We start from the raw sequence: 57671 nt of genomic DNA on the forward strand, positions 1-57671 counted from the left end.
GGCCAGCCTTCACACGCACCCGCCCCGACAGCATCCGCGCTACAGCCCACACAGCGACCAACCCCAGAACCCGCCCTAATTCAGCGCCCTCCTAGACCACTTTCGTCGTCGGATGCTCACTTCGGCAGGTCGAGCTCGAACGTGTAGTAGCCTCCACCGACCGGTGGAACGTCTGACGCGGTGACAAGCACCTTGCCGTTGTGGACGACACCCGCCTCGAGGCTCTGCCGCCCCAGGCCACGAACCCGGTCGCCGGGCAGACCAAGCAGCCGCCACGACCGTCCGTCCCGAGTGAACCAGGCAGCGGCATCGAGTTCGTCACCTTCGCCCTGATTCCCCAGCGCCAGGAGACCTTCCGGCACCGCGACGAGCGTCACTGCGGTGGCGCCGGTCGGCGCCACGACCGGACTCGCTTGCCAGGTCTTTCCACTGTCATCTGATGTCCAGCTCGTCCATCCTCCTGACGTGTCACCGTCGTGTCGCGTCGTACGCCCGACGGCGACCAGCGTCTGATCGACCTGACTGAGTGCTGCCAGATCGGTGTCATGAACGCCTCTGGGGTTGGGCAGCCGGATCGGCGCGCTCCAGGCGACGCCGTTCGATGACAGCCAGACCGCGGCAGTGCTGTCGCCCGGGTCGCCGGCAGCGACGAACCCCTTTCCAACCGGAAGAACGGCGTTCATCCACGCTGCACCGCTGCTGACGCTGCGCAGGTTCTGCCACGGCGTCCGACGGGTGTCTGGATCCGAGGCCGAAGAAGCTGGTAGCTGACGACCGCCCTGTGCATCGGTCCAGGTCCTGCCGTCCGTCGAATGCACCACCCAGGGGTCGAAGTGCCCGTCTCCGTCGTGCCGGTCGCCGACGATCACCCATCCGCCTCGCCCGACGGCGACGGCACGAGGTGTCGGACCGCCGTACGGCGATCTGGCCTGCACCCCGAACGCTGGTGCGTCGACCTCGGCCCACGTGCCGTTCGTTGCCCGGATCCACACGGTCGCTCGGCTGCCGATGGCGAGATTCTTCTCACCGACGGCAACCACGCGGCCGTCCGCCGTGCCAGTTACTGCGGCCGAACTGACGCCGACGCCGTTCGTGCGTCCCGGAAGTGTCATGGCGTGCCAGTCCGAGCCCGACCTGGTCCAGGCGGTAGGTGCGTCAGACACATCACCGACGGCCACAAGTTCGGTACCGGCTTGGCGGATGCCCGTGATCCACGTCGACGGCCGTCCGCCCGACGCCTCGGCCGGGAGCGCGACCTGGCGGACCGACTCGTCGTGGTACAGCCAGACGGCGGCCTCGCTCGTCCCGCTGCGATTGTTCGAGCCGACCAATACGACGTCGTCCCCGATGGCTGCGGATCCCGCGACGAACTGGTCTCCGCGCCCGCGCTGAGTGCCGGCGTCCGTCCGGTCCGCGAGTTGCCGCCAGCTAGGTCCCGCGGCGATCGTGAGGTCTTCCGTGCCGGTTGTCATCTGGCTGGCTGCGACCCAGTCCTTGGCTGCCTTGGACAGTGTCGACGGGATGTCGTCGTAGTTGGATCCGAGAATCCACGGCTTGGCTACGACCTGCCAGGAACTGCCGCTCGGGCCGCCCTCGAGGACGACGCCGTCCCACGAACTGTCGTCCACCTCGTCGAAACCGCCGCCTTGTGCCAGTGCGACGAACTTGCCGTCCCCGACGGTCAGGACGTTGTTGTAGACGCGATAGTGACTGGCAATGTCGCCCTTGACGGCCGAGGCGCGGAAGCTGTTGCCGCCATCCATGGACGACCAGAACTGGAGCCGATCGCTCTGCTTCGGGTCATCCGGGGTCGACACACCTCCGCTGACCACGATGGCGGACCCTTGCGATGCGACGCCGGCGGCAGACACGGAACCCGCCACGGTGGGCTTCAATCCGATCGCGGGTCCGAGCCTGCGCTGCCACGAACTTCCATCGGCGGATGACCAGTACACCAATTGATTCGGGCTTCCCGCCGAACCGACGGAATTCGTCCCCACCATCGCGAAGCCTCGTCGCCCACTGGTGACCGCGGAAACGGAATCCGTCACCGCGAACACCTTCCGGTCGTCCGGTAGGCGCCGCCAACTCACACCGTCACCGCTTGTCCAGACCACCGGACCTTCGTCCGTGTTCCCGGTCACGACGAAACCGGACGGGCCGGCGGCAACGCCGGTCGCCCCCTCTGAGGTTCCCGATCGCTCGACCGATTCCTCGTCCAACTGGCGCCGGTGCCAGGTCGTGCCGCCGTCGTCGCTGCTCAGGAACAGCGGCTTACGGACGTTGGACGATTGGTCGGAGCCGACGGCCACGACCTGCTTGCCTCGCGCGGCGACAGCTCGGAGGGCTTGTGGTGTTCGGTCGCCCGGCGGGTAGGCCTTGTCTGCTGCCTGCGCCTCGGAGGGCGGCCCGAAGTCCCCCGGGTGCGCAGTCGTCTCGTCGGCTCGCGAGTCTTTCTCCGAACGCGTGCACCCCGCGGCCAGAGCACAGGCGACAAGTATGCCGAGGGCAACGAACTGGACGCGTCTCATGCCCTGAAGTCTACGGAGACTTCGGTGCGGGCGCGGGGGCCGAAAGGCCGTCTGTGGATAACTCCGCGGCGAGTTCACTCACCAGACTCCGACGGCCTCGCGGTGGTGCGTCGGACGGTCGTACTCGTCCACGAGCGCGATCGCGAAGTCGGCGTACGACGTCAAGGCCGCCGGATCGCCAGGCGCGAAGCGATAGGTCCCGGTACGGCGCGGATCGGCGTGGTTGAAGTCGCCGGCCGGAGCAACCGAGACCCAGTCGAGCGTGGACGCGGCGAAGGTGTCGAGCGCGGCCTGATGCGCGAGGAAGAACGAGCGGTACTCCTGTGGACAGCCGCCACTGTCCATCAGCGGCACACCGTCCGGCCCCGGCAGGATCGACGCCAGACCGACCCAGATCAGCCGCGTGTCCCGCAGTCCGTCGATCAACGCCTGCGCGGCCTTGGGGAAGAACACGGCCGGATCGGCGCCCCCGTCGTACACCGCCGCGATGACGGCGTCGTGACCGGCAGCAAGCTCGGCGATCCGGCCCGCGTCCGTCACGTCTCCCGCGACCAGGTCGACACCGCCTTCCGTCGTACGCGCGACCGCAGTCACCTCATGGCCGCGGCGGCGGGCCTCCTCGACGGCGGCGCGTCCGGCGCGCCCGCGAGCGCCGATGACCAGAATCTTGCCCATTGCAACCTCCTCGGTTTCGCTGACGGAGCGACCGTAGGAGGAGGCCTGGTTACCAGTTGGGTACTACGCTCCAGGGCATGGAGGCGCTGCGGGCGGACATGTTCGAGGAGATCTGCCCGTCGTCGTTGCTGCCGTTCCGGATCGGTGGGGACAAGTGGGCTGCCCTGGTGATCGCCTGCCTGGAGGACGGCCCGCGCCGGTTCTCCGAGCTGCGCGTCCCGTTGGCGCGGGTGACGCCCAAGGTGCTGACCCAGACCCTCCGCAACCTGGAACGCGACGGCTTCGTACGACGGACGCAGTACGACGAACCGGTACGACGAGTCACGTACGAGCTCACCGACCTCGGCCGCAGCCTGCTCGAGCCGATGCGGCTGATGTGCGACTGGGCGACCGACCACTGGGACGAGCTCCTGGACGCCCGCGACGCGTAGTACCGGCCGGAATCGTAGGTTCGGCCAACGGTAGACTGCCGATCGTGGACAAGCAGACGCCGACCGTACTGATGCAGACCCCCAGCTGGCTGCTGACCCAGAGCGCGGCGCACGCGGGCCGGATCGTGAGCGAGGCCTTCGCCAAGGCCGGCGCGCGGGGATACCACTTCCGCCTGCTGGCGACCCTGGTCGAGTTCGGCCCGGCCAGTCAGGCCACGCTCAGCCGGCACACCGGCATCGACCGCAGCGACGTGGTTGCCGCTCTCAACGAGCTGACCGCCGGTGGGTACGTCGACCGCACACCGGACCCGGCGGACGCCCGCCGCAACGTGATCACCCTGACGGCCGCGGGCCGCCGCCAGCACAAGCGCCTCACGACCCTGGTCGCCCAGGCCCAGGACGAGATCTTCGCCCCGCTCACCCCCACCGACCGGGCCCGCCTGACCACCCTCCTCACCCGCCTCCTGGCCCACCACCAGGCCGGCGACTGAGGTCACCAGACCGGCAGCTGAGCCCGCACAGCCTTCTGGGTACGGCGGACGCGGTACTCGCGGGCATGGACGCGCCGCTTCGCCGCCCGGGAGATCTTCCGCCGGGAGTGGTCCGCCGTCTCGGCCGGCTGCTGACCCGTCTGCATCGCGTTCACATCTCTACCGATGCACGGCCGGGCCGATCGGTTCCGTCGTACGGTGGAAATGTGCCGTTCGGCCGAAAATCCGCTCTGTTGAGCGCAGATCGGGTGCTGCTGGGCGATACGGCGGTTCCGCGCCGCGGGCCGCATTGGTAGAAAGGGGACCGGGCGCTCCAGCGCGCCGAAGCTAGCGAGGAGGAGTCCGCGACGTGACGAATGCAGAGTCACCCCAATCCGAGGCCCTGTCGAACCTGATGCACGAGGAGCGCAGGTTCGAGCCGCCCGCCGACCTGGCCGCGAACGCCAACCTCAAGGCCGACGCCTACGAGCAGGCCGCGGCCGACTTCGAGGGGTTCTGGGCCGAGCAGGCCAAGCGGCTGACCTGGGCGGTCGAGCCGACCCAGACGCTGGACTGGAGCAACCCGCCGTTCGCGAAGTGGTACGCCGACGGCAAGCTGAACGCGGCCTACAACTGCGTCGACCGGCACGTCGAGAACGGCCTCGGCGACAAGATCGCCTACTACTTCGAAGGTGAGCCGGGGGACACCCGCGAGATCACCTACGCCCAGCTCAAGGACGAGGTGAGCAAGGCGGCCAACGCGCTGCTCGAGCTCGGCGTCCAGGCCGGCGACCGGGTCGCGATCTACATGCCGATGATCCCCGAGACCGTGGTCGCGATGCTCGCCTGCGCCCGGGTCGGCGCCCCGCACACGGTCGTGTTCGGCGGCTTCTCCGCGGACGCGCTCAAGGGCCGGATCCAGGACTGCGACGCGCGCGTCGTGATCACCTCCGACGGCGGCTACCGCCGTGGCGCCCCGGCCGCGCTGAAGCCGGCCGTCGACGCTGCGCTCGAGGAGTGCCCCGACGTACGGAACGTCCTGGTGGTCCGCCGTACCGGGCAGGACACCACCATCGTCGAGGGCCGCGACCTGTGGTGGGACGACTTCGTCGGCAAGCAGTCGGCCGAGCACACTCCGGAGGCGTTCGATGCCGAGCACCCGCTGTACGTGATGTACACCTCCGGTACGACGGGCAAGCCGAAGGGCATCCTGCACACCACCGGCGGCTACCTCGTCGGGACGGCGTACTCCCAGTGGGGGGTGTTCGACCTCAAGGCCGACACGGACGTCTACTGGACCGCCGCCGACATCGGCTGGGTCACCGGCCACAGCTACATCGTGTACGGCGCCCTCGCGAACGCGACCACCTCCGTCCTGTACGAAGGCACCCCGGACACGCCGCACCAGGGCCGCTGGTGGGAGATCGTGCAGAAGTACAAGGTGTCGATCCTGTACTGCGCGCCGACCGCGATCCGGACCTTCATGAAGTGGGGCGCGGACATCCCGGCCAAGTTCGACCTGTCCTCGCTGCGCGTCATCGGGTCGGTCGGCGAGCCGATCAACCCGGAGGCGTACGTCTGGTACCGGGAGAACATCGGCGGCAACAACGCGCCGGTCGTCGACACCTGGTGGCAGACCGAGACCGGCATGCACATGATCTCGCCACTGCCCGGCGTGACCGCGGGCAAGCCCGGCGCCGCGATGAAGGCGATCCCGGGAGTCAGCGTCGACGTCGTCGACGACGCGGGCAACTCGGTGCCGGACGGCTCGGGTGGTTACCTCGTGATCACGAAGCCGTGGCCGGCGATGCTGCGCACGCTGTGGGGCGACGACCAGCGGTTCGTCGACACCTACTGGTCCCGCTGGCCGGGCGTGTACTTCGCCGGCGACGGCGCCAAGAAGGACGAGGACGGCGACCTGTGGCTGCTCGGCCGGGTCGACGACGTGATGAACGTGTCCGGCCACCGGCTGTCCACCACCGAGATCGAGTCCGCGCTCGTCTCGCACCCGAAGGTCGCCGAAGCCGCGGTCGTCGGCGCCTCGGACCCGACCACGGGCCAGGCGATCGCCGCCTTCGTGATCCTGCGCTCCGAGGCCGGCGACGGCGGACCGGATGTCGTCCAGGAGCTCCGCAACCACGTCGCCAAGGAAATCGGCCCGATCGCCAAGCCGCGCCAGATCATGGTCGTCGCCGAGCTCCCGAAGACCCGCTCCGGCAAGATCATGCGCCGGCTCCTCCGCGACGTCGCCGAAAACCGCGAGGTAGGCGACGTCACCACCCTCGCCGACTCCACCGTCATGGACCTGATCAAGTCCAACCTGGAATCCGGCAAGGCCGACGAGGACTGATCTCTCCAGCACGTGAGCCCCCGGGGACTGTCTCCCGGGGGCTCACGCATCTGCTACGCGTGTCTATCCCACGCGTGCTACGCAGGAGCTCCTTCGTCGCCCCCGCTACGCCCGCTCCCACCCACCCTTGGCTCTGCCGGCTACCGCCGCCCCCAGCGGGCTGCCGCCCGCAACCTCCGGGCTATCGCCCGCGACCGCCGGGCTGTCGCCCGGGAACTGCTGGGCTTTCGCCTAGGTCTTGCGTGCTGTCATTCACGATCTCCGGGCTCCGCCCGGGAACTGCGGTGGTGCGGTCGTCTGGGGGCTCGCCTCAACCAGTCACGTGGCTGCCGGCGGCGTCCGGCGGGTTGTCGGCCGGGACATGCGGGGATGCGGTTTGTGTGAGTGCTCGCGTCGTACCTGCTCACATTTCTGGATTGGTCCGACCGCGTGGGCGCACCGTCGTACCGCATGTGCTTTTGCCTGTGGCAACCATGGCGTGATTTGTGGGGTGTGTGGCGTGGACGTCATCGCCAAGCGGGCGCAAGGTGGAGGTATGGGACCTGGAGTGGTGACGTTCGTCATCTTCGACGGGTATCAGACGCTCGACCTGGTGGGGCCGTATGACGTGTTCGCCGAGGCCGGGTACGAGTGTGTGATCGTGGCGTCGGAGCCCGGTCCTGTGCGGTCGAACATGGGGCTGCCGGTGCTCGCCGACCTCGGGATCGCGGACGTCGACCCGCAAACCGTCGGCACGCTGGTCGTCGTCGGGGGAAGCGGTGTGCACGATGCCTGCCAGGACCAGCGTCTCGTCGAATGGATCGCGGCCGCGACCGCCGACGCGACGCGGGTGACGTCGGTCTGTAGCGGCGCGTTCCTGCTCGCCGAAGCGGGGTCGCTGAACGGCCGCCGCGTCACCACGCACTGGAGTGAGGCGGCGAAGCTGGCCCGTGAGTATCCGGCGGTCGACGTGGACCCCGACCCGATCTTCATCCGGGACGGCGAGCTGTGGACCTCCGCCGGCGTGACCGCCGGGATGGATCTGGCGCTCGCGCTCGTCGAGGCCGATCTCGGGCGGGACGCGGCGCTCGAGGTCGCGCGCGATCTCGTTCTGTACCTGCGCCGCCCCGGAAGCCAGTCGCAGTTCAGCCTGCCGCTCTGGTCCACCCAGCCGTCGAGCGACGTACTGCGCAAGGTCGTCGACGCCATCCACACCGACCCCGGCGGTCGCCACAGCATCGCCGACCTCGCGGACGTGGCGGGGTTGAGCCCGCGTCACCTGCAACGACGGTTCACCCAGGAGATCGGCGTACCTCCGGCCCTGTACGTCGAGCGCGCCCGGATCGAGGCTGCGCAACGTGCCCTCGCGGAGCTCGACGACTCGGTCGAGAGCATCGCCCGCCGGTACGGGTTCGGCACCGCCGAGACCCTCCGCCGCTCGTTCCACCGGATCGTCGGCATCGCCCCGTCCGACTACCGCGACCGCTTCCGCACCGCCTACGACAACCGCCCCCACTGACCGAGGAGTCAGTCATGCAGATAGCCATCGCCCTCTTCCCCAAGGTCACCATCCTGGACGCCATCGGCCCGTACCAGGTCTTCGGCGCGATGCCCGGCGCCGACGTTGTCGTGTGCGCGGCGCAACGCGGCCGGCTCAGCGACGCCGGTGGCCGGTTGCACTTCGACATCGAGCACACCTTCGACGACGTGCCGACTCCCGACGTACTCCTGGTCCCGGGCGGCAACATCACCCGCCAGATGGCACGCGAAGGCGATCCGATCGTCGACTGGATCCGCTCGGCCCACGAGCACACCACCTACACGACCTCTGTCTGCACAGGCGCCCTGTTGCTCGGGGCGGCAGGCCTGCTACGCGGGCTGCGAGCAACCACCCACTGGGTCGCGTACGACGAACTCCGCAAGTACGGCGCGGAGCCCACAGAGCAACGCGTGGTGTTCCAGGACAAGATCGTCACCGGCGCCGGGGTCTCGGCCGGAATCGACCTGGCACTCGAGGTCGTCGCGAAGCTGACCCGGCCAGAAGACGCGCAGGCTGCCCAGCTCCGGCTCGAGTACGACCCGCAGCCGCCGTACGACACCGGCTCGCCTTCCAAGGCACCGCAGCACATCAAGGACATGATGGACGGTCTCGTCGCGCAGTGGCGGTGATCTAGGCTGCCGGGCATGACTTCTGTCGTCGCGATCGTGCATGCGGGGCTGGCGGCGGCTTGGGTGGGTGGGATGGCCTACTCGCTGTTCGTGGTGCGGCCGAAGCTGGCGAAGTACTTCGGGCCGGACGCGGATGCCCGCGAGGCGCTGACCACGGTGATTGCCTCAGGCAACCGGTGGAAGGTGGTCGGGCTGATCGCGGCGATCGCAGCCACCGGCGGTCTGCTTCTCGCGCTCGAGCAGGAACAGTGGTGGATCCACGCGCTGAAAGGCGTTCTGCTGCTCGTCGCGAGCGTGATCTTCTGGTACGTCTCCTGGCGCCACTGGCCGCGTCGGGTCTTCGCCACCGCCGCCGAACTGCCCACCCTCCAGCGCCGCCTCGTGCAACTGGCCGGCACCATGCTCGTCCTCACCGGGACCGCGTTCGCCCTCGGAGTCCTCGCCGTACACACCTGACCTTCGTCACGGACACATCCGTCGTCGTCACGTCTGCTCGCTACGGCGCCGGATTGGCAGGCCGGACCTAGGAGATCGGTCGGACGTGTGCCAGGATGGCGCTTCCTTCGGAGGAGGTGATCGCGATGGCACATGAGACTCTGCAACTCCTGGTCAGCATGCACCGGATCGTCCGGCACCTGCGCCGGAGTCGTACCACCACGGTCCTGCACCCGACCCAGTTCCTCGCGCTGATGCTGATCGCCGACGAGCAACCGATCCGGATCGGCGAGATCGCGACCCGCGTTCCGTGCTCACAGCCGACCGCGACCACCACGGTCGCCGCTCTGGAGGACGCGGGCCTGGTCCGCCGTGAGCAGGACCCGGTCGACGGCCGCGCGACCGCGGTCGTGCTCACGAAGGCCGGCGCGGAGATGGTCGAGGCCTCCGGACGGCAGGCCGCCGACGAGCTCGGCAAGCTGCTCCGCCGCCTCGACGACGCCGACCGCGACCTGGTGCTCCGCGCCGGCGTCGTCCTCGCCCGCATCGCCGACGACCTCTGACTCAGCGGTTCCGTTCCTCAGCGTCCATCTACCGCAGTCCTGGTACGACGGACACCGTGTACGGCGGAATGCCCGGAGCGACATCCAGTTGGCTGTTGACCCAGAGCAACCGACCGCGGTCGCGGGCAATGGTGGTCGGGGTCGCGCCAGGTGCTCCGGGCTCCGAGTCGGCGACGATGGTGGCCTTGGTCAGGTCTCGGTCGAGTACGGCGAGCCTCGCGACGTACTTGCCTCCGCCGGCGTTGTAGACGGCGTACAGGCGGTGCCCCTCGAGCAGGTAGCCGTCGCCGGACAGGATGCCGTTGCTGACTTCCAGCGTGCTGACCTGCTTCGTGTGGAGGTCGATGCGGTAGGTGACGTCCTGGCCCTGCTCGCCGACCAGGAGGGTCTTTCCGTCGGTGACGATGCCGTTGAGGAAGTACGGCGTGGGCTGGATCTTGTCGCGGGTGAGCCAGGGCTCGAGCTCGCCCAAGCCGTGGCGGGTGAGCGGGGCGCGCCAGATCTGGTTGTGGGCCGAGTCGGTGACGTAGACCGCGTCGCCGGCGAACGTGAAGTCGTTGAGGAACGAGCCGTCTGCGGCCTTGCGTACGGCGAGGAGTTTGCCGGTCGCGTCGTACAGGAAGAGCTTGGAGGTGCTCGCACCGGCGACGAGGACGCGACCCCAGCGGTCGACGTGGACGCCGGTGGCGGAGGTCCGGCCGTCCTTGCCTGCGGGGAGGAAGGGCTTGAGGCGGGGGTTGCGGGTGCTGCCGCGGTACACGGCGCCGGTGCCGACGCTGGTCACGTAGATCATGCCGTCGCGGGTGACCTCGATGCCTTCGAGCGTCTCACCGGGCGTGGTGGAGACGACGTACTCGGTCGGGCGTTGAGGTACGGCGTGGGCGGCGGCGGGCTGGGTGGACGCGGCGAGGGCGAGGACCGTGAGGGCTGCCAGGAGCTTCATCGGGTCAGACTGCGGTTTGCGGCGTGGGAGCGGCGACCGGATTCGGTCAGAACCGAAGAGGTCGGCGTGGTGGCCCCCGGCTGGGCACAATCGGTGGATGATCCGGATCCACTTCACCGCGGCGGACCTCGGCCGGGTGACGTTTCCGGCCGACCCGGAGCCGCTGTGGGAAGCAGCGCTCGCGGCTCGGGCGCTGCGCGCGCGGGCGTTGGGGTCGGGCGGTCGCGCGCTCGGCGATCGGGTCGTCGGAGACCTGGCGGTGCCGCCGGTCGCTCGGCGCTGGCGGCGCGAGGCGGGCCGGCGGCTCCGGCCGTCGATGCGCGCTCTTCAAGCTGATCGCTCCGGCTGGGCAGTTCCCCGACTTCCTCACGCCTGAGGTGCCGGCGCCGGGTCTCGAGCCGGCCGTCGAGACGCTGATGAACACGCCGGCTTCCGTCGTTCACGACGAGCTGGCGCCGTGGCTTCCGCCGGAGGTCGACGAGTTCATGGCAGGCCTGCTCGCGGGCCGGGCCGGATCACGGCGGGCGCTCGGCAACGCCGTACGCGACTTTCACACCGAAGTACTCGCGCCGTCGTCGAGCGAACTCGAATTCCGGTACGCCGCGGACCTCGCCCTCAGATCGCGCACGCTGCTGCACGGCGGGGTCGACGCTCTGCTCGAGTCACTCCACCCCGACGTCGAGTGGTCCACTCCGATCCTGACCACCTACGGCCTCACCGCCGGTCCAGTGCTCGACATCCACCTGAACGGCCGCGGCCTGCAGCTCTACCCGTCACCCCTGACCGCCGAGTGCCTGGCCCTAGACGCACCTGATCGCCGCCCGGTCCTCGTCTACCCCTGCGCCGACCACGCGACGGACGACCTCCCCGACACCGACGCCCTCGCCGACCTCCTGGGCCGAACCCGAGCCACCGTCCTCCGAGCCCTGACGCATTCAGCCACCACCACCCAACTCTCCCGCCGCACCGGCATCTCCCTGCCCAGCACCTCAGACCACACCCGAATTCTCCGCAACGCCGGCCTGATCACCACCCACCGAACCAACGGCACCGCCCTCCACTCCCAAACCCCCACCGCCCACCACCTGCTAACCGGGGCAACCCGGGGCATCACGGGGCAGATCCCCAAAACGCCAGCAATCACTGCCGACAACCGGTAACGTTGGTCTTGCCGGGGGACAAGAGTCCCTCGGAAGTGGACCCGGCAGCCCTCCGGACGGTGGACGAGCCGGGTCTCGCGCTGTTCAGAGCTCTTGCATCTGGCAGAACGGCGCAACCGCGCGCCGCCACGCGCCACCTCGCATCCAACTCCACGCCACCGCATCCGGCACCCACAGCAACGGATCCGCCTTGGCGACCAGCACGTCCTAGCGGAGAGTCTCGTGGCAGCCGAAGCGGTGCGCAGCCTCTCGTAGGCACCGCCAGTCGTGGTCGAACGTCGACTCCTCACGCTCGAACACAAGGCGCTCGGCGGACGCTGCGCTGTCCCGAACGATGGCTTCGAGGCACGCACGGCGAGCACCGTGGTCGTTCCGCTCGGCTCGGTAGATGTCCACCAGCAGGTGGAAGTCGGTGATTGCGCTGAGGATCTTCTTCCGGCGCCGATCGCTCTCGTGCCGGAAATGCAGTCGCTCCTGCCCAGGCAGCAGAAGCGCGCGTAGTGCCTTGCGGTTCACGGCGACATCGTCTGACGGGCACCGTGCGGCGGCCATCAGGAATCCTCGGGACTTGGTTTCGTCGACGAACACGTGGATCGGCATTTCCCCGCCCTGTTGAGTGGCAAGGTTCGACCTTGGCACGTGGGCAGGCGGGGAAACCGCTGTAACACCGGGGCATCGTGGGGCAGCTCGGGGCAGATCGCGAAAGCGGCAGACAATGCCTCTGGAAACCCGCTACGTTTGTGAGGCCTCGGGATAAGAATCCCTTGGAAGTTGGCCCGGCAGCTCACCGGACGGTGGACGAGCTGGGTTGGCGTCCTCGGTCAGGGGCCGCCGTGAGGATGCTCTGGCGGCCCCTGAGTGAGGTCAGTTCTGGGTGAGGGTGAAGGTTGTGGTGGGGTTGTGGATGTTGGTGTGGTTGTTGGTGAGGGTCAGGTTGGTGAAGGTGGCGGTGCCTCGGGCGGGGCCTTCGCCTGGTTCGGGGAGTTCGTTGGCCCAGATGCCGTAGCCGGACTTGGCGTCGAAGGCGTCGCCGGACTTCTGGGCTCCTGAGATGGTCGTGTTGGTGAAGACCGTGTCCGCCACCGGGAACAGCGGCTGCCCGCCCACATAGTCGGTTTGGAACATGATTCCGGAGTACGTCGGATCGACGATGTCCAGATCATTCACCCGAATTCCCTGGAAGATCTTCGTGGCCGAGTAGATCCACAACGCGGGGAATGTCTGATTACCCCAGAAATGCCCGCCCGCGCGCACCAGGCTGACATTCTCGAACCGGGTCGGCGGCGTCGCGCCGAAACCGTTCATCGGGATTCCGAAGTCCAGCGACGAGATCGTCACCCCCGGATAGGTGAGCATGTCCGCGGCGTACAGGTTCCGGAACACGTTGTTCGTCCCGCCGTACACCGCGAACCCGGCCGCCCGCCACGTCAGCGTCGCGGTCAGGTTCTCGAACACGTTGTCGCGGACCTCGCCGCCGCCGGAGTCGGTGGCGTTGAAGAGCGCGAAACTGTCGTCACCGGTGGCCCGGGCGTCGTTGTTGCTGACCAGGTTGCCGCCCGACCCGTTCGTCATGTTGATGCCGTCGGCAAACATGTTCCGGATCCGCGAGTTCCGGATCGTCGACGAGTCGGTGTTCGCGCCCCAGTACAGGCAGACCATGTGCTCGACCCAGATGTTGTCGATCGTCATGTTCGCGGTGTTGGCGAAGTCGAACACCTTCCCCGGCCCGTCGATCCGGGACGTGTAGTTGCCGAAGTACGCGAACCCCGTGAACGTCGACCCGTTCGCCGACGCCTCGCTCCGGAACCCGACATCGGTGTTGTCCTGTCCGGCCGGAGCATGGAACCGCGTGTACCAAGGCCCGGCTCCGACCACCCGGACCGCCTTGCCGTACACCTGGAACTTCGACGACGTCTGGTAGTCACCCGGCGGCAGGTACACACCCTGCAGCGCGCTGTTCTGCCGCACCTGGTCGAGCGCGTTCTGCACGTCCTGGTGCGTGAACCCGGCCGGCGTCACGTATCCCGTGCCCGGGTTGGCGACCGGCGCGACCTCCTCGGTGTCGATGAAGTCGAACGTGTACGTCGTACTGTTCGCCGGATCCTTCTGCAGCTTGATAGTCGTACCCGCCGGGTAGCTGGCGTCGAGCATCAACTGAGCTTCGTCGTAGATGTGCCGGGCCGGTCCGGAGCCGGGCGAGTTGTTCGGGCTCGCCTCCGCGCCGTACAGCCAGGCGTACCGCGAGGTCAGCGGCAACGCCTTGTGGAAGGTGCCGTTCACGTACACGTTCACGGTCGAGTTGATCCCGCCGCCACCGGCCGCGTCCGGGATGGAGAACCGGGTGACGAGCGTGTTGGTCCGTGCCCGGGTGGTGAACTCGACGTACGAGCCGTTCGAGTTCAACGTGACCGCCCGCCGGCCGGACGCCTCGCCGGCCAGGTCGCCGATCGTCCGGTTCGGCCCGACCACGACCGCACCGCCACCGACGGAGGCGTCCTCAGCCTCCAGATGGTCGTACGGCATGTTCGCTCCACGGCCCACGAAGAACGGCCGCTCGCTGGTGTTGTTCGCCCGCTTCACCGGCAACTCGTTGGCGTCGTCCGCCAGTACGACGCGCACCGAGTAGCGACCATTGGCCGCCGTCCAGTTGCCCAACGCAACCGCCGACGTCGTCGCACCGGCCGCGATTGCGCCGTTGTGCGACCCGGTCAGCGTCGCCACGACCGTGCTGCCGTTCAGGATCGTCAGCGTGATGCCGTGCGCAGCGGACGCCGACGCCACACTGCCCTGGTTCTTCAGAGCGACAGAGAAGGCGACGCTGTTCCCCGCCGACGGGTTGTTCGGCGTCCAGTTGACCGCTGCCGCCACCAGGTCGGAGCTCGCGACCGGGGTGACCACCAGCGGACCGGCCGCGTTCGCGGTGTTGTTCGCGTCGTTCTGCTCGATGATCGTGTTCGACTCGTCGACCTTCGCGCTCAACGCGTAGCTTCCGGCGTCTCGCGTGCCGAGCGAGGCGCTGACCGTGGCCGACGCTCCGGCCGCGAGTGCTCCGACGGCCGCCGTACCGACCTTGGTCTGGCCGAGGTAGAAGTTCACCTCGGTCGCCGCGGATCCCGCCGTACCGGAGTTGCCAACCGTCGCCCGCACGGTGATCGCATCCGTCTCCACGGGCGAGGTGGGCGTCCAGGAGACGCCGGACACCGTGAGGTCCGGGTTCGGCGCCGGCACGCCCATCACCTGGAACTCGGCGACCTGCCCGGCCGGTGCGCCGGTGTTGGCGGTGAAGTTCAGCCGTACGTCGGCCACCCGCGCGCTGACCGGGATCGTCACGCTGTTCCCGCTACCCGGAGCGAAGTCGTACGACGCACTCGGCACGATCGTCGTGAAGGTCGACGCCCCCTGCTCCCGGCCGAGAATGGACAACGTCTGCGTCCGTGCGCCCCAGACCGGATCCGGGTTCAGCCGGATGACGACCGAGTTGAGATCCGCGTTCGCGCCGAGCGCGGTCGTGAGTGTCGCCGGGTTGGCGTTGCCCTCCCAGTACGTCGTCACGTCGTCGTCATTGGCGTTGGTCGCGACGAAGGTGTGCACGGCCCCGGACGCGGTGATCGGTTTGCCGAGGGCGAGGTTGCTGCCCGGACCAGAGCTGCCGCCACGGGTAACCGTGTTGCTGTTCGCCGACTGGTTGCCAGCGGCATCTTTCGCGCGGACGAAGTACGAGACCGACACGCTGGCCGGCTGGTTGTCGGTGTAGGTGAGGACGTTACCGGCCAGGCTGGTCCGCAGCTCGCCGTTGGCGTAGACGTCGTACCCGGTGACGCCGACGTTGTCGCTCGACGCGGCCCAGGTCAGCCGGATCTGGCCGGCGGCGGGCTCGGTGAAGGCCAGGCTGCCCGGGGCGGTGGGAGCCTGGGTGTCGCCGGTCGCGGGTCCGTAGACCTCGAGCTCGGACAGCTGCCCGGCCGGCCAGCCGGTGTTCGCGGTGATCCGGATCCGCACGTACCGCGTGGTCGCGGTGCCGTAGTCGATCGTCACGGTGTTGCCCGGCGGGTTGAACGCGCGGGGCGCGGAGGCGGAGAGGTCGGTGAAGTTCTGCCCGTCGGTGCTGCCCTGGACGGCGAGGGTCTGGGTTCGCGCGTCCCAGTTCGCGGTCGGCAGCTTGAGCACGACCTGGTTGGTGGCGACTGTCGAGCCGAGGTCCACCTGCACCCACTGTGGGAAGGCGTTGTTGGCGCTCTCCCAGTAGGTGCTCTGGTTGCCGTCGGACACGTTCGACGCGACGTAGGTCTGGGTGACGCTGCTGGCCGAGGCGCTCTTGCCGGCGGCGAGGTTGGGTCCGGCCTGTACGGCGGCCGTCGCGGAGTCCGCCGGTGTCGCGCGGACGAGCGGGCCGGCCGACAGCGCGAGGCTGGCGGCCAGCAGAGCGGCGAGTACCCGCCCCGCTGAATGTCGGGACTGCGGAAGCCTCATGGCCTCTCCTGGGTGGGCGGGTGAGAGTGGCCGACGCGCACGTTCAAAACTTGCGATGAGTTGCCAATTTCTTGCGCGAGGCTGCCTCATTGTTACGGCAGCCCAAACCCAGCGTCAACGGTTCGCGACGCCTGGAAAACAGTCGGCGGCGGTTTCCCGGGATCAACCCGGGGAACCGCCGCCGACTCTGTAGTGCCGAACGCTGGACCTGCCAGCGGGGTTGTCAGTGCTTCGCCGGGCCCTCCGCGCCGGCGCCGGTGAGGGCGCGGACGGACAGCTCGTTGTAGCGGGCTTCGCTGGACCGGTCCTTGCCGAGGAACGTGCCGAGCACGCCGAACAGGAAGCCGAGCGGGATCGACACGATGCCCGGGTTCGACAACGGGAACCAGGAGAAGTCGGCCCCGGTGATCATCGACGTCGGCGACCCCGACACGACCGGCGAGAAGAAGACCAGTACGACGGCCGACACCAGGCCGCCGTAGATGCTCCAGACCGCGCCGGCGGTGTTGAACCGCTTCCAGAACAGGTTGAACAGCAACGCCGGCAGGTTCGCCGAGGCCGCGACCGCGAAGGCCAGCGCGACCAGGAACGCGATGTTCAGCCGCTGCGCCGGGATCGCCAGCCCGATCGCGACCGCGCCGATGACGAGGGCCGCGATCCGGGCCACCCGCAGCTCGTCCTTCTCGGACGGCTTCTCCTTGGCCATCACGTTCGCGTACAGGTCGTGCGCGAACGACGAGGCCGAGGTCAGGGTCAGTCCGGCGACCACCGCGAGGATGGTCGCGAAGGCGACCGCCGCGATCAGCGCGAGCAGGATCGAGCCGCCGAGCGAGTCGGCCCCACCGCCGACGGACTCGGCCAGCAGCGGCGACGCCACATTGCCCTTCGATGTCTCGACCGCGGACCCCTTGGACGTGTCGAGCAGTGCGGCCGCACCGAACCCGAGCGCCAGCGTCATCAGGTAGAACGCGCCGATCAGGCCGATCGCCCACTGCACCGAGCGGCGCGCGGACCGCGAGTCCGGCACGGTGTAGAAGCGAATCAGGATGTGCGGCAGGCCCGCCGTACCGAGGACCAGGGCGAGGCCGAGGGACAGGAAGTCGATCTGGCCGACCAGGTCCTTGCCGTAGAGCAGGCCGGGCTGCAGGAACGCCTCGCCCTTGCCGGAATTCTCCGCCGCGGCACCGAGCAGGTTCGACAGGTTGAAGTCGAACTTGAGCAGCACCAGGAAGGTGATGACGATCGTGCCGGACATCAGCAGGACGGCCTTGACGATCTGCACCCAGGTGGTGCCCTTCATGCCGCCGATCGTCACGTAGACGATCATCAGCGCGCCGACGAGCACGATCACGCCGGCCTTCAGGCCTTCGCTCTTGACCCCGAGCAGCAGCCCGACGAGCGAGCCGGCGCCGACCATCTGGGCCAGCAGGTAGAAGATCGACACCACGATCGTCGACGTCGCGGCCGCGGTCCGGACCGGCTTCTGCTTCATCCGGAAGGCGAGCTGGTCGGCCATCGTGAACCGGCCCGAGTTCCGCAGCAGCTCGGCGACCAGCAGCAGCGCCACCAGCCAGGCCACCAGGAACCCGATCGAGTACAGGAAGCCGTCGTACCCGAAGAGGGCGATCGAGCCGGAGATGCCGAGGAAGGACGCCGCCGACATGTAGTCACCGGCGACCGCGAGGCCGTTCTGGGCGCCGCTGAACGAGCGTCCACCGGCGTAGTAGTCGGCCGCGCTCTTGTTCTGCCGGGACGCCCACCAGGTGATGTACAGCGTCACCGCGACGACCGCGGTGAACAGCGAGATGGTCAGCACCCGGTTGCCCGGCTCGGCGTCGGCAAGCGGGACCAGCGAGGGAATGCTCAAGACGTTCATCGGCGGCGCTCCCTCTTGTACTTGGCGTTCAGCCCGCTGGCGAGCGGATCCATCTTCCGGTTCGCGAACCGGCCGTACAGGGCCGCGATTACGAACGTGGAGACGAACTGCAGCAGGCCGAAGATCAACGCGACGTTGACATGGCCCACCACCTGCTGGCCCATGAAGTCGCGCGCCCAGTTGTTGCAGGCGACGTAGGCCAGGTACCAGGCCATGAACGCGATGGTCCACGGCACGACGAAGTTCTTGTAGCGCCGCTTCAACTCGGTGAAGTCGGCCGCTTCGTGTACGGCCTCATACGCGCGGGCGTCCCGCTCGCGTACCACATCCTCGTCCATGAGTTCGAGTTCCCCTCGTACTTCGACACAAACACGTGCACGTTAGCCGCTGGTGGCGCATTTGTGACCTACCGCAACCAAAACGTTTCGCGGGACTTCAGAGGTGCGGTGCCACCGGGGCGTCGAGAGTACGGCGGTAGTTCGCCAGGTCACTAGGGCGAGTTCGGTAACAACCGGTGAAGTACGGCATCCGCAGCGGCTCCGGCGGTCGCGCTGTGTTGTCGTAGATGGCGTTGATCTGGTCGAGCACGGACTCGCGGCGGGACTCGGTGAGGATGGCGACCCGGGAGTGTGACAGCGCGAGTTGCCGCAGCCCGGCGCGATCCAGGTCCTGCCAGTGCCGGAACCGGGCCGTCTCCACGCCCCCGAACAGGTCCGACTGCAGCAGGATGGGCACCGGGTCGAACTGGTCGCCGCCGAAGTCGTCGCCCATGATCGCGCGGTCCAGCCGCCGGACCCAGGGGACCACCCGGTCGGCGTCGTTCCAGAGCAGGCCGAGGACACCGTTCGGCCGCAGCACCCGGGCGATCTCGGGCAGCGCACGGGCGTGGTCGAACCAGTGGAACGCCTGGCCGACGATCACCGCGTCGACCGAGGCGTGCGCGAGCGGGATCGACTCGGCGGCGCCGACCATCGTGTCGATCCCGGGCCGGCGGCGGCAGATCGAGAGCATCTCCTCGGACGGGTCGACCGCGACCACGTCGTGGCCGAGCCCGGCCGCGACCGCGGCCAGCTTCCCGGTGCCGGCGCCGAGGTCCAGGATCTGCAGCCGGCCGGGACCGAGGATCCAGGTCAGCGCCTCGGCGGGAAACGTCGGCCGGGCCGCGTCGTACGCGGCCGCGACGGCGCCGAACGACTTGGCCCGGGCCGCGTCCATGGCCCGGCCGCCGTCGGTGCCGGCGCCGCCGTTCGGCGGGTCCTGGCCGGTCGACGGCGCGGGTGCTGGATCATCGGTGGTCATCACCGTAAATCATGCCGTAGCAGCAGGCTGCTGCGCTGTCACTCGCCGAGCTTCTTCTGCTCGATGTGTGCGTTGAGCGTGGCCAGTTCCGGCTGCGAGTCCAGCAGCGCGACCAGTTCGGCGCAGTTCAGCTTGTCCGCGGCGAAGTCCTCGATCAGGGCGCTGAGCAACTTCCGGTCGTCCTCGGTGTCCAGCGTGAGCCGGTACTGCGCGCCGCCGCCCGCCCACGGCAGGCTCACCAGCCGGACGTCGCCGGCCCGGTTCTGGTGCAGGTACGGCGTGACGTGCTCACGGTCGACCTGGAGCGTCGCCCGCTCGTCCGCCTCGAACAGCCGGGCCGCGGAGAACACCTCGTAGTCCATCCCGCGCGGGTGGGTGCGCTCGAGGCAGTTCGACAGGTAGACGCTCTCGTCGCCCTCGGCCCGGAACCGTTCGACGCCGTTGGCAACGATCTCCGGGTCGATCAGCGGGCAGTCCGACGTCACCCGGACCACGCCGTCCAGCCCGTACTCGCGGGCCGCGCCGGCGAACCGGCTGAGCACGTCGTCCTCGCTGCCGCGGAAGTACGGGATCCCGGCGCGCTCGGACAGCCGGACGATCGGGTCGTCGTTGGCATTCGTGGTCGTTGCCACGATCACCGGAAGCCCGGTCCGGCGCAGCCGGTCGACGTGGTGCTCGAGGTAGGTCCGGCCGCCCGCTTCGAGCAGCACCTTGGCCGGCAGCCGGGTGCTGGTCGCTCGCGCCTGCGTGACAACGGCAATCTTCAGGAATTCCACCGGAACATCTCCCGGATCTCGGCCGGGCAGGCGACGTGGTCGACTCCCAGCTCGGTGTCGGTGAACTCGCGGGCGGTCGCGAGGGGGACGAATGGCTGGTCCAGCTCGGGCCAGAGTCGCTTGATCCGGGCTTGGCCGCCGAACGAGGGGTGTTCGTTCTCCAGCACCATCGGGTCACCGTAGACCCCGGGCTGCAGGCCGAGCGAGGCGCCGTACAGGACGGCGGAGCTGAGCCGGTTGGAGGCGACGCGCCGATGTTTGCGGAGCTCGCGCAGTTGCTTGACCAGGAACTTGGCGTCGGTACGGCGCCAGTGCAGCCCACGGTAGCCGTGGGTGATGACCCGGAACCCGGCATCCTTGTAGACGTTTCGGATCGCGGGTTTCTCGAACTCGTTCCAGTACAGGCAGACCGTCACCGGACCGGTCTCGTGCTCGTTGATCGAGGCAACGATCCGGCCGTGGTCGCCGAGCACGTGCTGGCCTTCCCAGCCGTGGAACGGGTAGAAGATGGTGCCCTCGGCCCGCTTCGCGGGCGTGGCCAGCTCGGGGTGCACCTTGAGCAGGTACAGCCAGACCGAGCCGATCACGGCGTAGTTGCGCAGGCCCATCGAGTGGCCGCGCCGCCGGACGCTGTCGGACCAGACGTACTTCGGCATCCCCGGCGCGAACGCGGTGCCGTGGGCGAACCCGTCCAGGATGTTCCAGCCGTGCTGGAGGTATCCCCAGATCCGCGGCGGCTTCGCGAGTCCGGCGTACGACGCCATGATGTTGGCGTGGCCGTAGAAGTGGTTGGCGTGATGCATCAGCGCCGTACCTTCCGCAGCACCCGGCGGACCCGGCGGCGGACCACCCGGGCCGGGTTCAGCACCGCGTGACCGACCCGGTAGGGGAGCGACCGGCGGATCCCGCTGACCGTGCCCTCGAACAGGATCGCCCGCGCGCTGGAGGCGGCCAGCTCCTCGGACAGCCGCGCGACCGTCGCCAGTTGCTCAGCGCTGCCGAGCGGGCGGACCACCTCGATGGACTCCGGGAGCTCTTCAGGCACAGTGATTCCGGCCATCGAGGCGAGCCGTGCCGTCAGCTCGTGCACAGTGCCGCCGGCCGGCCATGGTTGCCGCGAGCCACTTTCCAGCGTACGACGGGCGAAGCGTGCCAGATGCCCGACGACGTCGAGCTCCTGCGCCTCCCCGAACAGCCGGTACGACGACCCGTCGAGAATCACGTTGTCCGGGGAGCCGTTGCCGCCGGCGTCGAGCCAGGCAACGTACTCGGGGATGATCCGGCGCAGGGTCGCCTGATCGTCCATGCGGAGGGCGGCCAGCAGGTGTTCCTCGAGCAGCACGCCTGGACCGGAGGGGACCACGTCGGCCGGGAGCGTGGCGGGCAGGTCGCCGGTGACGAAGTACCAGGCTGGTGCGAGCTCGAACGTCAGGCCGGCGTCGGCCGCGTCGAGCACGAGTCGGTAGGGATCCATCAGCGTCGGGCCCGCGTTGCGTGCGGCAACGGTCCGGGCGGCGGTGACGGCGGCCAAGCCCCCGACGGCCACGAGCGCGACCTGGGACTCGATCAACGACGGGAACACCGCGTAGGTCTTGGTGATGCCCGTGGCGCTCAGTGCTGCCTGCAGCGGCTTGAGGCCGGCGGGGGCGCTGTCGGCGACATCGCGACCCCAGTCCTCGTTGCGCGGGATCGCGGCGGCGATGCCGGGCTGGATCAAACGCTCGATACCGAAGGAGTTCGTGGCTCCGAGGAGCAGGCGGCCCTGTGGCGTGAGCCGGTCCGACAGTGCGGTGAGCGCATTCGCCCAGGTCAGCGTGGCAGTGTCGGGGCCGACGAGCCGTTCGAGTCCGTCCAGCGCGACGACGACGTCGTACGTCTCGTCGGTGTTGAAGCGGTCGAGGGAGCCGCAGTGCACGTCGCCTTTGGTGTCGGCGAGGAGTTCGGCGATCTCCTCGGCGTCCGGCGCGGATCGGACCAGGACGTCGACAGACGTCACCTGGCCGGCGATTCCGGTGAGCAGGTCAAGGGCGTGCGGCCCGGCGACCAGCACGGAGTCACCGGGGTGGAGGGCGGCAGTGAGCAGCGCCGCGGCGGCGGGTCCGGCGGCTGCGGGGCGAGCGTCGACCGGGTGCAGATCCGACCAGTTGAGCATCTCACCGCCGACCAGAATCGATCGGGTCACATCGAACACGTTAACTAACCAGCTTCACCAAGGTCTCGATCACCCGGTCGACGTCGCTGTCGGCCAGGTCCGGGAAGAGTGGGAGGGACAGTTCCTCGGCGTAGAACGCCTCGGCGTTCGGGCAGAGGCCGCGGCGGTAGCCCTGCTGCGCGAAGACCGGGTGCCAGTAGACGGGGATGTAGTTCACCTGGACACCGATTCCGGCGGCGCGCATGCCCTCGAACACCTCGCGCCGGCGCCCGCCGAGGACGCGGACCGGGTAGAGGTGCCAGGCGGGGTCCACACCCTCGCGCTGAACCGGGGTCCGCAGGCCGTCGACGTCGCGCAGCGCCTCGTTGTACCGCGCGGTGATCTCGGCGCGGCGGCGTTTGAATCCGGCCAGCCGCCGGAGTTGCGACAGGCCGAGAGCGCTGGCGACGTCGGTGAGCCGGTAGTTCACGCCGTACTCGTGGACCTCCTGGTGCCAAGGTCCCTCGTCGGTGATCTGGAACCGGTCCGGATCGCGGACCAGGCCGATGAAGTGGAACTCGTGGGCCCGTTGACCGATCGACGGGTCCTTGCAGACCACCGCGCCGCCTTCGCCGGTGGTCAGGTTCTTGGTCGGGAAGAAGGACACCGTGGTCACGTCGGCCAGGTCACCGACCGGACGGCCGTCGGCGCTGCCGCCGATCGAGTGCGCCGCGTCCGCCAGCGTGCGGGCGCCGACGCGATCGGCAATCGGCTGCAGGGCCGCATAGTCCGCCGCCTGGCCGGCGTAGTCGACGGCAGCAACCACCTTCGTCCGCTCGGTCACCGCCGCCTCGACCGCCACGGGGTCGATCAGCGCGGTGTCCGCGTCGACATCGGCGAAGACCACGGAAGCACCGAGCATCGCGGCGGTCGATGCCGTCGCGACGAACGTCATCGGCGTGGTGACGACCTCGTCGCCCGGCCCGACGCCGAGGGCGGCGTACGCGATGTGCAGCGCGGCCGTCCCCGACGTACAGCTGACGACGCGATGCCCGCCGGTCAGCTCGGAGACCGCGTTCTCGAACGCCGTGACCGCTGGCCCGGTGGTCAGCCAGTCCCCACGCAGTACGGCGGTGACCGCCTCGATGTCCTCGTCGGAGATGGACTGCCGTCCGTAGGGCAACATCAGTCACTCTCGAGGATCTTGCGGATCTCGTCGATCGAGTACCACTGGTCGTTGGTGTCCGAGGCGTAGTGGAACCCGTCCGGCACCGGGATCCCGTCCGACGGCGGCAGATAGCCCCAGGTGGCCAGGTCGGGCTGCAGCACGAACCGGTTGCCGATCGCGAGCGCGCGCCGGCCCTCCTCCGGGCTGATCATCTCCTCGTGCAGCTTCTCGCCCGGGCGCAGGCCGACGTCGTGCATCTTCGCGCCGGGCGCGATCGCCTCGGCCAGGTCGGTGACCTTCATCGACGGGATCCGCGGCACGTACAGCTCGCCGCCGGTCATCAGCTCGAACGAGTCGACCACGAACTCGACCGCCTGCGGCAGCGTGATCAGGAACCGGGTGCAACGCAGGTCGGTGATCGGCAGCGAGTCGCCGGCCGCGTGCAGCGCCTTGAACTTCGGGATGATCGAGCCCCGGCTGCCCATCACGTTGCCGTACCGGACCACGCTGAACCGGGTGTCGTACGCCGCCGCGTAGTGGTTGCCGTTGATGAACAGCTTGTCAGCGGTCAGCTTGGTCGCGCCGTACAGGTTGATCGGGCTGGACGCCTTGTCGGTGGACAGCGCGACGACCCGCTTCACCCCGGAGTCGATGGCCGCCTCGATGACGTTCTGCGAACCGATCACGTTGGTCTGGACGAACTCCCACGGGTTGTACTCACCGCTGTCGACCTGCTTCAGCGCGGCCGCGTGGACGACGTAGTCGACCCGGTGCATGGCCCGTAGCAGGCGGGACCGGTCCCGGACGTCACCGAGGAAGAACCGCAGCCGCGGATCGTCGCCGAACAGCTGCCGGACCTCCCACTGCTTCAGCTCGTCCCGGCTGAACACGATGATCCGGCGCGGGTTCAGCCGGTCGAGTGCGTGCCCGACGAACGCCCGGCCGAAGGAACCGGTGCCGCCGGTGACGAGGATGTCGGAGCCGGTGAGGATGGACACGTCGGCGGACCCTTCTGACGGACAGTTCCGACGGACAGTTCTGATGGCAGCACGCGCAGTGCAGACACGAACAATAGCTGCCCGGTTCGAGCCCCTCTCAATCCCGCGTCTCAGCGCGAGGTCAAGAGATCGCTTGATTGGGGGTGATCAGCTCGACCCTCGGGAAGTACGTCCGGAACGGCCTGGTGTCCCGCGTGATCAGGCGGTAGCGCTGCACTGCCGCGTGCGCGCCGATGTAGAAGTCGGGCAGCGGCGAGGTCTTCGCGCCGCCCCGCCGCCGGTAGGTCACGAAGGCGTGCGCGGCGAGGAAGCCGGCGTGGTAGGGCAACGGCTCGCGGCGGAAGTCCAGCACCGGGAGCGCGGCGTCGACGTCCTCGATCCGGTCGAACCCCGCGCACACCTCGGCGTAGATGATCGGGTTGATCGCCAGGTCGCCCTCGTCGCGCGCCCGGGCGACCGCGGTCGCGGACCAGTCGCCCCACTCCCGGTCGTCGGTCAGGATGTCGAGCAGCACGCAGGTGTCGACCAGCACGACCGGTTGGGGCTCAGTCGCCACGCAGGAGCTCCATCAGCTCCTCGGTGCTCATCTCGGTCGTCGCCCGGCCGCGCATCTCCCGCACCAGCCGCTGACCGCGGGTCTCCGCGTCGGCCACCCGGACGATCCGGAGTCCGTCGTCCGCCTCGATCACTGTCACTTCGTCCCCCTCGTGGAGATGGTGCTTGCGCCGGAGCTCGGCCGGGATGGTCACCTGGCCCTTGCTGTTCAGTCGCATCGTAGCCTCCCACGTAGTACGCGTCCTACGTATTACATGATATCCCCAAGTGCCACTTCTCACCCCGGGCCGGGGCCGGAAACCGGGTATGCAGCCGATACGGTCGGGGGCGTGGAGCGCGTCGGGGTTCGGTGTGATGTGGGGCCGGGGCGGGGGATCGGGCACGTGATGCGGTGCCTGGCGCTGGCGGAGGAGCTCCTGCGGCGTGGGCTCGAGGTGATCTTCGTCTGCGACGCGCACACGGTGCCGTGGGCCGAGGCGCAGATCGCGGCCCGGGGGATCGCGGTGGAGCCGGCGGTCTGGACGCCGGCAGAGCACACCGACCTGATCGCGCGGCTTCGGCTGGACGCCCTCGTCTTCGACTCCTACGACTTGGACGCGGCCGTGTATCCGGCTGTCCGCGCGACCGGCGTTCCCACGCTCGCGATCGTCGATGGTGACCTCCGTGGCGCCGATGCGGACGTGCTGGTGGACCAGAACCTCGCTGCCGAGCTGGACCGTCCGCAGCTGCCCGCCAGCAGCACCAGGCTGGCGGGACTGACCTACGTGATGATCCGCGACGAGATCCTCGCCCTCCGCCCGCTCGAACCCCCTGCGTTGCGGCCGGTTGCCGTACCGAAGGTGTTCGCGTTCTTCGGCGGGACGGACGCGTTCGGCGCCGGTCCGTACGTCGTACAGGCGCTGGCGGCGACCGGCGTACCGTTCGAGGCCACTGTGGTCGCGCCCCGGCCGGAGCTTGCGGACCAGATCGCTGCGGTCGAGCTCGGTCCGCAGCAGGGTGTCGCAGTCATCGGACCGACGGACCAGTTGGCTGCCGCGGTGCGCGAGGCCGACCTGACCATCAGTGCGTCGGGTACGTCGACCTGGGAGCTCCTGTGTCTCGGTGCGACGGCCGGGCTCGTGTGCGTCGTGGACAACCAGGTGATGGGCTACGAGCGTGCCGTCGCTACTGGTACGGCGGCCGGAGTCGGCGTCCTGTCCGACCTGAAGGCCGATCCGTCCGCGGCGGCCGCCGTACTCAAGCGCCTGCTCACCGATCCGGCCGAGCGAGCCCGGCTGGCGGCGGCCGGCTGGGAGCTTGTCGACGGCAACGGTCGCACGCGGGTGGCCGACGCGCTGCTGGCGCTCACCTGATCTCGTAGATGGTCGCGTCCAAGGTGGCGTGCCGGAGCCGGACGTAGTTGCGCAACGCGGGCGACACCTTCCCGGCCCGGTTGTCGGCGTACAGCCAGCGGACTCCGACGTTGCGCAGCCGCTCGATCGCCGCCGGATTGGACGCCGTGAAGGCGGCGTCGTTGGCGGCGAGTTCCGCGCGGTTCCAGTACGGGATCAGGCTCGGGTTCGAGTCGGTGGTGAGCGCGATCCGGTTGGCCTGGTTGGAGTAGGACCAGCCTTCGATCAGCACCGGCCGCTCGGAGAGCGCTGCGATCCAGAAGTGCCGGCTGTCGCACAGCACGTTGCGCTGGATGATGCAGTGCGCGTTCGTCGCCACCAGGTCACCCGGTTCGCTGTTCCGGCGCAGCCAGCGCGCCGCTCCGGCCTCGGCCGCGGTCGCTCCGCCTCGGCTGGGGTGCGCGAAGACCAGGTCCGACGCCTTCTGCGAGCCGAATGCCTGTAACGGGACAAGCGCCGCGCCGACCATGCTCGCAGCGACTCCGGACGCCAGGAAGGCGACCAGAACGTTGCCCGGCCGCCGCAACACCTTCCAGGCAAGGGCAATCACCACAGCGACTGCGACGAGCGCAGCAGTCGTCCATAGCCACGGCCCCTTGATCCCAGGCAGCTCAGTGGACTCCAGACGCGCGTACCCCAACGCCACCAGGCCACACAGCCCAGCAGCACCCACGAGTACGACGCCGCGCCGATCGCCAAGCCGCCCCACCAGGTTGGCCAGGCCGACACACGCGAGTACGGCGACCACCGGAAAGGCTGTCCGCACGAAGTACAGCTGGCTGATCCCCGACTGGGTCGTCAGCAGCGTGCCCAGCAATCCGGCGAACGCGAAGCCGACCAGGAACACCGTGGCCGGATCACTCCATTTCCGACCGAGGAACAGCAGCCCGGACGCTGCGAGTCCCCAGCTCAGCAAGGTCGTCGCAGCAGACAGCAGTTGCGCATGCGGCTCCGCCACGAGCATCGGGTACGGCGCCAGCTGCACGAACGTCTGGAACGGCTTGATCTCCGTGCCCCACGTGCTGCCTCCGAAGATCACCACCAGCGCGGCCAGGAAGAGCCCCAACGACAGCAGGCCGCCCCAGAACGCCGTACGCGTGCTGCGCCGCGTCATCGCCAGGTGCACGAACGCGAAGCCGAACCCGAAACCCAGCAGCGGCAGAATCGTCGACTTCGCGCCGGCCGCGACCAGCGCGAGCAGGACCAGGAGCACCCAGCGGCTGCGTGGCCGGTCCGCCCGCAGCAGGTCGACGGCCACGAGGCAGAGCGCCAGCGCGATCAGCACGCCGAGGTTCTGCGTCGGACTCAGGTACGCCGCCACCCCGGTCGAGACCCCGCCCAGGCCGACGTCGTCCAGTGGCTGCAGGGTCCCACCGAGACCGGCGACGAGTACGGCGAGCGGCCCGGCCCAGGTCGCGCCGGACTCGGCGGTCGGGGTGAACCGGGTGGTCAACGCGAACACGAGCCCGCAGCCGGCGAGGAACAGCGGCAACCAGGTCAGCGAGTGGATCAGGTCGGTCAGGTCGATCCGCGTCGCCCACGCCGTCGCAGCCGTCGCCTGGTGGAAAAACGAGTGGTACTTCATCGGGTCGCCGCCCAGCCACAGCGTCGAGATCGGTACGTCGTACTTCGCGCTCGCAGCCAGCGCCTGTTGGAACGCGAGGTCCGGGTACGACCGCAGCGGGTCGGTGTACGCGGGCAGGAACTGACTTGGACCGCGGCGGTAGACGATCAGAACGACTACTGCGGTCGCCGCCGCGAGCAGCCAGGCCTGCAGCGGCCGGACCGGCTGGTCGACCCGGCGCCACACCCGCGCCCGCACGTCGCTGTCCGCGAACGTGATCAGCAGCACGACCGGCGCCCAGACCCACGACCACGCCTGCAGCCCGATCGACGCGCTGGCCAGGTAGACCACGATCTGGCCCGCGGTCCCGACCGCGAACCCGGCCGCGAAGTCCTCGACCAGATTGCGCGCGTAACCGCCGACCAGCCGCCACAGCGCGAACCCGGGCAACGCGATCCCGAGCCCGGTGAACAGCACGAACCGCCCGACCTCGGTGAGCGTCGAGTGCTGGAACAGCAGCACGACCGCCAGCACCAGGACGGCCAGGCCCGCGAGGAGGCCCGAGAAGGAAGGCCCCGCCGTTCGCGGTCCCCGCCGCCTCGCTTTCGCGCGCATGTCGTAACACTAATGTGAAACCTGTCATGTCACGAACGCGGAGCGTCACCACGAGTAGTGTCCGAGTCATGCGAACCGAGGCCCTGGCGCTCTCCGTCGTCGTACCGATGTACGACGAGGAGGAGGTGCTGCCGATCTTCTTCGAGCGGATGCATCCGCTGCTGGACGGCCTCGGGATCTCCTACGAGTTGTTGGTGGTCGACGACGGCAGCCGGGACCGGACGGCCGATCTCTTGCTGCAGGCGGCGGAGGCGTGGCCGCAGCTGCGAGTCGTGCGGCTGCTCCGGAACAGCGGTCATCAGGCCGCGCAGTCCGCCGGCTTCCGGCGGGCCCGCGGTGAGTTCGTCGTGACGATCGACGCCGACCTGCAGGACCCGCCGGAGGTGATCGCGGATTTCCTCAAGGTGGCCCGGGACGAGGACGTCGATGTGGTGTACGGCGTGCGCGCGGACCGGTCGAGTGATTCGTGGCCGAAACGAACCACTGCCCGGTTGTACTACCGGCTGATGTGCCGGTTGGTCGGCAAGGACATCCCGTTCGACGCGGCCGACTTCCGGCTCGTGTCGCGCCGGGTGGTCGATGCCGTCAACGCGCTGCCCGAGGACGGCCGGGTGTTCCGGCTGGTGATCCCATGGCTCGGATTCCCCAGCGCCGAGGTGAGGTACGTCCGGGCGGAGCGGGCGGCCGGGACGACGAAGTACAACCTGTCGAAGATGCTGCGGTTGGCGTTCGACAGTGTGACCGCGTTCTCGGCGGCGCCGCTGCGGCTGGCGACCTGGCTGGGGTTGCTCGGTGGCGCGATGTCGGGGCTGTTCGTGGTCGGTGCGTTGATCATCAAGCTGACCGGTCGCAGCATTCCGGGCTGGACCTCGACCGTGCTCGCGGTGAGTGTGATCGGCGCGATCCAGTTGCTGTGTCTGGGCCTGTTGGGTGAGTACGTCGCCCGCCTGTTCCAGTCGAGCCAGCGCCGCCCGCAGTTCCTCGTCGGCTACGACAGCCTCGACGACTCGGGCCACCACACCTTCTCAGAGGACAACGACTAAGCTCCCTGGCCTATGAGTTGGTACGACGCGCTCGAGGCCGGTGAGTTGACCGTGCGGCCGTCCGTGGACGCGGCGAAACGGTTCGGGGTCTCGATCGACCGGATGTCCGTGTCCGCCTCGGCCGGCACGCCGCTCGCCGAGGTGCTGGCCGCGGTCGAGAAGTCGACGGCCGACATGGTCGTGCTGCGCTACCCGGCCCGCGAGAACACCTGGTTCGCCGCGCTGGCGCGCGGACCGCGGCGGGCGCTGCTCGCTGACACCGTCACCTACTGGGCCCTCCCGGTCGGCAAGGGCCGCCGGCCGGCGCCGCTGGCCGGGTTCACGGCACGGGTGGAGCCGTCGGCCGATGTCATGATGCTGGACGACCTGGTCGCGGACGTCTTCGGCGACTCGGGCAACCACTACTGCGCCAACCCGATGTTCGACCGCGGGCTGGCACTGGCCGGCCGGCAGGAGTGGGCCCGGCGCCGGGTCGCCGCCGTGGGCGCCGTCGTACTGCGCGGGCCGGACCGGCGCGTGCTCGCGCTGGGCTCGATCGACCAGCAGCGCTCGTGGACCGAGATTCAGTTGGCCGGCGTCGTACCCGCCGAGCAGGGCCGCGGTCGGTACGGTCACCTGCTCGCGGCGATTGAGGACTCGTGCACGACCCGGCGGTTGGTGGTGTCGACTCAGTCACACCACACCGGCATCCAGCGCGTCTGGGCCCGCTACGGATTCGAGCCCGTGCATAACCTTCTGACCGTTCACCTCGTTGCGGCTTCGTAGAGAGTGCTTTGGGGGGCACCCACTGAGCGACCGCCGAGGGGAGTATTGCCGGAGTGACGCCGCGGCTGAGCGTGGTGGTGCCCTTCTACAACGTCGGTGAGTACCTCGAGGACTGCCTGGACTCGATCGCCCGGCAGGCCTGGACCGACTTCGAGGCGATCCTGGTGGACGACGGTTCCCCGGACGACAGCGCGGTGGTCGCGAAGGAGTTCTGCGCCCGCGACGCCCGGTTCCGGCTGGTCCAGCAGGAGAACGCCGGCCCGGGACCGGCCCGCGACACCGGGATCCGGGAGGCGACCGGCGAGTACCTGGCCTTCGTCGACGGCGACGACTTGGTCGCGCGGTACGGGTTCGCGGCGCTGATCCGGACCCTGGACCGGACCGGCTCGGACTTTGCCGGCGGCAACGCGCGCCGGTTCAACAACAGCTTCGGCGTCCGGCCGTCCTGGCTGCACCGGCAGCCCTTCGCGCGCGTCCGGCACGCCACCCACGTGTCGGAGTTCCCCGACCTGGTTCTGGACCGGATGCTGTGGAACAAGGTCTACCGGCGCTCGTTCTGGACCGAGTACGGCTACCGCTTCCCGGCGATCCGCTACGAGGACTATCCGGTCGCGCTCAAGGCGCACCTGGACGCGGTGACTGTGGACACGATCACCCAGTCGGTCTACTACTGGCGCGAGCGCGAGTCGGGCGAGTCGATCACCCAGCAGAAGTTCCAGCTCGGCAACATCCGCGACCGGGTCGTCTCGGCGGGGATGGTGATGGACCTGGTCGAGGACGCCCTGCCGCTGGTCCGCCGCCGGGTGCACGCACACCTGGCCCAGATCGACCTGCTCACCCTGCTGTCCGCGTTCGGCTCGGTGCCGGCCGAGGAGGAGCAGCACCTGGTCGACCTGTCCCGTGAGCTGCTCGACCGCCTCGACGACTCGGTCCTGTCGGCCACCCACCGCTACGACCGGATCCAGCACGCAGCCCTCCGGACCGGTGACGTCGATCTGCTCCGGCAGCTCGCGCTCTTCCGCAACGGTGGCGGTCTGCGCGGCGGTGCGCGGGCAGTGCCCCGGCCGCGGCGGCCACGGCAGCTCGACTACAACTACCCGGGCCTGCGGACGGCCGCCGTACCGCAGGAGCTGTACCGGGTGGCGGACCGGGATCTCACGCTCGCGACGAGTGTGCGTCGGGTGGCCTGGGTCGACGGCCGGCTGTCGGTGCAGGGTACGGCGGAGATCCGGCACCTGGAGACGGAGCCTGGGTCGACCCTGCAAATCTCGCTGGTCATCGAGGACGTGCCGCACCCGCTCGAGGTACGGCGGTACGACGCGCTGGACCTGCACGGCGACACCACACTGGTCGGGTTCGAGGTGCTGCTCGACCGTGAGCTGCTCGCGGCCTGCACAGGGACGCCTGCGCACTTCGACGTCCGGATGCAGTCCGGGAGGCGGCATCGGCGGGGCGTGCTCGGTGGGCAGGGACCGGGGAGTCCCGGGTGGTCGCCGGGAGCGTGGATCGACGAGACCAGCTGGATTCAGCCTGGACCCGGGAAGGGTGGCTGCTTCGCCGTACGGCGGCTCACGGATCCCTGCCGGTTGACGTCAGTCGAACGGACGCCGGATGCGCTCGTCCTGCACGGTCGCTCGTCGTTCGGCGACCCGTCGTTGTTCGTGATCCGGCCGGTGGTCGGTGGCGAGGAACAAGTGCCACTGGAGGTCGAAGGTCGCGACTTCACCGCCCGGCTGGCGATGCAGGACCTGCTGGCGCAGGCCAATCCGGACGACCCGTTCGGGCAGCGTACGACGCGGGTGCTGCGGCTCCGTGGTCCCGGCGGGGAGCAGCGGGTGTTGCTGTGGACGGCAGGTGAGTCCGCGGTCTCCCAGACCAGCGACGGCCGAGTGGTCACGCTGACCCGGTCCACCGGCGGGTACGTGAATCTGCACGAGTCGCCGATCCGAACGACGGCCACCCTTGCGGTTGCTGACGGCAACAGCTTGGTGGTGCGCGGTGTCGACGGCGGCGACGTCGCCTTCAGCTGGCGGCGCTACCTGCCCGACTCCGACGACCACGTCGACGTGGCATGCCGCCGTACCTTGGCCGTCGATGGGTGGTCTGCCGCTGTGGAGATCGACGCGTTGATCCCGGCCGCGGCGGTCAAGGTCTCCGTCGACCCGCTGGCCTCGCTGGCGGACTGGATCCTGTTCGCGACCAGGCCCGACAGCCGGTCGCATGCCGTGCAGTGCGAGCCGTTCCTGTGCAGCCGCTTGCCGTTGACGATCGCGGCCGGCCGGCACGCGCTCGCCGTACGACCGCACGCCGGCACGTTGCACGTGGAGGTCCGCTGACATGCATCACCACAATCACTACTACGGCCAGGCCCACATCCTGGCGCGCTACGCGGGCTTCGACTTCGACCACCCGCCCCGGCTGCGCGGCTACCTGCAGCACGGCTGGAACATCGGCTGCGGCTGGAACCCGGTGCACGAGTTCTACGACGGCGCCTGGCGGTTCACCTGGAGCGACGCGCCCCGTCGGCGCGGGCATGCCCTCGGCCGGCGGAACTACCACAGCATCGGCGCGCCCTTCCTCTACCTGCTGGAGCTGGAGCAGGAGGCCGAGCCGGTCGAGCGCGAGGGCACGCTGTGGTTCCTGTTCCACGGGTGGGAGGGCGGCAAGATCCACGGCGACCACCAGCGACTGATCGACGAGATCCGCGAGACCGAGCCCGGCCCGGTCACCTTCTCCTTGTACTACACGGAGTACGAGCGTCCGGAGGTACGGCGGTACTACGAGGACGCAGGCTTCCGCGTGGTGTCGTTCGGCCGGCGCGGGTTCTCCTACGAGGGCACCGACCGGCGCTTCCTGTTCAAGCAGCTGGACGAGCTCCGGCGGCACAAGCGGGTCGCCGCCAACCGGTTGTCGACGGCCATCTTCTACGGCGTCGCGGCCGGCTGCGAACCGGCCGTGTACGGCGACCCGATGGAGATGGAAGGCGAGAACCCGCTGTTCGGCGGGCAGGGCCGGATCGAGCGGCTCTGGCCGGAGATGCTCGGCAAGTCGATCGACCTCGAGGCCGCCCGGGCGACCACCGACCTGGAACTCGGCAAGCTGTGGATGGCGCCGGCCGCCGAGCTACGAATGCTGTTCGATTGGAGAGAACGTGTCTGAGGTCCAGGTGGTCCGCGGCGAAATGCAGCCGTGGACCGATCACACGACGGTGCGGCCTGCCTTGGCGGCGGTGCTGGCCGGCGTTCTGCCCGCGAACCGGCGGACCCTGATCCTCGGCCCGCACTCGCCGCTGCTGATCGAGTCGGTGCTGGCGCACTCCGCGGACGTGACGATCCTGGTCCGCTCGGTCTCCGACGCCCAGGAGCTGAGCGAGAGCTTCGGCCCCTGCCTGCAGGTTGTCGCGGGCGCCCTGGACGGTCTGCGGGCTGAGCCTTTCGACGTGGTCGTCGCGGCCGACGGTCTCGATCGGGTGCTGGGGTACGACAGCGACGAGCTCAGCTGGACCGAGCGCCTCGCTGCCGTTGCCGCGCTCGCTTCGTCCGACGCTGTCGTCGTACTGGGGCTGGAGAACGAGTTCTCCCTGCTGAACCTGCTGGACGGTCGTCCGGCCGATCAGCGTCACGGCGACGACGAGTGGCGTCCGCTGCACGACGACCCGACCCGTCCGGTGTCAGTCGAGCAACTTCGGTCCGCCTTGCCCTGGGATGCGCAGATCTACGCCGACTTCGGTTCCCGCGCCTTCGTGACCGCCGAGGTCGCCGCGGCTGCCCGCCCCGGAGAGCTGCCGACCCGGCTCGCGGTCGAGGCGCTGGAGGCAGTCGACGTTCCGCTCCTCTCACCGATCGCGGAAGGTGTCGACTCCGCGGCACGGGCCGGCCTGCTGGCATCTCTGCCGACGGGGTGGCTCGCGGTCTCCGGCACGCGTGCGGCCCACGACCTCTACGTGCAGACCGGACCGGCCGTGCTCACGGCCGACAAGGCTGACGACCGTTGGCGGACCGCGGTTGATGGTGGCGACGGGTTTGGTTTCGACGCGAGCGTCGTACCGGCTGAGGTGCCAGCTGGTGTGACCGTCGAATCTGTCCTGGTCCGGTTGGCCGCGGCCGAGGACGTGCCGGCATTCCGCAAGCTGGCTGCCCGGCTCGGCGAATGGGCCAGCGACTCCCGCGTCATGCTCCGGTGGGACGACGTCGTGGTCGACGAGGAAACCTTCGCGTACGGCGTTTCGCCCTGGGCGACCGAGGAGCCGACCGACAAGGCCGACCTGCTGGCGGCCGCGTGGTCCCGGTTCCACGACCGGCTGATCGGCCGGCACCGGCGCCACCCGTGGCCGCCGTGGATGATCGGCGACGACCTGATCGCCACCTGGCTGGGAATGTCCGGCGTCGAGCCGCCGGAGCAACTCCCGGCGTCCTCGTCGGACAGCGCGTCCGAGTCCGTCGACCACGTTGCCCGCGGCAAGGAAATCGCGGCCGCGCTGGCCGAGTCGCTCGAGACCCGCGAGCAGGCGGCGGTCGACGTACGGACCGTGATGGCCGACGCCCAGCGGGCGCGGCAGGAGCTGTTCGAGCTGAAGGGGCACGTCTACGGGCTCGAGCGCACGCTCGGGTTCCGCAACAAGGCGATGAAGACGCGTGAGAACCGGATCCGTGAGCTCCGGACCCAGCTGCAGAAGCTGACCGTGGACCACGCCCGGATCCGGGGATCGCGCACCTACGCGGTCTCCCGGGTGATCTTCCACGCGGCGCAGATCCGCCGGCCGCACGTGGTGGCCCGCAAGCTGTCGCGCCGGCTGCGCAGACGCTGATGACACCGCGCCTGAGTGTGGTGGTGCCGTTCTACAACGTCGGCGCGTACCTCGGCGACTGCCTCCACTCGATCGCCCGCCAGACCTGGTCCGACTTCGAGGCGATCCTGGTCGACGACGGCTCGCTCGACGACAGCGCGGTGATCGCGAAGGAGTACTGCGCCCGCGACTCGCGGTTCCGGCTGGTCCAGCAGGACAACGCCGGGCTCGGTCCGGCCCGCAACACCGGAGCCGACCACGCCGTCGGGGAGTACGTCGCCTTCGTCGACAGCGACGACCTGGTCACCCGGCACGGCTTCGGGCTGCTGGTCCGGACGCTCGACCGGACCGGGTCGGACTTCGCCGGCGGCAACGCGCGGCGGTTCAACAACAGTTATGGCGTCCGGCCGTCGTACCTGCACGGGCAGTGCTTCACCCAGGACCGGTTCGCCACGCACGTGTCGGAGACGCCCGAGCTCGTGCTCGACCGGATGGTCTGGAACAAGGTCTATCGACGCTCGTTCTGGACCGAGTACGGCTACCGCTTCCCGGCAATCCGGTACGAGGACTACCCGGTCACCCTCAAGGCGCACCTCGACGCAGTCACCGTCGACATCCTCGCCACGCCCGTGTACTACTGGCGCGAGCGGGAGTCGGGCGACTCGATCACCCAGCAGAAGTTCCAGCTCGGCAACCTGCGCGACCGGGTCGTCTCGGCCGGTCTGGTCATGGACCTGGTCGAGGACGCACTGCCGTCGATCCGCCGCGGAGTACATGCGCACTTCACCCAGATCGACCTGCTCGCACTGCTGATGGCCTTCGCAACCGTGCCCGCGCAGGAAGAGCCACAACTCGTTGATCTGGCTCTGCAACTGCTCGATCGGCTGGACGAGTCGGTGCTCGACGAGGCGCCGCCGCTGCACCGGATGCAGTACGCGGCACTCCGGTCCGGCGACGTCGAACTGCTTCGTGAGCTCACCACGTCCGACGCGACGCCCCAGTCGTGGCGGCCGTCGAAAGACGATCTGACCCTGGCGACGAGCGTGCGCGAGGTGACCTGGGTCGACGGCAACCTGTCGATCAAGGGCACTGCCGCGATCCGGCACTTGACGGACCGTGGCTCGTCGAGTCTGCGGATCGCGCTCGTCATCGCCGACAGGCACTATCCGCTGCGGGTACGGCGATCCGGCGTCGACGAGTTCGAGGTCGTCCTGGACCAGTCGTTGCTCGCCAAGTGCACGGCTGGGCCGGCGCACTTCGACGTACGTCTGCGAGTCGGTCGGGTCCGGCGGCATGGCGTGCTGCGTGGGCAACGCGCCGGCAGTCCGGGGTGGCCGCCCGGTGCATGGATCGACGAGACCAGCTGGATTCAGCCGGGTCCCGGGAAGGACGGTTGTTTCGCCGTACGGCGGCTGTCGGATCCGTGCCGGTTGACTTCGGTCGAGCAGACGCCGGACGCGCTGGTGCTGCACGGCCGGTCGTCGTTCGACGAGCCGTCGTTGTTCGTGACCCGGCCGGTCGCGGGTGGCGAGGCCGAGGTGCCGCTGGAGGTCGACGGCCGCGACTTCACCGCGCGGCTCCCGATCGGGCCGATCCTCGAGGAGACGAACCCGGACGACCCGTTCACCCAGCGGACGACGCGGGCGTTCCGGCTCCGCGGTCCCGCCGGGCAGGACCAGGCGCTGCTGTGGACGGCCGGTGACCGATTGGTTTCCCATGCCGAGGGTGGCCGGGCGGTGATGCTGACCCGTTCGACCGGCGGGTACGTCAACCTGCACGAGTCGCCGATCCGGACCACCGCCACCGCGGCGGTTGCTGCTGGCGACATGTTGGTCGTGCGCGGTCCGGACTGGGGTGACGTCACGTTCGCCTGGCGGCGGTACCTGGCCGGCTCGGACGACTACGTGGACGTGTCGTGCCGACGGACCTTCTCGGACGACGGCTGGGCGGCGGTGGTGGACGTCGAGGCGTTGATCGCTGCCGACGACGCGGAGTGGGTTCTGTTCGCGACGGTGCCGGACGGTTCGTCACACGCCGTACAGTGTGAGCCGTTCCTGTCCAGCCGGTTGCCGTTGACGATCTCGCGGGGCGCTCACGAGTTCGCCGTACGACCGCAGGCCGGGACGCTGCACGTCCAGGTCAGCGACGCGCGACCAGCAGTTGGTGGGTGTCCGGCCAGTCCAGCGGATCGCCGTCGGGCGTCGTGATCGACGCGACGGGGGCGATGCGGTTGTCGATCACCCAGTCGTTGCGCCAGGCCTTCGAGGCCGGGTCGATGGTGAACCCGGCCTGCTCGGCGACCGCGCACCAACCGGAGAAGTTCAGCCCGCAGAACTGTTCGTGCGTCTCGCTCAGCCAGTTGTCGACGTAGTCCTTGCGGGTCAGGAAGTCCATCGCGTCGGCCAGCCGGAGCACGAGCCCGTCTTGGCGTACGTCGTACTCGAAGGGGACCTTGGCGTTCCGCCGGAAGTCGTGGGCGAACTGGAAGAACCTGGCCCGGGTGGAGAGCTTGCCGACGTACGCCGCCGGGTCGTCGAGGGACTCGAGCTCCGTCACCCCGTCCGGGTTGACGCCGTCGCTGTCATCGAGCCGCAGTACGACGGGACGATCGGGCTCGGCCGGACCGCAGACGTCGGAGTTGACCCAGACACCTCCGGGCGCGGTGTGCGCGAAGAGCGCGTCGGCGAACCGCTGGACAGTGGCAGGGCGTGAGCCGTCGGCGTACGACCAGATCTCGTGGGTGAGGGCGAGCGTGAGCGTGCTGTGGATCGAGCGGGCCGGGAAGACGGCCGAGCCGAGCATGTTGCGCTGGTAGAAGTAGACGTTGGGGTTGGTGAACAGACCCTGTTCCTTCTTGTGCACGCACTCGGCGTACAGGTGCCGGGCGACCTCGACGCCGATCAGGTCCGACTCGTGGAAGCGCGGGTCCGCGTCGACGAGTTGGAGGGTCGCGCCGGTCGCGCAGCCGATGTCCAGGATGCGACCGGGCTGCACGAAGTCCTTGATCTGCCGCCACTTCCGGTCGGCGGCGGTCTCGAAGGCGTCGGCGTACGTCTTGTAGTCCCGCGTCGTGGTCAGCCCGCCGTCGTCGCCGACCACCGGGTCGTTGACGCAGCGGGCGATGTGCGCGTCCAGGCCGTAGCGCTCGAACACGTCCACCGTCGCCGGGTGGGCGAGCTCCCGCCACTGGTCATTGCCGTCGGCAATCATTAGGAGGACGTCCCACGGCCGCGCCACCCCGGGCGGCTCGACGCCGATCACGTCGTACCCGAGCTGCTCGTAGAGCTTGCTCACCTCGGGCGTCGAGCACGCAACCACCGTGTTCTCCGGCGTCAACCGCACCAGATCATCGGTCCCCGCCTCGATGGCCTTGACCGTTACCTCTGCAAACTCGTCCGTCGGCCGGGTGTCCACTACCCCGACCACCACTGACCGGATCCCCTCCACCACACTGAACCGCTCGATAGCGGCCTCCCGCCGCCCCACCCCCACCGGATTCCGCTTGGTCGTGTGGTGATTGGCCGAAGTCACCGCCCAAACCACAGTCCGCCCGTCCGCATGCCCCTGCAGAAACCCCGCCTGAAACCTCGTCAGCACATGATGCCGCCCCGGAAACAACAAGTACCCGGACATCTCAGCGCTGTTTCATCTTGAGGGTTGCCCCGACGGCGAAGGCTGCGGTTCCCAGGACGACCACGATGACGGAGATGACGGTCAGAGCCGTGGTCACCTCCGTCGGGGTGAGCAGGAGGGCGGCACCGAAACCGCCGGCGATACCGAGGAGGAGACCGCCGACACCGAGCAGGACGTCGGATCCGCCCGAGGGGGTGGACAGGCCGAGGTGGGCGCCGGCCTCGTGCACGAAGGTCTTCGAGACGGTCGCGGCGCCCTTGCGCCGGGCGATCCGTTCGGCTTCGTTGCGTAGCTCGGCGGCGTGCCGCCGAAGCGTTGCCTGGCCGGCGTCGCGGGCGTCCTCGTGCCATGGGAGGCGGGCAGCCCAGTCGTCGTCCGGGTCGGCGCCGGCGGGGCGACGGCTCGGCACGCTTGGCTTCACCAACGGAGTTCCTTGCTGCCGCCCGGTACGACTTCGCGGTCGGCGAGCGCCTCGTGCCAGGCCTGGTCGGCCGCGGTGAAGACGCGTGGTGGCTGCCGCGGGAACACGCTCCGCCGGAGGGCGAGCCCGCCGATGACGAGCGGGATCGCCGCAAGTGAAGTCACCGTGAGCGCCACGGGATAACCCCAGGCCTGTTCCGCGCGATCGCTGACGATCTCGGAGAGGAAGCTGAACAGCACCGCCACTGCAATCGCGACGAAGGTCGTCAGGACAGTCGGCCAGCTGACTCGCTTCTTCATCATCACCGCCTCGACGATCGGCGCCGGAGCCACGAACCCTATCTCAGAGCAGGTCCCAGGTGAGGGGGGTGCCTGCTTGGGCGTTGGTGCGGAAGGGGCGGCCGGTTACCTGGGCGAGGAGGTCCGGGGCGAGGCCGCCGGCGGGGCGGATGGAGCGGACGTTTTCGGGGGTGACGAGGTCGCCGGCCTGGACGTCCTTGGTGACGTACAGGGAGCGGCGGAAGCGGAGGACGTTCTGCTCGGCCTGTTTGGGGCCGATGATCGGCTGGCCGAGGGCCAGCTGGGCGATGCGGGTGTTCTCGACGAGTGACTCGAGCTCGCCCGGCTCCAGGGAGAAGGCCGAATCGACGCCGCCGTCGTCGCGCTTCAGGGTGACGTGCTTCTCGATGACGGTGGCGCCGAGGGCGACGGCCGCGATCGCTGCGCCGATGCCCATAGTGTGGTCGGACAGGCCGACCTGGACGCCGAGCGCGTCGCGGAGGACCGGGATCGCGCGCAGGTTGGACTGCTCCGGCGGCGCCGGGTAGCTCGCCGTGCACGAGATCACGATGATCTGCTCGTTGCCGGTCGAGCGGGCCGCGCGGACCGCGGCGTCGATGTCGGTCAACGTCGCCGAGCCGGTCGAGATGATGATCGGCTTGCCGGTCTCCGCCATCCCGCGGACCAGCGGCAGGTCGCCGATCTCGTTCGAGGCGACCTTGTACGCCGGGACGTTCAGCTTCTCCAGGAAGTCGATCGCGGTCTGGTCGAACGCTGACGAGAACGCCACCAGGCCGAGCGACGTGGCCAGCTCGAACAGCGGCTCGTGCCACTCCCAGGGGGTGTTCGCCTCGGCGTACAGGTCGTACAGGCGCGCGTCGGCCCACAGTTCGTGTTCGGACGGCAGCCGGAACGCGGGCAGGTCGACGTCGAGCGTCATCGTGTCCGCGGTGTAGGTCTGCAGCTTCAGCGCCTGCGCCCCGGACTCCGCGACCGCCCGGACGATGTCCTTCGCCCGCTCGAGATCGGCGTTGTGGTTGCCCGACATCTCCGCGATGACGAACGGCTGGTGGTCCGGACCGACCTGCACGCCGCCGATGTCGATCGTGGTGCTCATCTACTTCCCCTGTCTGCGGTCCTGCTTGCGCAGGCTGATCGGAATCACGGTCAGCTCGCGGCCGTCGGCGTACCGGGTCTCTGGCGTTCCCTCGGTGAAGCGGAACCGGCGGTTCATCTGCCGGACCACGGTGTTGTGTTCCAGCACCTCGCCGGTGAGCAGGTCGACGCCGAGCACGTCGAACGCGTACGACGTCGCCTCGCGCATCACCTCGATCCACGCCGGCAGCGTCTCGCCGCGCTCGGCCAGGCCGTCGGCGTCGAGGAAGAATCCCCAGGCGGCCGTGGATCCCTCGAGGTCGAAGAAGTTCACGACCCCGGCGGTCGCGCCGTCGCGTTCGTAGATCAGCACCCGGCGGCTGGCGTCGGCGGACGCCTTCGCCCACCACGCGGCGTGCTCGTCCGCCCCGATCTCGTGCGAGGTGATGCTGACGTCGCGATTGGCCTGCTGGTTCCGCAGCCGCCGGATCGTGTCGACATCTCGTTCAGTGGCGCTGCGCAGCATGCACCTAACCTAGCGCCTCGTCGAGGGGCGTTCGGCACCTCGACGAGGCGCAGCGTCTTCTCTGCACCGCCCTTCGTGTGTAAACATCTTTCGAGTTCATCGGCGAAGATGGTCGGAGAGTGACATGAGAGTCTGGCGAGTCATGGGCGTCCTCGGCGTGGCGGCAGGTCTGTTGCTGAGCGGTCTGACCGGTACGGCGTCCGCCGTACCCGCACCTCATGACCGGTGCGAGCCCAGCGCATCCACGCCGCTCCGGCAGTTCCGGGCGAGCTGGGTGGCGTCGGTCGTGAACATCGACTGGCCGTCCAAGACCGGTCTGACCGCGGCCCAGCAGCAGGCCGAGCTGATCGGCTGGCTGGACGACGCGGTCCGCCAGCGCCACAACGCCGTGATCCTGCAGGTCCGCCCGACCGCGGACGCGTTCTGGCCGTCCAAGGTCGAGCCCTGGTCGCAGTACCTGACCGGCAAGCAGGGCGGCGACCCCGGCTACGACCCGCTCGCTTTCGCCGTCGCCGAGGCGCACAAGCGCAACCTCGAGCTGCACGCCTGGTTCAACCCGTACCGGCTGTCGATGGGCACGGACATCAACGCGCTCGTCCCGACGCACCCGGCGCGGCAGCACCCGGACTGGGTGGTCACGTACGGCGGGAAGCTCTACTACAACCCCGGCATCCCCGCCGCCCGCAAGCTGGTCGAGGACGCGATCATGGACGCGGTCGCGAACTACGACATCGACGGCGTGCACTTCGACGACTACTTCTACCCGTACCCGGTGGCCGGACAGGTCTTCGACGACGCGGCGACGTACGCGGAGTACGGCGCCGGCTTCCCGACGCTGGCCGAGTGGCGGCGGAACAACATCGACCTGCTCGTCCAGGAGATGCAGCAGCGGATCAAGGCCGCCAAGCCGTGGGTGAAGTTCGGCATCTCGCCGTTCGCGGTCTGGCGCAACAAGGGCACCGACCCGCTCGGCTCTGACACGACTGCCGGCGTGCAGACGTACGACGACCTCTCCGCCGACACCCGGCGCTGGGTGCGCGAGGAGTGGATCGACTACATCGTCCCGCAGGTCTACTGGGCCGGCGGGTTCGCGCCGGCCGACTACAACAAGATCGTCCCGTGGTGGGCCGAGCAGGTGCGCGGCACCGACGTACACCTCTACATCGGCCACGCCACGTACAAGGTCGGTACGTCGACCCAGTCGCCGGACTGGTCCGACCCGGCCGAGCTGAGTGACCAACTGGCCTTCAACACCGCGGTCCCAGAGGTCAAGGGCGACGTCTACTTCTCCGCGAAGGACGTCCGCGCCGACCGCCTCGGTGCGACCACCCTGCTCAACAACATCTGGTACACCCGCCCGGCCCTCATCCCCACCATGCGCAACCTGGACTCCCGCGCACCCCTCCCCGTCCACGCCGTCCGGGCCACTCGCACCGCTGACGGCGTCGAGCTCACCTGGCGCCGTACGTCATCCGACACCACGTCGTACGCCATCTACCGCCGGGAGCTCACCGGCGGCGACCACTGCCCCGACACCGACGCCCGCAACCTGATCGCCACCACCCGCACTCCCACCTACACAGACCCCACCGCAACCCCCGGCAAGCCCTACCTCTACACAGTCACAGCCCTAGACCGCCTCGCCAACCAAAGCCTCCCAATCCCGGCCGTGGTCGTGCGCTGACTTGCTAACGGTAGTGTTAAAGAGCTGCTAAAGGTAGTCTTTGAGTCCTGCTAACGGTAGTCTAGCGCGGTGAGTGGCTACCTGCGGCGAGTCGTCGACGCCGAGCTGGACGACCTGCTGACCGACCTGCCCGCGATCACGCTCGACGGTCCGAAAGGCGTCGGCAAGACCGAGACTGCGGTCCGCCGGGCCAAGACCGTGTTCGCGCTCGACGAGGCAGGCCAGCGGGAACTGCTCGCGGCGGATCCGGCTCGGCTCGAGCGGGCCACGTCGCCGGTCCTGGTCGACGAGTGGCAGCTGCACCCGCCGGTGTGGGATGTGATCCGGCGGGCGGTGGACCGCGGTGCCGAGCCGGGCCGGTACCTGCTCACCGGCAGCGCGAGTCCGGCCGACACTCCGACCCACTCGGGAGCCGGCCGGATCGTCCGGTTGCGCATGCGGCCGATGTCTCTGGCTGAGCGCGGCATCGCAGTACCGCGTGTCAGCCTTCGCGCGCTGCTCAGCGGCGCTCGCGAACCAGTCGAAGGAACGTCGGACCTGGACCTGGAAGCGTACGCCGAAGAGATTGTCCGGTCGGGCTTCCCGGGGATCCGGCGGCTGTCCGGCCGTGCTCGCAGAGCGCAGTTGGCGGGCTACCTGGAACGGATCGTCGAGCGGGACTTCCCGGAGCACGGACACCTGGTACGTCGGCCGGCCACGTTGCGAGCCTGGTTGGCTGCCTATGCGGCGGCCACCGCGACAACAACGTCGTACAACGCGATTTTGGACGCCGCGACCGCCGGTGACAGCGACAAGCCTGCGAAGACGACGACCATCGCGTACCGGGATGTGCTCAGTCAGCTGTGGCTGCTGGAGCCCGTCGAAGCGTGGCTGCCGACGCGCAACCGGCTCAACCGGCTGGCGTCCGCTCCCAAGCATCAGTTGGCTGATCCGGCGCTGGCCGCGGCTTTGCTCGGTGCAGATGCGCCGGCTCTGCTCGATGGGGCGATCAAGGGGCCGCCTCAGATTCGGGACGGTGTCCTACTCGGCCAGTTGTTCGAGGCGCTGGTGACCCTGGACCTGAGGGTGTACGCGCAGGCTGCGGAGGCATCCGTTCGGCATCTGCGGACGAGGAACGGCGACCACGAGGTCGATCTGATCGTGGAGCGCGCCGATCAACGGGTGCTTGCGTTCGAGGTGAAGTTGGCGTCCTCCGTCGGTGACGCCGACGTGAAACACCTGCTGTGGTTGAAGAATCAGATCGGCGACGACCTGCTGGATGCAGTGGTTGTCTACACCGGACCTGAGGCGTACCGGCGGGCCGACGGGATCGCGGTCGTCCCGGCAGCGCTGCTCGGGCCCTGAGCGGTCAGGGGACTCGGATGCCTGGTGTGGTGGTGATCTGGGTCGGGAGGGGGCCGGTGGGGAAGGTTGGGGTGGTGCCTGTGGTCGGGAAGGTTTGGCCGGGGACAACCGGCGTGGGGAGGGTCTGGGTCGGGAACGTCGGGGACGGGAAGGTCTGGCCCGGGGTCGACGGGGACTGGGTCGGTGACCCGGTCGGGGAACCGGTCGGCGAGCCCGTCGGGGACGGTGTGGTCGTCGGGAACGGGTTGGCCGGTGGGGGTGGGTAGAGCTGGTAGACGCGGACCGTGCCCAGGTGGAAGCGGAGCTCGGTGAGGCGCTCGAGGTTCTTCGGTGGGGCGCCGACACGGTCGTCGAGTAGCAGCCACTGGACGCCGTACCGCGTCCGCAGGGTCTCCAGTACGTCGCGCGTCGGGTTGGTGAACGCCTCGTCGTTCAGACGCAGCTTCTCCGCGTCCCAGTAGCTGCTCTGCACGCCGTCCGGGTACGTGTCGTCCACTCTGGTCTTGTAGGCCCAGCCCTGCACGAGCACGCGGCGTTCGGCGTACCCGGCGATCCAGTAGGAGCCGGTCAGGCAGTGCGACGCGCGGGCGCGGTGGCAGTGCAGGTTGGTCGCGATCAGGTCGCCCGACCCCGAGTTGCGCCGGATGAACCGCGCCGCTTCGATCCCGCCCGGCGCGATCGATTCGTACTCGGTCAACGACGGCGTGGCGAACTCACGCAACGACACCGCCGTCGGCGACACCGTCGTACCCAGGAGGACCGAGACCGCGATGACAGCCCAGGTACGACGTTTGCCGCGCAAGATCAGCCCGAACACGCCGATGCCGAGCACCGCGATCGCCAGAGCCACCGCCAGCCCCTGACCGAAGCAGCTCTCCGACGTGCACGACGACGGGGACCGGTAGCGACCCCAGTAGATCGCGGCGACCCCGATGAGCAGTGCGATCGCGGCAACCCAGTACTGACGCCGCTCCAGCGACCCGAGTCCCCAGGTTGCGAGCAGGACGCCGTAGATGAAGCCAGTGCGGACGAAGAACAGCTGAGCCTGTCCGTCGTCGTACAGCAACGCTCCAGCCGCCAGCGCCGCCAGGAACCCAACGACGAGGAACACCGGCATCGGATCACGTGGCAGCCGTCGCCGGATCAGCAGCGCACCGGCAGCCGGCATGAGCCACCCGATCGCGACCACCGCAGCAATCACGGCGACCGTGGACCCACTACCGCCCATCCGCTCGGCCATGTACTCGAACGTCGCACCCGGGTCGAACATCACGCTGGACGACGCACCACCCAGTACGACGAAGAATGCCAGCGCATACGCGGCCGCCACACCCACACCAAGCACGAGCGCACGCAGGTTGAGCCGACCAGCCCGGACAGTCAGGTAGACCCAAGCTGCAGCAAGCCCAGCGGCGTAGACCGGCAGCGTGGTCGCCTTGGTCAAAGCAAGAGCAGCAACAAGCACGCCAGCCGCAACAAAGAGCCCAAAGAGCTGTGCACGCGTCTGACCGGGCTTGCGTCGCAACAGCACCGCAGTGACCGCGATCAGCGGTAGCAGTAACACCGTGGAGAACGCCTGCGGCGGATTGGTCAGCTGGCCGAGCGAGAACGGGGTCTCGGTGAACAGCCGGTCCGACACGCTCCACGGCCAAGCAGCAAGATCGCCGGCCAACACAGTGAGCCCGGCTGCGATCGGCCCGGCGACAGCGCGCCCAGTCAGCAGCATGCCGACCGCGCCGGCTCCCAGCACGGTCAGCAAGAGCAACGCGAACGGCACCATCCGGTGCGTCAGCACATCGAGCGGAACACTCGTGATCCAGTGCGAAGACGCAATGTGGTCGTACGCGGCCCAGTGGCTGGTCAGCGACTTGCCGTCGGCGTACGGGACCCTCGCCGGGAAGTGGTGCGTCAGCTCGGCAGCCAGTGCGAGGCTGTGTGGTGCGTCCGAGTTCGGCCGCAGCGCACTCGGCCCGTTCAGCGGGATCAGTTGCGAGCCGACCCGCACGAACCACGCGGCCGCCACACCGACCGCAGCCATGCCGCCCGCAATCGCCCACCACGGCGTCGGACGCTCGGGCAGCTTGCGCCGAGGCAGTGCGCGAACCATGCCGAACGCCAGCGCAGGCATCAGCAGCGCCGCGAGCGGCATGCTGAACACCATCCCGAGCGGGTAGAGCAACGCCTCGACGGCCAGCCCGAACGCCGTACCGAGGACGACGTCGGTCGTGAACCACCCGGTGCCGCCGGTGAGCCGCCGCCAGAACATCGTGCCGGGTACGGCGATCACCAGCAGCAGGTAGCCGAGGTACGCGCCCGGCATCCACGGCGGATGCTCCTGCAACGCGACGAACCAGGCCAGCGGCAGCACCGGCAGGCTCACCATCGCGGCCACCCGCGCCCCACGACCGCGCGCCACCCGCCGGCCTCGGGCGGTGGGCACGCGCTTGCTCCGCCCGACTCTGATCACCCGCAGAAGTGTATGAGTCGCGGGATTCGCACTGGCAGGCGGCGAGCCGTTTACCGCACGGAAGTTCATCTTTACACTCGGTAATCTCCCAGGTCAGACGGGAGGTCCGATGCTCGCCCGCTCTGCATATTGCCGGCCTGCCGGTCGAGGAAAGGATCGTGCTCGCGGCGGTCGCCGCCGCGGCGCCGTTGATCGCCCTGATCGGCTGGGAGATCTCCAGCCGGGTCAAACGTTTCAAGGCCTTCGTACGACGTCGCGCCGCCGATCAGCCGCCCTGAGCCGCCGAACGCACCAGCTAGGCTTTGGCCTCATGACTTCGGTAGCACGCGGCAGGGTCAGGGAGTTGATGGGCGAGGTGATGACGGCGCAAGGACGAACATTGCCGGGCGACGACACCGCCGATCTCCGCGAGATCGGCTTCCGGTCGCTGGACTTCTCCGAGCTGGCCCTCCGGGTCGAGGACGAGCTGGGTGACGAGCTGAACTTCGATGCCCCCGGGCTGCGCCGGATCGCCACTGTCGGCGACGTGCTGGACTTCATCGAGCACCTCCAGTCGGCGTGACCACGCGGCGCCGGAGCACCGCCCTCATCGGTGACGACAACACGGTTGTCGTCGCCGGGAAGAGCCTGACCTGGCGGACCCTGCACAAGCTTCCGCAACTTCCGTCGCCGGCCGCCGTGCTGGTCGACAACGGTGCGGACGCGCTGGCCGCCCTGCGCCACCACGCGGTGCACGGCACCGAGCTGTTGGTGGCGACACGCACCCGTGTCGACGAGCGCATGCGCGAGGAGCTGGGCGAGTCCGGCTTCGCCATCGTGCTGCCCGAGGGCGACGTGACACCGGCGAAGCTCAAGCGGGTCGAGGAATCCGGCCGCGCCTGGCTTCTCACCTCGGGCTCGACCGGTCGGCCCAGGCGCATCGGCCACACCCTCGAGACCCTGACGACCGTGACCGGCGAGCAGCCGCCGCGCACGTGGCTCCTGCCGTACTCACCCGGCACCTATGCGTGGTGGCAGGTCGTCACGCTCTCACTGACCCACGCCGATCAAGGCCTGGTCGTGATCGAGCCCGACGAGCTGGAGGACTGGCCGGCGATCGCCGCCGAGCACGGTGTCACCGCCGCCTCGGGTACGCCGACCTTCTGGCGTCAGGCGATCTACCGCGATGCCGATGCGCTGGCCGACGTACCGCTGGAGCAGGTCACGCTCGGCGGCGAACCGGTGGACCAGGCGATCCTGGACCAGCTGCGCGAGCTCTTCCCGAAGGCCCGCATCTCCTGGATCTACGCGTCGTCCGAGGTCGGGGCGTCGATCGTGGTGCACGACGGGCAGTCCGGGTTCCCGCGCGAGTGGCTGGACCGCAAGCCCGATCCGGACCGCCCGATGCTGTCGCTGGACGGCGACGAGCTGGTGATCCGCTCGCCGCACCACGGCGCCGGACTGGTCGGCGCGGTGCACACCGGTGACCGCGTCGAGTTCGAGGGCGACCGGGTGCTGATCACCGGCCGGATCGACACCGACGAGATCAACGTCGGCGGCTCGAAGGTCTCGGCCGGCATCGTCCGCAACGTGCTGATGGGTCACCCGGGCGTCTCCTGGGCGCGGGTGTTCGCCCGCAAGGCCCCGCTGGTCGGGCGGATGGTCGCCGCCGAAGTGGTGCCTAACCCAGCGCTCGGCCCGATCACCGACTCCGACCTGGTCCAGTGGTGTTCGAGCCGGCTGCCGGACTACGGCGTACCGCGGCGGATCCGGTTCCTCGACGAGATCCCGCAGAAAGAGACGCTCAAGAGTGAAGTCTGAATCCAGCGTGGTCCCGCCCGCGTCGGTCGTCCTGGTGTCGGGTGGGTCCCGCGGCCTCGGGCTGGCGATCGTCACCGACCTGCTCGCCGCCGGGCTGAAGGTGGCCGCCTTCGCCCGGACCGTGACCCCGGAGCTGACCGCCCTCGGCGAGAAGTACCCGGACCACCTGTACTACGGCTCCGTCGACGTCAACGACGCCGCGGCCGGTCAGGAGTTCGTGAAGGCGGTCGAGGCGACCCTCGGCCCGATCGACGGCCTGGTCAACAACGCCGCGATCGGCCAGGACTCGCTGCACGTCCACACCAAGGCCGACCACCTGGCCGAGATCATCCAGACCAACCTGACCTCGCCGCTGATCCTGACCCGGTTCGTACTGCGCCGGATGCTCACGAAGGGCCTGAAGGGCCGGATCGTCAACGTCACCTCGATCTGCGGCCAGCGTGGCTACCCAGGCCTGGTCGCGTACTCCGCCACCAAGGGCGGGATGGACGCGGCGACCCGTTCGCTGGCCCGCGAGCTCGGCGGCCGGGTGCTCGCGAACGCGGTCGCGCCCGGCTTCTTCGCCTCGGAGATGTCCGCGGTGCTCGGCCAGACCCAGCTCGACCAGATCGTCCGCCGGACGCCGACCGGCCACCTGACCGAGCCGGACGACGTCGTGCCGGTGGTCCGGATGCTGCTGCTCGACACCACCAACATCAACGGCCAGGTCCTGGTCGTCGACGGCGCCGCCTCGATCTGACGCCGCCGACGGACCAGGAGCCGGCCTCAGGGCTTGATGTTCTGGTTCCGGTGGAACACGTTGGCCGGGTCGTACTTTCGCTTGATCTCGACCAGCCGCTCGTACTTGGTATCGCCGTACGACGCCCGCAGCCGAGCCTCGTCGTAGTCCGTCATGCCGTTGACGTAGCTGCCGATGTTGACCGCGTGCGGCTGCAGGGCGTCCCAGAACCCCCGCACCCAGGCGATCTCGGCGTCCTGCAGTTCCGGCACCGGGGTCTGCGCGATCGCGAACACCGCGTACCGGTCCGTCCGCCCGCCACCGAACGCGGTCGCGTCGTCGGCGACCGACGAGTACGCGTGGTCGAGCCGGTAGAACAGCACGGCCGACAGCGGTGAGTTCTTCTTCGGCACGTGCTCGGTGATGACCTCGATGGCGCCGTCGGACAGCTCCTCGAGGTAGGTGCCCTTCTCGTAGCAGTAGTGGCCCCAGCCGTTCGCCTCGTCCAGCGACTGCTGCAGAGCGACGTACGGCATCGGCGTCGCGAACTCGAACAGCGGCGGCAACGTGGCGCGGATCCGCTCCAGCACCTCCGCATGCTCTGCCGGCGTGCCGAACCCGACCACCACCAGGCCGTAGCCCGGCTGGAAGTGGTGCTGCTCCGGCACGAACGGCGCCGGCGGCGCGTTCAGGCAGGCCGGTACGACGGTGAACGTCGGCGGCAGGCTCGGGATCAGCTCCCGGGCCAGCCGGAGCACGTCAACGCCCTGCTCCAGGCCCCAGAACACCAGGCCGTAGTTGACCATCGGCCCGGCCGGGTGCAGCCGGAACTCGAACTCCGTCACCACGCCGAAGTTGCCGCCACCACCCCGGACGGCCCAGAACAGGTCCGGGTTCTCGTCCTCGGAGGCGCGCAGGATGCTGCCGTCCGCGGTGACGATCCGGACCGACACCAGGTTGTCGATGCTGAGCCCGTGCTGGCGGCTCAGCCAGCCCATCCCGCCGCCGAGCGTGAGCCCGCCGACACCGGTGTGGCTGACCATCCCGGCCGGTACGGCGAGACCGTGCGGCTGGGTCGCCGCGTCGAGGTCACGCAGCAGCGCGCCGCCGCCGACCCGGGCCCGGCGGGCCTCCACGTCGACCGTGACCTGGTTCATCCCGCTCAGGTCGATCATCAGGCCGTCATCGACCGACGACGCGCCGGACATGCTGTGCGAGCCGCCGCGAACCGCGATCTCCAGTCCCTGCGCGACCGCGAACCGGACGGCGGCGGCGACGTCCTCGGCGGACCGCACCTGGGCGATCACCGCCGGGCGCCGGTCGTGCTGTGCGTTCCACAGCCGCCGGGCGTCGTCGTACCCGTCCTCGCCCGGTCCGAGCACGCTGCCCGTCAGAGCCGCGCGTAGTTCGTCGAAGCCGGCTTCCGCAAGCTGAGTCATTGATTCCCCTCCCCGATTTGTGCTGCTGTCAGGCTAGGCGCCTGCCTCCCGTGAGACAGCGGCCTTTTGGGCAGATCTTCGCGCGCTGTCTTCAGACAGGCTTAAGAAAGCGCCGGTTTTCCACAAGGGCTCCGCATCGCGTTTGAGTGACAACTTCGTTGAGTGTCAGACTCGACCGCGTGAGTGATGAGGAGATCCTTCGATTGTTGCCGGTTGCGGCGTCGATCGTTGCCGTGCGCGACGATCGGGCCGACCAGCAACTGGCCCGCCTGGGTGCGTACGACGAGCGCGACCAGGCGCAGGTGGACCGTTGCCTGCAAGGGTTTCTGATCGGTCTGCTCCGGGCCACTTGGCAGCGCGGCTGGTCCCCGGCCGACGTCGTCCAGCACGGACGGCGCGAGCTGGATCCGGGCATCGAACCGTTGCTGCTGGCAGCGATCTCCGCGGAGCACCAGGGCTATCGCGTCACCACCATCGACCCACGCTGGCTCGACCAGTTGACGGACTTGGGAGTCTCGCAACCCTTCACCGAGCTGAGCCTCACCGCCTGGGCAGCAGCGGCTCGAGTCGGCCGCTACCTCACCCTCCACCACGCCCTGTCCCTCGCCGGCTTCCTCCAATCACTTCCGATCCTGGCTCGTCTCTATTCCCTGCCGGGTACGGCGAACCAGGCCACCAAGCCCGTGGTCCCGGCGAACGGGAAGGTGCTCGCGCGGATCCGGGGACTGCTCGCAAAGGCGGAGGCAACCGAGTTCCCGGACGAGGCCGAGGCGCTGTCCGGCAAGGCGCAGGAGCTGATGGCGAAGTTCTCCCTCGACCGCGCCCTGGTCGAGGCCGACCCGGCGGTGGAGATCCCCGACGACTCCGCCGGCCGCCGGATCTGGGTCGACACGCCGTACGTGTCGGCCAAGGCGCAACTGGTCGGCGCGGTCGCGTCGGCGAACCGGTGCCGGACGGTCGTGATCGACGACCTCGCTGTGGTCTCCATCGTCGGCGCCGAGCTGGACCTGCAGCTCACCGAGATTCTCAGCACCTCCCTGCTGGTGCAGGCCAACCGCGCGATGCTTGCCGCAGGCAAACACATTGGGCGGCGCGGCGAATCCCGGACCAGGTCCTTCCGGCAGTCGTTCCTGATGGCGTACGCGCAGCGGATCGGGGAGCGGTTGCAGGCGACCACGGCTGCGACTCAGGCCGCCGTACCGGAGGAGGACGCGGACCGGTTGCTGCCGGTGCTGACGAAACGGGAGGAGCAGGTGGATGCGTTGTTCACCAGGCTGTTCCCGAGGACCACGACCCGGCGGACCAGGATCACCAACGGCGCCGGCTGGGACGCAGGTCTGACCGCCGCCGACCAGGCGCAGCTCGAGGCCCGCCGGCAGGTGCGCCGATGACGATCCCCGGTGTGCTGCGGATCGATCTGGACGTCCAGCCGAACGACGACGGCTGGTTCAAGGAGAGCTTCCACGCCGCCAAGCTGGAGGCCGCCGGGATGCCACACTTCGAGGTGCGGCAGCACAACGTGCTGTACCTGGCCGAGCCCGGCGTCACCCGCGGAATTCACGCCGAGCCCTGGGACAAGTACCTGTCGCCGTCGGTGGGCCGGGTGTTCGCGGCGATCGTCGACCTGCGTGCCGGTGAGACCTTCGGCCGGGTGGAGACGTTCGAGCTCGACGCCGGGCAGGCGCTCTACGTCCCACGCGGCGTCGGCAACTCGTTCTGCACGCTGGAGCCGCACACCGTCTACAACTTCCTGGTGAACGAGTACTGGTCGCCGGAGCGCGTCACGGTGGACCTGTTCGACCCCGAGCTTGCGATCTACTGGCCGTTCCCGCGGGAGCGGCTCACCTACACCGAGCGAGACGCCGCGAACCCGTCGCTGGCCGAGGTCAGGCGGACGCGGGCCTGAGACCGCAGAGGACGATGTCGAGCAGCCGGTGGGCCTGCTCGGGCTCCATGTCCCGGCCCATGTTGATCCCCCCGACCAGCCGCATGATGTCCATCAGCTCGAGCTCCGGCCGGACCTCGCCGGCCGCCTTCGCCTTGTCCAGCAGCAGTTGCCCGGCCTCCTGCACGTTCACCTTGCAGGACTGGAAGAACGGCGAGTCCTTGCCTAGAGCAACTGTCAGCTCACTGGCCAGGGACTTCTTGGACAGGCCGTACCCGACGAAGCTGCGCAGCCAGGCGGCCAGCGCCTCGAACGGCTCGAGCTCCCGGTCGAAGTCGTACGCCCGGTCGCAGACCGACTGGATCTCGTCGATGTAGACCGCCTCGAGCAGCGCGACCCGGTTCGGGAACCGGCGGTAGAGCGTGCCGATGCCGACGCCGGCCCGGCGGGCGATCTCCTCGAGCGAGGTGTCGGTGCCGTGCTCGGCGAACGCCTCCCGGGCGGCGGTGACCAGCAGGTCGTAGTTCCGCGCCGCGTCGGCACGGGTCGGCCGCGTCGACGGCAGGGGTGTCGGCGCCATCCGGCCTCCTCACTGTCCGTAGCGGGGGCTCCGCACAAAGTTCACCGAGAATATCGCTTGCTAAAGCGGAGGCAGCCTCCGTATTGTATCCGGAGGAGCGCTCCGCTTTCTCTCTCAACTGTAACCCCTTCGGGGTAAGGAGCAATATGTCGGCAACAACCTCAGGCCCGGCCGGCGCCGCTGCCGGCTCGCCCGCGCGGCGGCCGGGGGTCGTCCTCGCGGTCATCCTGATCACCCAGCTGATGGTCATCCTCGACGGCACCGTGGTGAACATCGCGATGCCGAAGATCCAGCAAGCCCTCGACTTCAGCCCTTCCAGCCTGTCCTGGGTGCAGAACGCCTACGCGCTCGCGTTCGGCGGCCTGCTCCTGCTCGGCGCCCGGGCCGGCGACCTGCTCGGCCGCCGCCGCGTGTTCGTCACGGGCGTGAGCGTCTTCACGCTCGCCTCCCTGCTCGGCGGCCTCGCCCCGAACGCCGAGCTCCTGCTCGCCGCCCGTGTCCTGCAGGGCATCGGTGGCGCCATCGCGGCCCCGGCCGCCCTGACCCTGCTCATGCTCACCTACCGCGAAGGTCCGGAACGGATGAAGGCGCTCGGCTACTACAGCCTGGTGTCGTCCGGTGGTGGCAGCGTCGGCCTGGTGCTCGGGGGCATGCTGACGGACTGGGTGTCCTGGCGCTGGGGTCTGTTCATCAACGTGCCGATCGGCATCGGACTCGTCATCGCGGCGCGGCAGGTGCTGACCGAGACCGAGCCGGAGACCGGCCGGTTCGACGTGGCCGGCGCGCTCACCTCGACGCTCGGCATCACCTCGCTCGTCTACGGCTTCATCCGGGTCGCCGAGGTCGGCTGGACGTCGGCCGAGGTGCTGGCCGCGTTCACGGTCGGCGTGGTGCTGCTGGTCGCGTTCGTGCTGATCGAGCGCCGGGTCAGCCACCCGATCGTCCCGCTGCGGCTGTTCCGGTCGGCTGACCGCTCGGCGTCGTACCTGACCATGCTGCTGGTGGTCGGGACGATGTTCGGGATGTTCTTCTTCCTCACGCAGTACCTGCAAGGTGTGCTCGAGCTCAGCCCGCTGGCGGCCGGTCTCGCCTTCCTGCCGCTGACCGGTCTGCTGTTCGCCTCGTCCCGGATCGTGCCGAGGCTGGTCGCCCGGATCGACGGCGGCAAGCTGATGCTGACCGGGTCGGTACTCGTGACTCTGGGCACGGTGTGGCTGACCCGACTGGATGCTCGCAGCACCTACCTGGCCGATGTGGTCGGGCCGATGCTGCTGTTCGGCCTGGGCGCCGGGATGATCTTCATCCCGCTGGTCGGCCGGGCCATCTCGGGCGTCGCACCGGAGGACTCGGGCGCCGCGTCCGGCATGCTGAACGTGGTCCAGCAGGTCGGCGGCGCGCTCGGCCTCGGCATCCTGGTCACCATCTTCGGTACGGCGAGCCGCAACTCGACGTCGGCCGCTCCGCGCGAGGTGCTGACCGACGGCGTGCACGCAGCCTTCGTCGGCTCGCTCGTCTACGCCGCGCTGAGCCTGACGGTGATCATCCTCAGCGTCCGCCCGTGGACCTGGTTCCGCCGCGGTCCGATCGAGCGCTCGCCTGAGCCGGTGATGGTCGACTCGCACATCTGAGAACCCCCAGGGGGTGCGCCGGTCATTGGCGTACCCCTTGAGGTCAGATCGGCAGGCCGTAGCTGGTCCACTTGGACGACACCGAGTAGCCGAGCCGCTCGTACAGGCCCAGGGCGCCCGTCGGGTTGTCCGCGTCCACGCCAAGCGCGGACCGCTGGTAGCCGGCCTTGGCCGCCTCGGTCAGCACCTTCGCCAGTGCCACGCCGGCCAGACCGCGGCCGCGGTAGGCCTTCATGGTCCCGACCTGGCCGATGTACAGCTCCCGGATCCCGGTCGCCTCCGTGTCGGCCTCGTACTCGTACCCGAGCACGTAGGCCGCGATCGCATCGCCGTCGAGGATGACGTACGACGACTCCCCGCGGAACGCCCGCGCACCCGTGAACCAGGTGTTCCAGCTGTCCGCGTCGCGCGGGGTCGAACCCCAGTGGTCGGCGAACACGTCGTTGTGAACCACCCGCAGCGCCTCGTTCATCGCCAGGTCGAACGGGACGATCCGCAGCCCGTCCGCGAGCGCGACCTCCGGCACCGGCTGGTCCAGCGGGCGCTTCATGTCGAAGAAGTACCGGCGCTCCTCGAAGCCGAACTTCTGGAACAGCCGCTCGGCGCCGACGTTCGTGTTGATCCGGTTGCCGGTCACCTCACCCGGCGCCTGCGGGTGCCGGGCCACGTGCAGCTCGCCGGCCCGCTTGATCAGCCACGGCATCAGAGCCGAGCCGATGCCGCGCCGGCGCCATTCCGGATGGACCGTGCCCTCGGTGGTGACCCGGTCGATCTCGACCAGGCCCTCGGGGGCATGCAGCTTGCCGTACCCGACCATCCGGCCGTCGGCCCACAGGCCGATGGTGTCCAGCGCCGGATCGAGGTGCGGGTCCTCCAGTTCGTCGATCAGGTCCTGGGCGTCGTAGTTCTCCCCCTCTTGGTCGACTTTCTCCTTGGCGGCCAGCAACTCCGCCCACGCGTCCGCGTCACCCTTGTCGATCGGGCGCGCCTCGATCCCCTCCGGCCAGCTCATGGTTCGAAGGTACGGCGTGCCTCGCGATCCGGGCACCCGAATTACTGCAGCCGTTCGGCCAGCCAGCCGATCGCCATCGGGTAGCGGAACTCGATCCCGCCGTGGGTGCCCTCGAACAGCTCGAAGTGCAGCCGATCGTCGGGGAAACCTGCCCTTCCGGCTGCCCGACGGAACGCAGTCGCGCCGAGGTCCAAGTAGAACTCGTCCTGCCGGCCGGCGTCGATCCACACCGCCCGCAGCGAGCGCAGCGCGTCGGCGTACTGCGGTTCGCGGACCATCTCGACGGGGTCGCGGGACAGCCAGCGCGCCCAGACCTCCGGGATCAGCACACCCAGTTCGTCGAACGGCAGCAGCACCTTCCCGTCCGGTTCGGCGGAGTAGGCCGACGCGTAGCCGTACATCTCCATCAGGTGCAGGTCCTCGTCAGTGGTCCGCCCGATCCGGGTCGCCACCGACTCGAAGAACTTGTCGTAGCTGCCGTCGTACTTGTCCCGCAGTGTCCGTGCGCGCTCGGGGAACTCGGGCCGGTAGCACAGGTCGAAGGCCGCGTCGCCGGCGTGCGTGGCCAGGGCGCCGAAGACGTCCGGTCGCAGCAGTGGCGTCACCATGGCCACGTAGCCGCCGCTGGACTTACCGGTGATCGCCCGGTGGTCGCGGTCGGCGACGGTCCGGTACGTCGCGTCGACCCAGGGGACGATCTCCTCGCACAGGTACGAGTGGTACTGCCCGGTGCCGGGGGAGTCGAGGCACTGGCTGCCGCCGTACTTCGTCCAGGTGTCGACGAACACGACGATCGCCGGCGGCACGTCGCCGGTCGCGAACAGCGCGTCGACCAACTCCGGCCAGGGCTGCCGGAACGCCGTCCGGTTGAACAGCATCCCGAGGTGACCGGTGTACCCCATCGTCACGTAGATCGACGGGTAGCGCCGGTCGGAGTCGTCGTACCCGGGCGGCAGGTAGACGAGCACCGGCCGCTCATGCGGGTCACCGAGCGGGTTCCCGCGCAGCAACTCGCTGGTGTACGTCGTCTGCTCGAACCGGCCGGCCAGATCCGCGGACCACGGCAGCATGGGCAACCTCCTGAAGAGTCACATGGCGTCCGGGGCCGCTATGCCGAGCAGGCCCAGTCCATCGTGCAACACCTTCCGGGTCGCCGTGCAGAGCGCGATCCGGCTTGCTCTGGTCTCGCCTTCGCTGGTCAGCACCGGGCACAGCTCGTAGAACGCCGACAGTGCGGTCGCGACGTCGTACAGATAGGTGCAGAGCCGATGCGGCTGCAGCGTCTCGGCCACCTGTACGACGACGTCCGCAAAGCCGGTCAGTAGCAGCGCCAGCTGCTGCTCGGCCGGGTCCTTAAGCTGGGTGACCTGGTCGTGGCTTGTACCGGCCTTGGACAGCAGTCTGGTCAGCCGGGCGTGCGCGTACTGCAGGTACGGACCGGTGTTGCCGGTCATCGCGACCATCCGGTCCAGGTCGAACACGTAGTCGTTGCCCCGGTCGCTGGACAGGTCGGCGTACTTGACTGCTCCGATCCCGACGGCCTTCGCCGTGGCCTGCCGGTCGATGCCCTCCCGCCCTTCGAGCAGGGCGTCGGCCCGGGTGACCGCCTCGTCGAGCAGAGTGGTCAGCTTGACCGTGCCGCCGGCTCTGGTCTTGAACGGCTTCCCGTTCGGGCCGAGCACGGTCCCGAAGCCGACGTGCTCCGCAGTCGTTGTCGACGGCAACCAGTCTGCGATCCGGGCGAGTGTGAAGATCTGCTCGAAGTGCAGAGCCTGCCGGTGGTCGACGACGTACACGATCCGGTCGGCGTGCAGCGTCGACACCCGGTGCCGGACGGCGGCGAGGTCGGTCGCGCTGTAGCCGAACCCGCCGTCGGACTTCCGCACGATCACCGGCAGCGGCTGCCCGTCCCGGCCCCTGAATCCCGGCAGGAACGCGCACAGCGCACCGTCGGACTCGGTCAGCAGACCCTTCTCCAGCAGTTCGTCGACGATCCGCGGCAGGTCGTCGTTGTAGGC

Annotated in this window: 52 protein-coding genes (1 of these 52 running past the window's edge); 24 read left to right on the forward strand and 28 right to left on the reverse strand. The window is 69.1% G+C overall.

Annotated features, from left to right (window positions below):
* Positions 1-116: 116 nt before the first annotated feature.
* Together AB0H36_RS23395 and AB0H36_RS23400 are read right to left on the reverse strand one after the other, a co-directional pair.
* Complete coding sequence (locus AB0H36_RS23395; RefSeq protein ID WP_360527011.1) at positions 117-2531, reverse strand: sialidase family protein; 2415 nt, start codon at positions 2529-2531, stop codon at positions 117-119.
* 78 nt (positions 2532-2609) lie between these two features.
* On the reverse strand, positions 2610-3206 hold the full coding sequence (locus AB0H36_RS23400) for an NAD(P)H-binding protein (RefSeq protein WP_360527014.1): 597 nt from the start codon (positions 3204-3206) through the stop codon (positions 2610-2612).
* A 77-nt stretch (positions 3207-3283) separates the two neighbouring features.
* Here AB0H36_RS23400 and AB0H36_RS23405 point away from each other — a divergent pair, with 77 nt between their 5' ends.
* Entirely contained in the window at positions 3284-3637 is a 354-nt protein-coding gene (locus AB0H36_RS23405) for a helix-turn-helix domain-containing protein (RefSeq protein ID WP_360527017.1), read from the forward strand.
* A gap of 44 nt (positions 3638-3681) precedes the next feature.
* Positions 3682-4128 carry a MarR family winged helix-turn-helix transcriptional regulator gene (locus AB0H36_RS23410; protein WP_360527020.1) on the forward strand — a complete coding sequence of 149 codons (447 nt, stop codon included), beginning with the start codon at positions 3682-3684 and terminating at the stop codon, positions 4126-4128.
* A gap of 2 nt (positions 4129-4130) precedes the next feature.
* On the opposite strand, the gene AB0H36_RS23415 is transcribed toward AB0H36_RS23410, so the two are convergent.
* Positions 4131-4274, reverse strand: coding sequence for a hypothetical protein (locus tag AB0H36_RS23415; RefSeq protein ID WP_360527023.1), 144 nt, complete (start codon positions 4272-4274; stop codon positions 4131-4133).
* Positions 4275-4522: 248 nt separating this feature from the next.
* Here AB0H36_RS23415 and acs point away from each other — a divergent pair, with 248 nt between their 5' ends.
* From acs to AB0H36_RS23440, 5 genes are all read left to right on the forward strand, one after another.
* Positions 4523-6457, forward strand: a complete 1935-nt coding sequence (acs, locus tag AB0H36_RS23420; protein ID WP_360527264.1) for an acetate--CoA ligase — start codon at positions 4523-4525, stop codon at positions 6455-6457.
* Between the two features lie 535 nt (positions 6458-6992).
* Positions 6993-7955: a GlxA family transcriptional regulator gene (locus tag AB0H36_RS23425; protein ID WP_360527026.1), complete on the forward strand. Its 963-nt coding sequence runs from the start codon at positions 6993-6995 to the stop codon at positions 7953-7955.
* Between the two features lie 14 nt (positions 7956-7969).
* Positions 7970-8605, forward strand: a complete 636-nt coding sequence (locus AB0H36_RS23430) for a DJ-1/PfpI family protein (protein WP_360527029.1) — start codon at positions 7970-7972, stop codon at positions 8603-8605.
* A gap of 15 nt (positions 8606-8620) precedes the next feature.
* Complete coding sequence (locus AB0H36_RS23435) at positions 8621-9061, forward strand: hypothetical protein (RefSeq protein ID WP_360527032.1); 441 nt, start codon at positions 8621-8623, stop codon at positions 9059-9061.
* Between the two features lie 125 nt (positions 9062-9186).
* The gene (locus AB0H36_RS23440) at positions 9187-9603 is read left to right on the forward strand and encodes a MarR family transcriptional regulator (RefSeq protein ID WP_360527035.1); all 417 of its coding nucleotides are present in this window, start codon (positions 9187-9189) and stop codon (positions 9601-9603) included.
* A 28-nt stretch (positions 9604-9631) separates the two neighbouring features.
* Here AB0H36_RS23440 and AB0H36_RS23445 read toward each other — a convergent pair whose 3' ends face one another.
* Complete coding sequence (locus AB0H36_RS23445) at positions 9632-10546, reverse strand: superoxide dismutase (protein WP_360527038.1); 915 nt, start codon at positions 10544-10546, stop codon at positions 9632-9634.
* Positions 10547-10643: 97 nt separating this feature from the next.
* Between AB0H36_RS23445 and AB0H36_RS23450 the strand changes: the two genes are divergently transcribed.
* Positions 10644-10922, forward strand: a complete 279-nt coding sequence (locus tag AB0H36_RS23450) for a hypothetical protein (protein ID WP_360527041.1) — start codon at positions 10644-10646, stop codon at positions 10920-10922.
* A gap of 40 nt (positions 10923-10962) precedes the next feature.
* The gene (locus AB0H36_RS23455; RefSeq protein WP_360527044.1) at positions 10963-11706 is read left to right on the forward strand and encodes a winged helix-turn-helix domain-containing protein; all 744 of its coding nucleotides are present in this window, start codon (positions 10963-10965) and stop codon (positions 11704-11706) included.
* A 207-nt stretch (positions 11707-11913) separates the two neighbouring features.
* Here the strand turns inward: AB0H36_RS23455 and AB0H36_RS23460 are convergent, their stop codons facing one another.
* The 12 genes from AB0H36_RS23460 to AB0H36_RS23515 form a co-directional block, all read right to left on the reverse strand.
* Positions 11914-12306, reverse strand: a complete 393-nt coding sequence (locus tag AB0H36_RS23460; RefSeq protein WP_360527048.1) for a hypothetical protein — start codon at positions 12304-12306, stop codon at positions 11914-11916.
* A gap of 264 nt (positions 12307-12570) precedes the next feature.
* Complete coding sequence (locus AB0H36_RS23465; RefSeq protein ID WP_360527051.1) at positions 12571-16176, reverse strand: discoidin domain-containing protein; 3606 nt, start codon at positions 16174-16176, stop codon at positions 12571-12573.
* A 223-nt stretch (positions 16177-16399) separates the two neighbouring features.
* Entirely contained in the window at positions 16400-18052 is a 1653-nt protein-coding gene (locus AB0H36_RS23470; RefSeq protein WP_360527054.1) for a cation acetate symporter, read from the reverse strand.
* Complete coding sequence (locus AB0H36_RS23475; protein WP_360527057.1) at positions 18049-18390, reverse strand: DUF485 domain-containing protein; 342 nt, start codon at positions 18388-18390, stop codon at positions 18049-18051. The genes AB0H36_RS23470 and AB0H36_RS23475 overlap by 4 nt, the downstream gene beginning before the upstream one ends.
* Positions 18391-18487: 97 nt before the next feature.
* Positions 18488-19351, reverse strand: coding sequence for a class I SAM-dependent methyltransferase (locus AB0H36_RS23480; protein WP_360527060.1), 864 nt, complete (start codon positions 19349-19351; stop codon positions 18488-18490).
* Between the two features lie 38 nt (positions 19352-19389).
* Positions 19390-20127, reverse strand: a complete 738-nt coding sequence (locus AB0H36_RS23485) for a glycosyltransferase family protein (protein WP_360527063.1) — start codon at positions 20125-20127, stop codon at positions 19390-19392.
* On the reverse strand, positions 20115-20930 hold the full coding sequence (locus tag AB0H36_RS23490) for a hypothetical protein (RefSeq protein ID WP_360527066.1): 816 nt from the start codon (positions 20928-20930) through the stop codon (positions 20115-20117). The genes AB0H36_RS23485 and AB0H36_RS23490 overlap by 13 nt, the downstream gene beginning before the upstream one ends.
* Positions 20930-22309 carry a hypothetical protein gene (locus AB0H36_RS23495; protein WP_360527069.1) on the reverse strand — a complete coding sequence of 460 codons (1380 nt, stop codon included), beginning with the start codon at positions 22307-22309 and terminating at the stop codon, positions 20930-20932. Before AB0H36_RS23495 ends, AB0H36_RS23490 begins: the two co-directional genes overlap by 1 nt.
* Before the next feature lie 10 nt (positions 22310-22319).
* On the reverse strand, positions 22320-23444 hold the full coding sequence (locus AB0H36_RS23500; RefSeq protein WP_360527072.1) for an aminotransferase class I/II-fold pyridoxal phosphate-dependent enzyme: 1125 nt from the start codon (positions 23442-23444) through the stop codon (positions 22320-22322).
* A complete protein-coding gene (gene pseB, locus AB0H36_RS23505) occupies positions 23444-24424 on the reverse strand; it encodes a UDP-N-acetylglucosamine 4,6-dehydratase (inverting) (protein WP_360527075.1) in 981 nt (326 codons plus the stop codon). Before pseB ends, AB0H36_RS23500 begins: the two co-directional genes overlap by 1 nt.
* Positions 24425-24545: 121 nt before the next feature.
* Positions 24546-24980, reverse strand: coding sequence for a type II toxin-antitoxin system VapC family toxin (locus AB0H36_RS23510; protein ID WP_360527078.1), 435 nt, complete (start codon positions 24978-24980; stop codon positions 24546-24548).
* Complete coding sequence (locus AB0H36_RS23515) at positions 24970-25197, reverse strand: AbrB/MazE/SpoVT family DNA-binding domain-containing protein (protein ID WP_360527081.1); 228 nt, start codon at positions 25195-25197, stop codon at positions 24970-24972. Before AB0H36_RS23515 ends, AB0H36_RS23510 begins: the two co-directional genes overlap by 11 nt.
* 111 nt (positions 25198-25308) lie before the next feature.
* Here AB0H36_RS23515 and AB0H36_RS23520 point away from each other — a divergent pair, with 111 nt between their 5' ends.
* The gene (locus tag AB0H36_RS23520) at positions 25309-26331 is read left to right on the forward strand and encodes a spore coat protein (protein ID WP_360527084.1); all 1023 of its coding nucleotides are present in this window, start codon (positions 25309-25311) and stop codon (positions 26329-26331) included.
* On the opposite strand, the gene AB0H36_RS23525 is transcribed toward AB0H36_RS23520, so the two are convergent.
* Positions 26324-28549, reverse strand: a complete 2226-nt coding sequence (locus AB0H36_RS23525) for a hypothetical protein (protein WP_360527087.1) — start codon at positions 28547-28549, stop codon at positions 26324-26326. The genes AB0H36_RS23520 and AB0H36_RS23525 overlap by 8 nt on opposite strands.
* Positions 28550-28617: 68 nt before the next feature.
* Here AB0H36_RS23525 and AB0H36_RS23530 point away from each other — a divergent pair, with 68 nt between their 5' ends.
* From AB0H36_RS23530 to AB0H36_RS23555, 6 genes are read left to right on the forward strand one after another with little or no spacing between them, the layout of a single operon-like run.
* Positions 28618-29592, forward strand: a complete 975-nt coding sequence (locus AB0H36_RS23530) for a glycosyltransferase family 2 protein (RefSeq protein ID WP_360527090.1) — start codon at positions 28618-28620, stop codon at positions 29590-29592.
* Between the two features lie 12 nt (positions 29593-29604).
* A complete protein-coding gene (locus tag AB0H36_RS23535) occupies positions 29605-30357 on the forward strand; it encodes an N-acetyltransferase (RefSeq protein WP_360527093.1) in 753 nt (250 codons plus the stop codon).
* Positions 30358-30410: 53 nt separating this feature from the next.
* Positions 30411-32693 carry a glycosyltransferase gene (locus tag AB0H36_RS23540; protein WP_360527096.1) on the forward strand — a complete coding sequence of 761 codons (2283 nt, stop codon included), beginning with the start codon at positions 30411-30413 and terminating at the stop codon, positions 32691-32693.
* 1 nt (position 32694) lies between these two features.
* Positions 32695-33516 (forward strand): hypothetical protein, encoded by an 822-nt coding sequence (locus tag AB0H36_RS23545; RefSeq protein ID WP_360527099.1) that lies wholly within the window; start codon positions 32695-32697, stop codon positions 33514-33516.
* Complete coding sequence (locus AB0H36_RS23550; RefSeq protein WP_360527102.1) at positions 33509-35164, forward strand: hypothetical protein; 1656 nt, start codon at positions 33509-33511, stop codon at positions 35162-35164. Before AB0H36_RS23545 ends, AB0H36_RS23550 begins: the two co-directional genes overlap by 8 nt.
* The gene (locus AB0H36_RS23555; RefSeq protein WP_360527104.1) at positions 35164-37350 is read left to right on the forward strand and encodes a glycosyltransferase; all 2187 of its coding nucleotides are present in this window, start codon (positions 35164-35166) and stop codon (positions 37348-37350) included. Before AB0H36_RS23550 ends, AB0H36_RS23555 begins: the two co-directional genes overlap by 1 nt.
* On the opposite strand, the gene AB0H36_RS23560 is transcribed toward AB0H36_RS23555, so the two are convergent.
* The 5 genes from AB0H36_RS23560 to AB0H36_RS23580 form a co-directional block, all read right to left on the reverse strand.
* The gene (locus AB0H36_RS23560; protein WP_360527106.1) at positions 37283-38674 is read right to left on the reverse strand and encodes a class I SAM-dependent methyltransferase; all 1392 of its coding nucleotides are present in this window, start codon (positions 38672-38674) and stop codon (positions 37283-37285) included. The two genes, AB0H36_RS23555 and AB0H36_RS23560, sit on opposite strands and share 68 nt — an antisense overlap.
* 103 nt (positions 38675-38777) lie before the next feature.
* The gene (locus AB0H36_RS23565; protein WP_360527109.1) at positions 38778-39200 is read right to left on the reverse strand and encodes a hypothetical protein; all 423 of its coding nucleotides are present in this window, start codon (positions 39198-39200) and stop codon (positions 38778-38780) included.
* Positions 39194-39529, reverse strand: coding sequence for a hypothetical protein (locus tag AB0H36_RS23570; RefSeq protein ID WP_360527112.1), 336 nt, complete (start codon positions 39527-39529; stop codon positions 39194-39196). The genes AB0H36_RS23565 and AB0H36_RS23570 overlap by 7 nt, the downstream gene beginning before the upstream one ends.
* Before the next feature lie 10 nt (positions 39530-39539).
* Positions 39540-40592 carry a pseudaminic acid synthase gene (gene pseI, locus AB0H36_RS23575; RefSeq protein WP_360527115.1) on the reverse strand — a complete coding sequence of 351 codons (1053 nt, stop codon included), beginning with the start codon at positions 40590-40592 and terminating at the stop codon, positions 39540-39542.
* Positions 40593-41096: a GNAT family N-acetyltransferase gene (locus tag AB0H36_RS23580; protein WP_360527118.1), complete on the reverse strand. Its 504-nt coding sequence runs from the start codon at positions 41094-41096 to the stop codon at positions 40593-40595.
* A gap of 124 nt (positions 41097-41220) precedes the next feature.
* On the opposite strand from AB0H36_RS23580, the gene AB0H36_RS23585 reads away from it, so the two are divergent.
* Entirely contained in the window at positions 41221-42780 is a 1560-nt protein-coding gene (locus AB0H36_RS23585; protein WP_360527121.1) for a family 10 glycosylhydrolase, read from the forward strand.
* Positions 42781-42849: 69 nt separating this feature from the next.
* Positions 42850-44124, forward strand: a complete 1275-nt coding sequence (locus AB0H36_RS23590; RefSeq protein ID WP_360527124.1) for a DUF4143 domain-containing protein — start codon at positions 42850-42852, stop codon at positions 44122-44124.
* A gap of 4 nt (positions 44125-44128) precedes the next feature.
* Here the strand turns inward: AB0H36_RS23590 and AB0H36_RS23595 are convergent, their stop codons facing one another.
* Positions 44129-46591: a hypothetical protein gene (locus AB0H36_RS23595; protein ID WP_360527127.1), complete on the reverse strand. Its 2463-nt coding sequence runs from the start codon at positions 46589-46591 to the stop codon at positions 44129-44131.
* Between the two features lie 310 nt (positions 46592-46901).
* On the opposite strand from AB0H36_RS23595, the gene AB0H36_RS23600 reads away from it, so the two are divergent.
* Genes AB0H36_RS23600 through AB0H36_RS23610 form a run of 3 tightly spaced genes read left to right on the forward strand, consistent with a single transcriptional unit; the run spans position 46902 to position 49130 of the window.
* Entirely contained in the window at positions 46902-47153 is a 252-nt protein-coding gene (locus tag AB0H36_RS23600; protein WP_360527130.1) for a phosphopantetheine-binding protein, read from the forward strand.
* Complete coding sequence (locus tag AB0H36_RS23605; protein WP_360527133.1) at positions 47150-48391, forward strand: class I adenylate-forming enzyme family protein; 1242 nt, start codon at positions 47150-47152, stop codon at positions 48389-48391. The genes AB0H36_RS23600 and AB0H36_RS23605 overlap by 4 nt, the downstream gene beginning before the upstream one ends.
* Complete coding sequence (locus tag AB0H36_RS23610) at positions 48381-49130, forward strand: SDR family NAD(P)-dependent oxidoreductase (protein ID WP_360527136.1); 750 nt, start codon at positions 48381-48383, stop codon at positions 49128-49130. The genes AB0H36_RS23605 and AB0H36_RS23610 overlap by 11 nt, the downstream gene beginning before the upstream one ends.
* Positions 49131-49156: 26 nt before the next feature.
* Here the strand turns inward: AB0H36_RS23610 and AB0H36_RS23615 are convergent, their stop codons facing one another.
* Positions 49157-50548, reverse strand: coding sequence for an FAD-binding oxidoreductase (locus AB0H36_RS23615; RefSeq protein ID WP_360527139.1), 1392 nt, complete (start codon positions 50546-50548; stop codon positions 49157-49159).
* 179 nt (positions 50549-50727) lie between these two features.
* On the opposite strand from AB0H36_RS23615, the gene AB0H36_RS23620 reads away from it, so the two are divergent.
* Both AB0H36_RS23620 and rfbC read left to right on the forward strand, forming a co-directional pair.
* Entirely contained in the window at positions 50728-51939 is a 1212-nt protein-coding gene (locus AB0H36_RS23620) for a DUF2786 domain-containing protein (RefSeq protein ID WP_360527142.1), read from the forward strand.
* The gene (gene rfbC / locus AB0H36_RS23625; RefSeq protein ID WP_360527145.1) at positions 51936-52454 is read left to right on the forward strand and encodes a dTDP-4-dehydrorhamnose 3,5-epimerase; all 519 of its coding nucleotides are present in this window, start codon (positions 51936-51938) and stop codon (positions 52452-52454) included. The genes AB0H36_RS23620 and rfbC overlap by 4 nt, the downstream gene beginning before the upstream one ends.
* Here rfbC and AB0H36_RS23630 read toward each other — a convergent pair.
* On the reverse strand, positions 52435-53013 hold the full coding sequence (locus AB0H36_RS23630) for a helix-turn-helix domain-containing protein (protein ID WP_360527148.1): 579 nt from the start codon (positions 53011-53013) through the stop codon (positions 52435-52437). The two genes, rfbC and AB0H36_RS23630, sit on opposite strands and share 20 nt — an antisense overlap.
* Positions 53014-53159: 146 nt before the next feature.
* Between AB0H36_RS23630 and AB0H36_RS23635 the strand changes: the two genes are divergently transcribed.
* The gene (locus tag AB0H36_RS23635) at positions 53160-54641 is read left to right on the forward strand and encodes an MFS transporter (protein WP_360527151.1); all 1482 of its coding nucleotides are present in this window, start codon (positions 53160-53162) and stop codon (positions 54639-54641) included.
* A gap of 43 nt (positions 54642-54684) precedes the next feature.
* Here AB0H36_RS23635 and AB0H36_RS23640 read toward each other — a convergent pair whose 3' ends face one another.
* The 3 genes in view from AB0H36_RS23640 to argS are tightly spaced (at most 41 nt apart) and all read right to left on the reverse strand, a layout consistent with a single transcriptional unit that may run on beyond the window.
* Entirely contained in the window at positions 54685-55653 is a 969-nt protein-coding gene (locus tag AB0H36_RS23640; protein WP_360527154.1) for a GNAT family N-acetyltransferase, read from the reverse strand.
* A gap of 41 nt (positions 55654-55694) precedes the next feature.
* Complete coding sequence (locus AB0H36_RS23645) at positions 55695-56723, reverse strand: alpha/beta hydrolase-fold protein (RefSeq protein WP_360527157.1); 1029 nt, start codon at positions 56721-56723, stop codon at positions 55695-55697.
* Positions 56724-56741: 18 nt separating this feature from the next.
* Positions 56742-57671 carry the 3' portion of an arginine--tRNA ligase gene (argS, locus tag AB0H36_RS23650; protein ID WP_360527160.1) on the reverse strand. The gene runs 765 nt beyond the window's last position, so the window shows 930 of its 1695 coding nt (coding positions 766-1695); the start codon falls outside the window, past its right edge; its stop codon occupies positions 56742-56744.

The sequence above is a fragment of the Kribbella sp. NPDC050820 genome (assembly GCF_040653975.1).
Classification (GTDB): Bacteria; Actinomycetota; Actinomycetes; order Propionibacteriales; family Kribbellaceae; genus Kribbella.

Bases quoted from the DNA above. Each gene is read 5' to 3' on its own strand.
- rfbC (WP_360527145.1), top strand. From the start codon at position 51,936: ATGACGATCCCCGGTGTGCTGCGGATCGATCTGGACGTCCAGCCGAAC.
- AB0H36_RS23465 (WP_360527051.1), bottom strand. From the start codon at position 16,176: ATGAGGCTTCCGCAGTCCCGACATTCAGCGGGGCGGGTACTCGCCGCT.
- AB0H36_RS23450 (WP_360527041.1), top strand. From the start codon at position 10,644: ATGATCCGGATCCACTTCACCGCGGCGGACCTCGGCCGGGTGACGTTT.
- acs (WP_360527264.1), top strand. From the start codon at position 4,523: ATGCACGAGGAGCGCAGGTTCGAGCCGCCCGCCGACCTGGCCGCGAAC.
- AB0H36_RS23500 (WP_360527072.1), bottom strand. From the start codon at position 23,444: ATGTTGCCCTACGGACGGCAGTCCATCTCCGACGAGGACATCGAGGCG.
- AB0H36_RS23425 (WP_360527026.1), top strand. From the start codon at position 6,993: ATGGGACCTGGAGTGGTGACGTTCGTCATCTTCGACGGGTATCAGACG.
- AB0H36_RS23490 (WP_360527066.1), bottom strand. From the start codon at position 20,930: ATGCATCACGCCAACCACTTCTACGGCCACGCCAACATCATGGCGTCG.
- AB0H36_RS23475 (WP_360527057.1), bottom strand. From the start codon at position 18,390: ATGGACGAGGATGTGGTACGCGAGCGGGACGCCCGCGCGTATGAGGCC.
- AB0H36_RS23460 (WP_360527048.1), bottom strand. From the start codon at position 12,306: ATGCCGATCCACGTGTTCGTCGACGAAACCAAGTCCCGAGGATTCCTG.
- AB0H36_RS23435 (WP_360527032.1), top strand. From the start codon at position 8,621: ATGACTTCTGTCGTCGCGATCGTGCATGCGGGGCTGGCGGCGGCTTGG.
- AB0H36_RS23395 (WP_360527011.1), bottom strand. From the start codon at position 2,531: ATGAGACGCGTCCAGTTCGTTGCCCTCGGCATACTTGTCGCCTGTGCT.
- AB0H36_RS23440 (WP_360527035.1), top strand. From the start codon at position 9,187: ATGGCACATGAGACTCTGCAACTCCTGGTCAGCATGCACCGGATCGTC.
- AB0H36_RS23585 (WP_360527121.1), top strand. From the start codon at position 41,221: ATGAGAGTCTGGCGAGTCATGGGCGTCCTCGGCGTGGCGGCAGGTCTG.
- AB0H36_RS23535 (WP_360527093.1), top strand. From the start codon at position 29,605: ATGAGTTGGTACGACGCGCTCGAGGCCGGTGAGTTGACCGTGCGGCCG.
- AB0H36_RS23405 (WP_360527017.1), top strand. From the start codon at position 3,284: ATGGAGGCGCTGCGGGCGGACATGTTCGAGGAGATCTGCCCGTCGTCG.
- AB0H36_RS23545 (WP_360527099.1), top strand. From the start codon at position 32,695: ATGCATCACCACAATCACTACTACGGCCAGGCCCACATCCTGGCGCGC.
- AB0H36_RS23455 (WP_360527044.1), top strand. From the start codon at position 10,963: ATGAACACGCCGGCTTCCGTCGTTCACGACGAGCTGGCGCCGTGGCTT.
- AB0H36_RS23430 (WP_360527029.1), top strand. From the start codon at position 7,970: ATGCAGATAGCCATCGCCCTCTTCCCCAAGGTCACCATCCTGGACGCC.
- AB0H36_RS23515 (WP_360527081.1), bottom strand. From the start codon at position 25,197: ATGCGACTGAACAGCAAGGGCCAGGTGACCATCCCGGCCGAGCTCCGG.
- AB0H36_RS23480 (WP_360527060.1), bottom strand. From the start codon at position 19,351: ATGACCACCGATGATCCAGCACCCGCGCCGTCGACCGGCCAGGACCCG.
- AB0H36_RS23470 (WP_360527054.1), bottom strand. From the start codon at position 18,052: ATGAACGTCTTGAGCATTCCCTCGCTGGTCCCGCTTGCCGACGCCGAG.
- AB0H36_RS23635 (WP_360527151.1), top strand. From the start codon at position 53,160: ATGTCGGCAACAACCTCAGGCCCGGCCGGCGCCGCTGCCGGCTCGCCC.
- AB0H36_RS23415 (WP_360527023.1), bottom strand. From the start codon at position 4,274: ATGCAGACGGGTCAGCAGCCGGCCGAGACGGCGGACCACTCCCGGCGG.
- pseI (WP_360527115.1), bottom strand. From the start codon at position 40,592: ATGAGCACCACGATCGACATCGGCGGCGTGCAGGTCGGTCCGGACCAC.
- AB0H36_RS23630 (WP_360527148.1), bottom strand. From the start codon at position 53,013: ATGGCGCCGACACCCCTGCCGTCGACGCGGCCGACCCGTGCCGACGCG.
- AB0H36_RS23555 (WP_360527104.1), top strand. From the start codon at position 35,164: ATGACACCGCGCCTGAGTGTGGTGGTGCCGTTCTACAACGTCGGCGCG.
- AB0H36_RS23645 (WP_360527157.1), bottom strand. From the start codon at position 56,723: ATGCTGCCGTGGTCCGCGGATCTGGCCGGCCGGTTCGAGCAGACGACG.
- AB0H36_RS23615 (WP_360527139.1), bottom strand. From the start codon at position 50,548: ATGACTCAGCTTGCGGAAGCCGGCTTCGACGAACTACGCGCGGCTCTG.
- AB0H36_RS23525 (WP_360527087.1), bottom strand. From the start codon at position 28,549: ATGCGCGCGAAAGCGAGGCGGCGGGGACCGCGAACGGCGGGGCCTTCC.
- AB0H36_RS23600 (WP_360527130.1), top strand. From the start codon at position 46,902: ATGACTTCGGTAGCACGCGGCAGGGTCAGGGAGTTGATGGGCGAGGTG.
- AB0H36_RS23640 (WP_360527154.1), bottom strand. From the start codon at position 55,653: ATGAGCTGGCCGGAGGGGATCGAGGCGCGCCCGATCGACAAGGGTGAC.
- AB0H36_RS23580 (WP_360527118.1), bottom strand. From the start codon at position 41,096: ATGCTGCGCAGCGCCACTGAACGAGATGTCGACACGATCCGGCGGCTG.
- AB0H36_RS23530 (WP_360527090.1), top strand. From the start codon at position 28,618: ATGCGAACCGAGGCCCTGGCGCTCTCCGTCGTCGTACCGATGTACGAC.
- AB0H36_RS23445 (WP_360527038.1), bottom strand. From the start codon at position 10,546: ATGAAGCTCCTGGCAGCCCTCACGGTCCTCGCCCTCGCCGCGTCCACC.
- AB0H36_RS23400 (WP_360527014.1), bottom strand. From the start codon at position 3,206: ATGGGCAAGATTCTGGTCATCGGCGCTCGCGGGCGCGCCGGACGCGCC.